This is a genomic window from Streptomyces sp. SD15, assembly GCF_054462255.1.
Genome location: NZ_JBTLMO010000001.1, coordinates 54,442 through 112,112 on the forward strand (window position 1 = coordinate 54,442; position 57,671 = coordinate 112,112).

Here is a 57,671-nt window from a genome sequence, read left to right on the forward strand (position 1 = left end):
CAGCTGCGAAGTAATCCGCAGCTCCGTCCGGTCGAGATCCATGCCACGCACGGCGATCCCGACTCTCCCGTACTGGCCGCGGCCGACACCGCGGCCATGGAGCCGGAGGGCCTCTCCCCCGCCGCGTACGTCGAGTACGCCCTCGACCAGTGCGCCCGCCACTCCATCGACGTGTTCGTGCCGGTCCTGCACCAGTCGGCGATCGTGGCGCATCGCGCCGAGTTCGCCGCGATCGGTACGGCCCTGCTGGCGCCGCCCGCCGAGGCGGTGGCCGTCTTCCAGGACAAGGCCACCGCGTACCAGGCGGTCCAGGCGGTGGGCGTGCCGGTGCCGCCGTGGTGGCGGGTGCGCACCGAGGAGGAGCTCCTCGTGGCGGTCGAGGCGCTGGAGGCCGCGGGTCACAAGGCCTGCTTCAAGCCGGCGGCGGGGGCGGGCGGGGTGGGCTTCCGCGTCATCACGCGCGCCCCCTTCTCACTCGCGCACCTCAACGGATTTCCGAGTCCGTATGTGCCGCTGAGCCTGGTCCAGGACGCGCTGCGGGAGGCGGACGAACCCGTCGACTGGCTGGTCATGCCGCTGCTGGGGCAGCCGGAGGTGTCCGTCGACTGCCTCACCGGGCCGGACGGCCGGGTCCGCATGGCCGTGGGCCGCACCAAGAACGGGCGCCGCCGCGGCTTCACCCTCCACCCCTCGTGGATCGAGCCCGCGCGGCTGCTCGCGGAGGCGTTCGGGCTGCACTATCTGACGAACATCCAGTTCCGGATGTACGGCGACGAGCCGGTCCTCATGGACGTCAACACCCGTCCGGCGGGCGGCCTGCACCAGCTCTCCCAGTGCGGCATCAACGCGCCGTGGGCCGCTGTGCAGTTGGCGCTCGGCGAGGAGCCGGGCGAGGTGGTACCGCCGCTGCTCGGGCAGGACTACACCGTGGTCTCGGGAACCCGTCCCGTGCGTCCGATGTCGGTTCCGCAGCAGCGGACCGACGTGCCCACCCCCACGCCCACCCCCACGCCCGCATCCACGCTGCCGGCCGTGCCCGCCCCCGCCACGGAGCCCGCCCCCACCGGCGCACCCACGGCGGCCATCGCGCCCGCGTAGACACACTCCGCCCACACTCCGCCCACCGGTCTGGACCAATTCCCGCTCAGCACCTTGACAGCGGGATTGGTCCATACCAACTTGGTTGCGCACCCCTCAGCACTCCCGAACACCCCCATTTCTTCAGGGAGATCGTGTGCGCATCACAGACCTCGGACGTTCCAGACGTCGTTTCCTCGCCCTGCTCGGCACCGCCGCCCTGGCCCTGGCCGGCGCGGTCGCCCTCCCCACCACGGCCCAGGCGGCCAACATCCTGCCCAACCCCGGCTTCGAGTCGGGCAGCCTCTCCCCCTGGTCATGCACCGGGAACCTCGGCTCGATCGTCACCAGCCCGGTGCACGGCGGCACCAAAGCCCTTGCGGGAGCCGCGAGTTCGAGCGACAACGCCCAGTGCAGCCAGACCGTCACGGTTCGGCCGAACACGACGTACAGCCTGTCGGGCTGGGTGCGCGGCAACTACGTCTACCTCGGCGTCGACGGCGGCGCCTCGACCTGGACGACCTCCCCATCGGCGTACAGCCAACTCACCCTGTCCTTCACCACTGGTGCCGCGCAGACCAGCGCCCGGATCTACACGCACGGCTGGTACGGGCAAGGCACCTACTACGCGGACGACATCAGCCTGGACGGTCCCGGCGGCGGCTCGGACACGCAGGCGCCGACCACGCCCACGAACCTGACCTCGACCGGCAAGACCTCCTCCAGCGTGTCGCTGTCGTGGGGCGCGTCGAGCGACAACGTCGGCGTGAGCGCCTACGACATCTACAGCGGCTCGAACCAGGTGCTCAGCGTGTCGGGTACGAGTGCCACGGTCAGCGGGCTGTCGGCGAGCACCTCCTACACCTTCACCGTGAAGGCGCGGGACGCGGCCGGGAACGCCTCGGCGGCCTCCAACGCCGTGAGCGTCACGACGAACGCGGGCGGTGGCGGCGACACCGGCTTCAAGCAGGCGGCGCCCTACCTCTACCTCGGCTGGGGCGACCCGCCGAGCGCGACCTCGGTGATGAGCTCCACCGGGATCAAGTGGTTCACGATGGCGTTCATCCTCTCCTCGGGCGGCTGCAACCCCGCCTGGGACGGCTCGCGCGCGCTGACCGGCGGCAATGACCAGACCGTCATCAACTCGATCCGCTCCGCGGGCGGCGACATCGTCCCGTCGATCGGCGGCTGGAGCGGCAACAAGCTCGGGCCGAACTGCGCGACACCGGAGGCGCTGGCGGGCGCCTACCAGAAGGTGATCGACGCGTACGGGCTCAAGGCGATCGACGTCGACATCGAGAACACGGACGAATTCGAGAACGCGACGGTCCAGGACCGGATCCTGAACGCCCTGAAGATCGTCAAGGCGAACAACCCGGGCCTGCGCACGATCATCACCTTCGGCACCTCGACGACCGGCCCGAACTACTGGGGCGGCCGCCTCATCGACCAGGCCAAGGCCCTGAACGCGAACATCGACGTGTTCACGATCATGCCGTTCGACTTCGGCGGCGGTGCCGACATGTACGGCAACACCGTGGGCGCCACCGAGGGGCTGAAGACCAAGCTGAAGTCGGCCTTCGGCTGGGACGACGCCACGGCCTACGCCCACATCGGTATCTCGGGCATGAACGGGCTCAGCGACCAGCAGGAGTTGACGAGTCCGGCGATCTGGACCCAGATCCGTGACTGGGCGAACTCCCACCACATCGCCCGGCTCGCCTACTGGTCGGTCAACCGCGACCGGCCCTGCCCCGGCGGCGGCGTGGTGAGCAACTGCTCCGGCATCAGCCAGAACACCTGGCAGTTCACGTCCATCACAGCCGGGTTCACCGGCTGACGCGCACGGTGCGGGGGTGCCCGGTCCTCAGCCGGCCGGGTATCCCCATGCTCGCGCCAACTCAGCGAGCCTGGGTGGGAGTTCGAGCCCGGGATCGGCGCTGCGGGCGGGCTGGACACGGCCCGACTTGATGGTCTTGCTCCAGTCGCCGAGCTGGGGGCGGAAGGTGCCGTGGTCCTGGGAGCCGTAGTCGAGCATGGTGCTCTCCCAGGGGACGCCGAGGTAGTCGCACAGGCCGCGGGTGATCCGCTCGGGATCGGCGGTGAGCTCTTCGTACGTGATCACATGGGCGTCGTCGAGGCCCTGGCGGGCCTCTTCCAGCTTCTCGCTGTAGTTGAGGACCTCGCGGCGAATACCCTCGTGGTTGGGGTTGGCGCGACGGTTGGTGAGGGAGCTGATCACCGCGGCCGGGTGGCGGAGCAGCACGATGAAGCGGGCGTTCGGCCAACATCGGTGCAGGCGCGGCCAGACGAGTGTGTTCGGCGGGGTCTTGTCCACGATGATCTGCTTGCCGCTGCGGCTGAGTTCGAGGTGCAGCAGCCGGTCCCACAACGTGTGCTCCAGCTCGTCCTTGTCGAGTTCGAGCGCCTGCATGGCGGCCGCGGTGAAGTCGCGGGACATGGTGACGTGGAGAGTGCGCAGATGCATCTCGTGCGGGGCGCGGATCTGGCTGTGGCTGTTGAGCAGCACCCGCAGCAGGGTCGAGCCGGAGCGCACGGAGGAGAGCACGAAGACGGGCGAGTCCACCAGACGCGGGGCGCACGGGGCGACGTACTTCCGCTCCTCAGGGGCCTTGGTAGGGGTCCGGGGTGACGGCACGGTGTCCAGATCCCGCCGCGGCGGGCGCACGGCTTCCGCCACCAGCCTCCCCCGACGCTTCAGGCCCTTGCTGATCGCGGACATACGCGGGTCTCGCACCGTGACACCTCTCTCTCGACTCCCCCGCATCACAGGGGTGACAAGCGAACTTCAGGTGTCGGGTAGGGAACGAGCCGTGGTCACGGCAGGCGCCAAACCTGCCGTGACCAGGCGCTTTACCACTTCCTTAATTCTTCATGGGAAGTGCGGTCGGTCAGTTCTTCCGTACGGCCAGTCGCAGCGTCTGCACCTCGAAGGGGCGCAACTCAACCGGGACCGCGTCCCCGTCCGTGTCCGCCGCCGCCAGCGGACGCTCCAGGAGGTCGGTCACCTGGGCCCCCGCGAGCGGGAAGCCCGTGCGCAGGGTGCCCCGGGCTCGACCGCCGCGGGACTCGTAGAGGCGTACGACGACATCGCCCGAGGCGTCGTCGGCGAGCTTGACCGCCTCGACCGTGACGCCCTCGCCGTCGACCGAGACGACCGGCCGCGCGGGACCCGCGGAATCGGCCACCCGCAGCGGCAGATTGAGCGCGTAGCCCTCCGCGACCGCGTCCTCGATACTCGCTCCGGGCAGCAGCGAGTACGTGAAGCGGTGCTTGCCCTGGTCGGCCTCGGGGTCGGGCACGCGCGGGGCGCGCACCAGGGACAGCCGGACGGTCGTCGTCGTACCGCCGTCCTCGCGGACCGTGCGGGAGACGTCGTGACCGTACGTCGAGTCGTTGATGACCGCGACGCCGTAGCCGGGCTCGGCGATGTGCACCCAGCGGTGGCCGTAGACCTCGAACCGGGCCGACTCCCAGCTGGTGTTGGTGTGCGTGGGGCGCTGGACGTGGCCGAACTGGATCTCCGCGGAGGAGTGCGGGGCCCGGATGTCCACCGGGAAGGCGGCCTTGAGGATCTTCTCCGCCTCGTGCCAGTCGATCTCCGTCTCGACGTCGATCCGGCGGCTGCCCGCCCGGACGGTGATCGTCTGCGTGATCCGCGAGCCCTTGCCGAAGGCACGCTCCACCTTCAGGGCGCCGAGCAGCGGGCCGTCCTCGACGACCGTCACGGACTCGGCGTCGAGCAGGTCCGTGTAGCGGTTCTTGTAGTGCTTGTCGATGTCCCAGGCGTCCCAGTAGTTCGGGAGGTCGCTGTGCAGTCGCAGCAAGTTGCCCTTGTCGGCGAGGACTTCGCGATCGGCCGTCAGGTCCCGTACGGAGGCCAGGGTGCCGTCCTCGGCCAACTCGACACGGACGAGGCCGTTGTCGAGGACGCGGCCGCTGACGGTCACCGGCCGCGCGGGCTCGCCCGTGCCGAGCGGGGCGCTGCCGTTCGCGGGGACCTCGGCGTACATCGGGATGCCGACGGACGTACGGACCACCTCGGCGCGGTCGACCGGGCTGGTGTTGAACACCCGGGTCTCGCCGGTGCCGAGCGCGGCGACGGCCTCCGCCGTGAGCGCCTCGACCTCCGTCGCCACCCGTGCGTACTCCGCCTCCGCCTCACGGTGCACCCAGGCGATGGACGAGCCCGGCAGGATGTCGTGGAACTGGTGCAGCAGCACGGTCTTCCAGAGCCGGTCGAGCTTCTCGTACGGGTAGGAGTAGCCCGGCACGTGCAGCGCGGCGGTCGTCGCCCACAACTCGGCCTCGCGCAGCCGGTGTTCACTGCGCCGGTTGCCCTGTTTGGTGCGGGCCTGTGAGGTGTAGGTGGCGCGGTGCAGCTCCAAGTACAGCTCGCCCGACCAGACCTGGTCCTTGGGGATCTCCTCGCGGGCGGTGGCGAAGAAGGCGTCGGGGTGCTCGACGCGGACCTTCGCCGAGCCCTCCAGGTTCGCCAACCGGCGGGCGCGCTCCATCATTTCGCGGGTGGGGCCGCCGCCTCCGTCGCCGTGCCCGAAGGGGGCCAGTGACGTCGTACCGCGGCCCTTGTCCTGGTAGTTGCGGACGGCGTGCGCCATCTCCTTGCCGGAGAACTCGACGTTGTAGGTGTCGACGGGCGGGAAGTGCGTGAAGATGCGCGTGCCGTCGATGCCCTCCCACCAGAAGCTGTGGTGGGGCAGCTTGTTGGTCTGGTTCCAGGAGAGCTTCTGGGTCAGGAACCACTCGTTGCCGGCGAGCTTGGCAAGCTGCGGGTAAGCCGCGTTGTAGCCGAAGGAGTCCGGCAGCCAGACGCCCTTGGTCTCGATGCCGAAGTGCTCGATGAAGAACCGCTTGCCGTGGATGAGCTGGCGGGCCAGCGCCTCGCCGCCGGGCAGGTTGCCGTCGGCCTCCACCCACATGCCGCCGACCGGCGCCCAACTGCCGTCGGACACGGCCTTCTTGATGCGCTCCCACACCTGCGGATAGTTGTCGCGCACCCACTCGTACTGCTGGGCCTGCGAGCAGGCGAAGACGAACTCTTCGTACTCCTCGGCGAGCGCGGTGACGTTCGAGAAGGTGCGGGAGGTCTTGCGCTTGGTCTCCCGGATCGGCCAGAGCCAGGCGGAGTCGATGTGCGCGTGGCCGACGGCGGACAGGGTGTGGGCGCTGGCGTGCGCGGGCTTGGCGAGGGTCGGCGCGAGTACCGCGCGGGCGGCGGCGGCCGTCCCGGAGATGTCGTCCAGGTCCAGCGCGTCCATCGCCCGGTCCAGCGCGGTCATGATCTCGTGGCGGCGCGGGTCGAGCTCGGCGAGCTCCAGCATCAGCTCGCGCAGCACCTGGATGTCAAGGTCGAGGTGCCAGACGTCCTCGTCGAGGATCGCGATGTCCGCGCGCTTGAAGGTGTAGAGCGGCTTGTCGCCCGCGGTGAGGCGGTCGCCGAGCGGGGTCGGGGCCGCGAAGTCGTTGGCGAGGATGTCGGGATTGGAGGCCGCCTCGACCAGGTAGTGGATCTCCTCGCCGCCCGTCGCGGGGTGGGCGATCGGCACGTACTGGTTCTGTGGGTTGACCGCCTTCAGCGGCACCCCGTCCGGCAGGTGGACGAGCGCCTCGGCCTGGTTGCCGGGCCAGTCCCCGACGAAGCCGAGATCGAAGACGGCCTCGACGCGCTTGCCCGCCCAGTCCTGCGGGACGGACCCGCGCATCCGGAACCAGGTCGTACCCCAGGGCGGCCCCCAGGGGGTGTCCATCGCGAAGGGCTTGTACGGCGCCGCGGCCGCCTCCGCGAAGGGGACCGGCTCGCCGGGCGCCTGCCAGGCCTCGACCTCGAAGGGCACCGAGGTGGCGTGGACGGCGGGCTTGATGCGCTGGTCGTGGACGCGTGCGACGCGCTCCTCGATCCGGCGGCGTTCGTCGTGCATAAGAGTCTCCAGAAAGGTGGAAAGCGCTTACTTAAGGTACGCCAGGCCAGGGTGGACCGAGGTGTATCCGTCGACCAGCCTGCGGGCCACGTTCACGGAGTCCACGAGCGGATGCAGGGCGAAGGCCTTCACGGCGGTCGTGCGCGCGCCGGACTCGGCCGCGGACAGGACCTCGCGCTCCACCGCCTTGACCGAACACACCAGCCCGGTGGCGTGGTCGGGCAGCGGGGCGACGGCGACCGGGTGGGCACCGTTGGCGTCGACGAGGCAGGGCACCTCGATGACGGCGTCCGCGTCGAGCACGCTCAGCGTCCCGCGATTGCGGACGTTGAGGATGAGCGTGGTGCGCTCGTCGCGGGCGATGGCCCGCATCAGGGCCAGCGCCACCTTCTCGTAGCCGCCGGAGAGGTCGTCGGCGTCGCGTTCGCCCGCGCCCGCCGCGTCCCGGTTCTCGGCCATGTAGGTGGCCTCGCGTTCGGCGCGGGTACGGTCCCAGGCGGTCAGCGCGGCGGCCTCCGGGCGCTTCATCTCCTCGTAGAACCGGTCCTGCTGGTCGTGCAGGAACGCGCCGCGCGTCTTCTCCGCCTGCTGGTAGGCGCGGACCGTTTCCCGGTTGAAGTAGTAGTAGTGCAGGTATTCGTTCGGGATGGCGCCCAGGGACTGGAGCCAGTCGACGCCGAAGAGCTTGCCCTCCTCGAAGGAGCCCAGCAGCTCGGGGTCGGCGAGCAGGCGCGGGAGTTCGTCGCGGCCCGCCACGCGCAGCCCGCGTACCCAGCCGAGGTGGTTGAGGCCGACGTAGTCGATCCACGCCTCGCGGGGGTTGGCGCCCAGCACCGTGGCGATCCGGCGGCCGAGGCCGACCGGCGAGTCGCAGATGCCGATCACACGGTCGCCGAGGTGGCGGGACATGGCCTCGGTGACCAGGCCGGCCGGGTTGGTGAAGTTGATGACCCAGGCGTCGGGGGCGAGCCGGGCCACCCGCCGCGCGATGTCGACGGCCACGGGGACCGTGCGCAGGCCGTACGCGATGCCGCCGGCGCCGACCGTCTCCTGGCCGAGGACGCCCTCGGCCAGGGCGACCCGCTCGTCCGCCGCGCGCCCTTCGAGGCCGCCGACGCGGATCGCGGAGAAGATGAAGTCGGCGCCGCGCAGGGCGTCGTCGAGATCGGTGGTGCAGGACACCTCAGGGGCGTCCGGGTCCCCCGCCGCCTGTTCGGCCAGTACGCGGGCCACGGCCGTCAGGCGCGCCGCGTCCACGTCGTGCAGCACCACATGGGTGACGCGGCCCTCGGCGTGGTCCCCGAGGAGCGCCCCGTACACGAGCGGCACGCGGAAACCGCCGCCACCGAGAATCGTCAGCTTCACGCCGTATCCGCCTTTCCTGTCACGACCACTTGCACGCCCGCTTCTTCCAACGAGGACCGCGTCGCCGGGTCCAGCGGGCCGTTCGTCACCACCACGTCGAGTTCCTCCGGCCCGCAGACCCGCGCCATGCCCGTACCCGGGAACTTCGCGCGGTCGGCGAGCAGGACGACCTTGTCGCCGGCCTCGATCATGGCGCGCTTGACCGGCACCTCGACGACGGTGGTGTCCATCACCTGCCCGCCGGGCCGCACCCCGCTTGTACCGAGGAAGAGCCAGTCGGCGTGCAGTTGCCGCAGGTTGTCCTCGGTGAGGAAGCCGACCAGGGAGCGGTACTCGCGGCGGACCATGCCGCCGAGCAGCACCAGCTCTATGTCCTCGTCGTCCACGAGCTCCTCGTAGACCACCAGGTTGCTGGTGATCACGGTGATCCGGCGGCCGTGCAGCTGCCGGGCCAGCCGGTAGGCGGTGGTGCCGATGTCCAGCAGGACGGACTGGCCGTCCTGCACCATCGACGCGGCGTGCGCCGCGATGGCGTCCTTCTCGGGCACGCGGACCTCGGCGACCTCGGCGAAGGGCTGGTCGCCCTCCTCCACGACCGCGCCGCCGTGCACCCGCGTGAGCAGGCCTTCCTCCTCCAGTTTCAGCAGGTCACGGCGGACCGTGGCGGGGCTCACACCCAGCTGTTCGGAGAGATCGGTCACGGCCGCGGGCCCGCCGGAGCGCAGGGCCCGCAGGATGAGTTGATGTCGTCGCTCTGCCAGCACACCGTGAACAGTACTCGTCATTCTCAATCATTTCTATGCTCAGTTCTGCTCGACTCTTGCCAAATTGGCTGGAGGCGCGCACGATCCTGTGCACCGCTTGCAGACTTTTGACGAGAGGGTGTCCAGTGGGTGACGACCGGCCCGACGTGTTGTTGACGGGGCTGCTCTTCTACGACCTCGTCCTGACCGGGCTGGGACGGCCGCCGACCCCCGGCGAGGAGATCTGGACCGAGGGCATGGGCGTGAGCCCCGGCGGCATCGCCAACCTGGCCGTGGCGGCCTCCCGCTTCGGCCTGCGCACCTCCCTCGCCACGGTCTTCGGCGACGACCACTACGGCGCTTATTGCCGCGAGGTCCTCGCCGGCCAGGAGGGCGTCGACCTCTCCCTCTCCCGTACCGCCGACGGCTGGCACACCCCCGTCACCGTCTCCCTCGCCCACGGCGACGACCGAGCCCTGGTCACCCACGGCCAGGAACCGCCGTACTCGCAGGACGAGCTGATGGGCGACCCGCCCGAGGCGCGCACCGCCCTCGTGCACCTCGAGGCCGAGCCGCGCGCCTGGCTCTCCAAGGCCGCCGCGAACGGCACGCAGATCTACGCCGACGTCGGCTGGGACCCCACCCAGGAGTGGTCCCGCGACCTCCTCGACCAGCTCGCCCTGTGCCACGCCTTCCTCCCGAACGAGACCGAGGCGATGGCCTACACGCGCACCGACAGCGCGGTCGCGGCCCTCGGCACGCTGACCGAACTGGTGCCGGTCGCCGTGGTCACCCGCGGCGGCGACGGGGCGGTGGCCGTGGACCAGTTGACGGGCGAGTTCGCGGAGGTTCCCGCGCTCGACATCGATGTCCTGGACGCGACGGGTGCCGGAGACGTCTTCGGTGCGAGTTTCGTCGCGGCCTCGCTCGGCGGCTGGCCGCTGGAGGAGCGGCTGCGCTTCGCGGTGCTCGCCGCGGGCCTGTCCGTACAGAGGCACGGCGGTGCGCTGGCGGCGCCCGGCTGGTACGGCGTCCACCGCTGGTGGCACTCGCTGCGGGATCCCGAACTGCGCAAGGCGTACGGCTTCCTGGCCGACCGCGTTCCGGCGGACCCGGGCCCGCCCGTCCAACACGCTCCCGTCACTCCCCCCGACGCCACGCGTCGACCGAGCACCCCCCGATGACCCCACGTAAGACCCCTTTCATCACCCCACGTATGACCCCTCGTACACGAAGACCGAAAAGATCCGAAAGGCGGTGGGAGCTGTGCGGCTCTCACGAAGGGGCCTGCTGCGCGCGGGCCTGGCCACAACGGCCGCCACGGCGCTCGGCGGCCTGGCGACCGGCTGTGGCGTTCCGACCGGCTCGACCGGGCGGAACATGGTCCTGTGGTACTGGAGCGGCGGGCTGAGCCCGAAGGTCGTCCAGGACGCCAAGGCCCGCTACGACAGCGCGGTGGACCTCCAGGCCATCCAGATCGGCGGCTACTACCGCTCGAAGCTGATGACCACCATGACCGGACGCGCCCACGTCCCGGACATCGCCGGGCTCAAGGGCGAGGACATGGCCTCGTACCTGCCGAACTCCGACCAGTTCGTGGACCTGCGCACGCTCGGTGCCGAGAAGCTCAAGGACCGGTACCTGGACTGGAAGTGGGACCAGGGCATCGCCGAGGACGGCTCGATGGTCGGCTTCCCGATCGACTGCGGGCCGGTTGCGCACTACTACCAGCCGGCCGTCTTCGAGAAGGGCGGCCTGCCGTACGAGCCGGCGGACGTCTCCGAAGAGCTGGACACCTGGGAGAAGTTCTTCGCGGCCGGCGAGCAGCTCAAGAAGCGCATCCCCGGCACGTTCATCCTCACCGACGCCCTCAGCGTCTTCGGCATCTCGGTCAATCAGACGACCAAGCGGTACGTCGACAAGGACCGGCACTTCATCGGTGACCAGGAGCATGTACGCACCGCCTGGGACCGTGCCGTCGAGGCGACCCGCCGCGGCCTGGTCTCGAAGATCATCAACGGCACGCCGGACAACATATCGGCCACCGAGCGGGGCCTGCTGCCGAGCCAGTTGAACGCCTCCTGGGCGGCCGGTGACATCAAGCTCAACACGCCGAAGACCAAGGGCAAGTGGCGGGTGGCGGCCTGTCCGGGCGGACCGTCCAACATCGGTGGCTCGTTCCTGGCGATCACCAAGGCGTGCCGGGAGCCGGAGAAGGCCTTCGAGATGATCACCTGGATGCTCGACGCGGACAACCAGGCCCAGGGCTTCGTCGACTCGGTGCTCTTCCCCTCGACTCCGGCGTCGTACGCCATGAAGAAGCTGCGCGAACCCGACGCGTTCTTCGGCAACCAGATCACCATGGACGTCTTCGGCCCGGCCGCGCAGAAGATCCCGGTCGCCTTCAACAGCCCGTACGACATCGCGCTCAGCACCCCCATCAATGACGAGCTGCGGAACTTCTCCGTCCTCGGCAAGGACGAGAAGCAGGCCTGGGAGGACGCCATGAGCAAGTGCCGGCGCATCGCCGACCACCTGGGGGTGAGTTACTGACATGGCCACCGCACCTGTGCTGGAGACACCCTCACCGTCCCTGGCCAAGGCGCCCGTCGCCCGGCCCAAGAAAGGGATCCTGAGCTACTGGCGGCTGTACGCCGCGATCTCCCCCTTCTATCTGCTGTTTTTGGCCTTCGGTCTGATCCCGGTCGGCTTCTCGCTCTATCTGTCGTTCCACCGCTGGGACGGCCTCGGCTCGATGGAGTACGCGGGACTGTCGCAGTACCGCTATCTGCTGTCGGACAGTCAGTTCTGGACCTCGATCGGGAACACGATCGTCATCTGGGCGCTGGCCACCATCCCGATGATCTTCCTGGCGATGGTCACGGCCGTGATGCTCAACTCCGCGGTCCGCTTCAAGAACGTCTACCGCTTCGCCTTCTTCCTGCCGAACGTCACCTCGATCGTGGCCGTCGCGATCATCTTCGGCTCGGTCTTCTCCACCAACTTCGGTCTGATGAACGCCTTGTTGGAGGCGGTCGGCCTGGACCAGGTGGCCTGGCTGAACACACCGTGGGGCATCAAGGTCGCCATCGCCACGCTGATGACCTGGCAGTGGACCGGCTACAACGCGATCATCTTCCTCGCCGGGCTCCAGACGATCCCGGGCGAGCTGTACGAGGCGGCGCGCATGGACGGCGCCGGGCCCGTGCAGACCTTCTTCCGGATCACGCTGCCGCTGATGCGTCCGGTGCTGCTCTTCGTCCTCGTCATCTCGACGGTCACCGGCCTGCAGACCTTCTCCGAACCGCAGGTGCTGTTGCAGACCACGGACAACAACTCGTCGTTCGCGGGCGGTCCGGGCCACTCGGGCCAGACCATGGTCCTCTATTTCTTCCAGCAGACCTTCGACAACAACGACTTCGGCTACGGCGCCGCGGTGGCCTGGGGCATCTTCCTCGTCGTCATCATCTTCTCGATCATCAACTGGCGCCTGGTGCAGCGCCGGGGCGAAGACTAGGAGGCCCCACCATGGCATCAACCATCAAAGGCTCGGGGCGCACGTCCTCCATCAAGGGTGACCGACGCCGGGGCATCGCCCTCCATCTGGTCCTGATCATCGGTCTGCTGCTCTCGGTCTTCCCGTTCTACTGGGCCGTGATCATGTCGACGCACTCGTCGACCGAGATCTTCTCCTACCCGCCGAAGCTGCTGCCCGGCTCGCACTTCTTCGAGAACGTCCGGCATCTCTTCGACAACATCGACTTCTTCGGGTCGATGTTCAACTCGCTGCTGGTCGCGTGCTCGGTGACCGTCCTGGTCCTGTTCTTCGACTCGCTGGCCGCGTTCGTCTTCGCCAAGTTCCAGTTCCCGGGCCGCCGAGTGCTGTTCGCGCTGATGATGGCGATCTTCATGGTGCCGGCGCAGCTCCAGGCCATCCCGCAGTTCGTGATCATGGCGAAGCTGGGCTGGATCGGCTCGATGACCGCACTGATCGTCCCCGCGGCGGCGAACGCGTTCGGCATCTTCTGGATGCGCCAGTACATGAAGAGCGCCATCCACGACGAGCTGATCGACGCCTCGAAGCTCGACGGGGCCGGCTTCCTGCGCCAGTACTGGCATGTGGCGCTCCCGGTCGTCCGGCCGGGCCTCGCCTTCCTCGGCATCTTCACCTTCATGGGCCAGTGGAACGACTACGCCTGGCCCCTGATCGCCCTCACCAACCCCGACAACGTGACCCTGCAGGTGGCGCTGTCCCAGCTCAACGGTGTCCATGGCACCACCGACTACGGAATGGTCATGACCGGCGCACTTCTCGCCCTCATCCCGCTGCTGATCGTCTTCGCGATCGGCGCCAAGCAGATCATCGCGGACCTCGGCAAGGGGGCCATCCGCTGATGACGGACCCGCTCTTCGCGCTCCGCCCCTGGGAAGCACCTGAGGTGACTTCCTGGGGGCGTTTGCCCATGAACGCCCTGGACCGGCGGGCGGATGCCCTGTCGCTGGACGGGGATTGGCGCTTCCAGCTGCTGTCCTCGCCGGCCGCGCCGCCGTCCGACACCTGGTCCTCCCAGCAGGTCCCGGGCGCCTGGACCATGCAGGGCACCGACGACCTGCCGCAGTACACCAACTTCACGATGCCCTGGGGCGAGTTCCCGCCCGCCTCCCCCGCCGCGAATCCGACGGGCGTCTACGAGCGTGAGGTCGATGTTCCCGCCGAGTGGGCCGGACGCCGGATCGTGCTCCAGGTCGGCGCCGCCGAGAGCGTGCTGCTGGTCCATGTGGACGGGCGGCCGGTCGGCGTCTCCAAGGACTCCCATCTCGCGGCGGAGTTCGACCTCTCCGCCGTCGTACGCCCCGGAGCCCGCGCCCGGCTGCGGCTGACCGTCGTCAAGTGGTCGGACGCCTCGCACATCGAGGACCAGGACCAGTGGTGGCACGCCGGGATCACCCGCTCGGTGCTGCTGTACGCCACCGATCCGCTGTGTCTTGCCGACGTGACCGTGCGGACGCGGTGCGACGGCGGGCTGCGGGTCGACTGCCAGGTGCGGGACGCGGGGGGTGCGCTGCCGGACGGGTGGTACGTCACCGGGGAGCTGGACGGCCACCTCCTCACCCAGGACGCGGAATTCGAGCGGTTCAAGGAGGAGGACGACCGGGTCTCCGCCTTCCTCGGCGAGGCCCGCCTCACCACCGTCGTCGCCGATGTCCGCCCCTGGACCGCCGAGACACCCGAGCTGTACGACCTGACCGTCCGGCTGCACCGCGCCGACGGCTCGGTCGCCGACACCTCGCGACACCGGGTGGGCTTCCGCGAGGTCGAGATCCGCGGCCGGGACCTGCTCCTGAACGGCGAGCGGGTCTACATCCGGGGCGTCAACCGGCACGACTTCCATCCGCTGACGGGCCGCACGGTGTCGTACGACGACATGCGGGCGGATCTGGAGCTGCTGAAGCGCTTCGGGTTCAACGCGATCCGCACCGCCCACTACCCGAACGACCCGACACTGCTCGACCTCGCCGACGAGCTGGGTTTCTACGTCGTCGACGAGGCGAACATCGAGGCGCACGACCACGCCCACGAGATCGCCGACGACCCCCGCTACCTGAACGCCTTCGTGGACCGCGTCTCCCGCATGGTCCTGCGCGACAAGAACCACCCCTCCGTCATCATCTGGTCGCTGGGCAACGAGTCCGACTACGGCGCGAACCACGACGCCGCGGCGGGCTGGGTCCGCCGCCACGACCCGACCCGGCCCCTCCAGTACGAGGGCGCGGCCAAACTCGACTGGAACGATCCGTCGCTCGCGTCCGATATCGCCTGCCCGATGTACGCGGCCCTGGAGGACTGTGTCGCGCACGCCCTCTCCGGCGAGCAGACCAAGCCGCTCATCTGGTGCGAGTACTCCCACGCCATGGGCAACAGCAATGGCACGCTCGCCGAGCACTGGGCCGCCATCGAGTCAACCCCAGGGCTTCAGGGCGGTTTCATCTGGGAGTTCTGGGACCACGGCATTCTGCAACGCGTGAGTGACGGAAGACCGGCCGGGCGCGGTGGCGCCGGGCTGTATGACAACGGTGTCGCGGCACCGGGCCATCGCTGGGCGTACGGCGGCGACTTCGGCGAGTCGATCCACGACGGCGCGTTCATCGCCGACGGGGTGGTCTTTCCCGACCGCACGCCCAAGCCGGTGATGTACGAGCACCGGGAGATCGCGGCGCCGGTGCGGCTCGCCCACGTCGGGGGCGAACTGCGGGTGAGCAATCACCAGCACTTCCGCGGCCTTGCGTGGCTGGCCGCCGAGTGGCAGCTGTCGCTCGCGGACGGCGGCACGCTGACGGCGCCGGCCGAACTGCCCGACGTACGGGCGGGTGAGTCGGTCGTGGTGCCGCTGCCGTTCGCGCTGCCGGAGGACGGTGGCGAGGCCTGGCTGACGCTGCGGGTGACGACGGCGGACGAGGAGGCGTGGGCGCCGCGGGGTACGGAGGTATGTAGGCCGCAGGTGAGGTTGCGGGCGGCGAAACCGGAGACTCCGGTGGCGCTGGACGCCCCGGCCGTGGAGTTCACCGAGGACGGGCTGCTCGTCCATCCGCTGCTGACGTCCGCCCCCGTGCTGTCGCTGTGGCGGACGCCGACCGACAACGACGAGCTGGGTGGCATGGCGGTGCGCTGGCGTGCCTGGGGGCTCGACACGCTCGAACGCAAGGTCGTCGACGTACGCCGTGAGGGCGGGAGCGTCACCGTGGTCGCCGAGTACCCGACCATGGCGGGCGTCGTGCGTCACGAGCAGGTGGTCACGCGCGTCGAGGGCGGGGTGCGGGTCGAGGAGACGGCGGAGCTGCCGGAGGGGCTCGACGATGTGCCCCGGGTGGGCTCGGTGTTCGAGACGGTCGCCGGGCTCGATGTCCTGGAGTGGTACGGGCAGGGCCCCTGGGAGTCCTATCCGGACCGGAGCGCGGGCGCGCCCGTGGGGCACCACTCCGTCGCCGTGGACGAGTTGTTCACTCCGTACCTGCGTCCGCAGGAGAGCGGCGGGCGGCACGGGGTACGCCGGTTCACGCTCTCCGCGCCGGACGCCACAGGGCTCGCGGTCGCGCTGGACCAGCCGCGGCAGGTGACCGTGACCCGGTACCGGGCCGAGGACCTGGCCGCCGCCACCCACCACGACGAACTCGTCCCGCGCTCCGGCTGCGTGGTGCACCTCGACGCGGCCCACCGGGGCCTGGGCACGGCCTCGTGCGGGCCGGACACCTCGCCCGACCATCTGATCGGGACCGGCATCCACCACTGGTCCTGGACGCTGCGCGTGCTCTGACCTCGTACGCACGGCACCCGGCGTCGGCCTGACTCGCACCCTCACTGACCTGACTCGCACCTTCACTGTCCTTTACGCACCTTCATGGAGCAGACGTGTGTACTTCGCATGACCAGGCGGCGGAGGCCGAGCAGGCCGACGCCGGCAGACGCACCTTCCTTCGGGCCACGGCGCTGATAGGCGCGGCGGCCACGGCGGCCACCCTGCCGACGGCCACCGCGCAGGCCGCGCCCGCCTCGGCGGCGGTGACGGGTGCGCGGTGGCGGCCCGACCCCGACAGCCGCCGGTTCACGCTCGCCGTGATGCCCGACACGCAGTACCTCTTCGACGGGCCGAGCATCAACCCCGCGCCGATCGAGGCCTCCCTGCGCTACCTCCTGGAGCACGGGAAGGACGAGAACATCGTCTTCCTCTCGCACCTGGGCGACATCACGGAGAACGGCACGCAGGCCGAATTCGCGGCGGCGGGCGAGGCGTTCGAGCTCCTCGACCGGCGCGGCGTGGGCTACAGCGTGCTGGCGGGCAACCACGACATCAGGTCGTCCACGACCGACCAGCGAGGCTCGACCCCTTACCTGGACGCCTTCGGGCCGCGGCGCTTCCAGGGCAGGCGCACCTTCGGCGGAGCCTCCCCGGACGGCTACAACACCTTCCACGTGTTCACGGCGGCGGGTCGGGAGTGGCTCGTCCTCGCGCTGGACTGGCGGCTGTCGGCAAAGGGGTACGCGTGGGCGAAGGACGTCATCGCCCAGCACCCGAAGACTCCCGTCATCCTCACGACGCACGAGCTGGTCGTCGACGACGACACCCTCTCCTCGTACGGGCAGCAGCTCTGGGACGGTCTGATCCGCGACCACGACCAGATCTTCCTGACCCTGAACGGCCATTACTGGCCCGCCGCCCGCGCCACCCGCGAGAACGCCGCCGGGAACGACGTCCACCTCCACCTGACGAATTATCAGAACCGTTACTACGGCGGCGCGGCGATGATCCGCCTCTACCGCTTCGACCTCGACCGCAACACCATCGACGTCGAGACCGTCTCGCCGTGGATCCTGGGCCGGGCGGCCAAGGGGCTCAACGAGCTGGAGCGGCAGGAGATCGAACTCAGCGGCGACGCCGACCGGTTCTCGGTCGCCGTCGACTTCGAAGAGCGCTTCTCGGGCTTCGCCCCCGTGTCCCCGCGCCCGTCGCGACCCGCGTCGGACATGCTGGTGCGCGGCACGGTCGCCTACTGGCGTTTCGACGGACACGAGGACGGTACGGCGGTCGACGGCACGGTCCGTGACCTGTCCGGGCGTGGCAACGACCTGACCGTGGTCAAGGTCTCCGACGGCGTCCTCACCTGGTCGTCGGCCCACCACCCGGACCAGCCGGGCCACGGCAGCCTCGTCTTCCAGGGCGGCAAGCCTCCGCTGAAGGGCGCGTATCTGCGGACGATCGACGGCGCTCCCCTCAACTCGGCGACATTCAAGAGCGGTTACACCATCGAGGCCTTCTACCAGCTTCCCGCCGACTGGAACCCTTCGCGCAACGCCTGGGCCTCGCTCATCAGCCGCACCGGTACGGGCGGCGGCGCGGGCAAGACCGAAGGCGACCCGGACGAGCCGCTCGCCACGCTCTCCCTCTCCGACGGGCCCGGCCCGCAGTGGGCCGCCCGGCCGCTCGACCAGCAGGTCATCATCACCAACTGGGGCGACGAGACGGCACGGGAGGTGTGGTGGCACATCGCCGTCGTCAACGACGGCTCGCACACCACGATGTACGTCCAAGGCTGCCCGGTCGCCCGCAATCCGCACGCCTCCGCCGTCGGCCTCACCTCACTCGGGCTGCCCTGGCTGCTCGGCGGCTACGAGTACGCGGGGAAGATCGACCAGATTCTGCACGGCCGGCTCGGAGACGTACGGATCGTCGAACGGGCGCTGCCCGTCTCCCGGTTCATGAACCGCTGAGCCGCGGCCCCCTCCCCCACTCCCCCTTCTTGCCTTCTGACTCCCCGAGGGAGAAGTCCCGCATGTCCGAGCAGCAACTGCCCGCCTGGGCCGACCCGTCCGTCTCCCCCGCCCGTCTCGATCCACAGGGCGTCTCCAGACGTCATCTCCTGCGCAACGCCGGCCTGTTCGGCGCCGCCTTCGCGGCCGGTTCGCTGGCCACCCCCGCGGCCGCCAAGGGCCGGGGTCTCGGCGGCAACGACCCGCGTCTCGCCTATCTCGTCGGCGACCACCACATCCACACCGTGTACAGCCACGACGCGAAGTACACGTTCTCCCAACTGGCCGCCGCCGGAGCCGAGTACGGCCTCGACTGGATGGTGTTCACCGAGCACTCCAACTTCGGGCACGCCACGTACGGCGCCCCGCTGGAGCACGCGGAGATACTCAAGGCGCGTGCCGAGAACCCGCGCCAGCTGATCTTCCAGGGCCTGGAGTGGTACATCCCCGCCGCCGAGCACGCCACCGTCTTCGCCGCGCCCGGACCGCACGAGGTGGACCTGCTCACCCGGTTCGAGAGCGCCTACGACGGCAAGCTGCTCGCCTACACCGACGGCGCCGCCGACAACGCCAACACGGCCCGCAACGAGGCACACGCGGTCAAGGCCATCCAGTGGCTGGCCGAACAACGCCGCACCGGCTACGTCGACGACGTGCTGGTCCTCGCCAACCACCCCATGCGCCTGGGCATCGACTCCCCGCACGAGATGCGGGGCTGGCGTGACGCGGCCCCCGAGATCATGATCGGCATGGAGGGCGCACCGGGCGCACAGGGCGCGGCCATCCCCGGTTGGCGTGGCTCGACGTCCATGCGCGGCGAGTACGAGAACAAGCCGTCGGCACAGTCCTGGTCCGGTTACCCGGCGGACGCCTACCTCACGTACGGCGGCTTCGACTGGGCGACCGCGACCGTCGGGGGCCTGTGGGACGCGATGCTCGCCGAGGGCAGGATGTTCTCGGTCACGACCAACTCGGACGCCCACCGGATCGTGTTCGACACGTGGAAGAACGGCGACTGGGCGGCCGGGCAGAACTTCGACAACACCGGCAGGCTGCCGGACCCGGTCGACACCGACACCCCGCAGCCCGGCAGCGACTTCTGGCCCGGCCAGTTCAGCCGCACCCACGTCGGCGTGACCCGCTACGGCTACCGCGCCGTGATGGCCGGCCTGCGTGCGGGGCGCGTCTGGCTGGACCACGGGCATCTGCTCGACGGCCTCGACGTCCGGCTGAAGCGGGATCGCGACCACGGCACGGGCGTCACCCTGGGCGGCCGGCTGCGCGCGCGCAAGGGCGACCGGCTCACCCTGTCGGTCACCGTGACGACCGCCTCGCGCCCCAACCCCCAGGGGATCCTGCCCGAGTTGGCCCACGTCGACGTGATCCGCGGCGCGGTGCGCGGCCCGGCGGCCGACCGCGACGACTGGCGGGCGCCCGACACCAAGGTCGTCCGCGCGCTGGACGTGACCGGCCGGAAGGGCACGTACACCCTGCGCATCCCGCTGATCGCCGGCGACGAGTCCTTCTACGTCCGGCTGCGCGGCAGTGACGGCAACCGCCATGGCGCGGGCTACCTCGGCGCCTCGATCGACCCCCACGGCCCGATCCCGCACGTCCCGGGAGACGGTGACCCGTGGGTCGACACATGGTTCTATGCCAACCCGGTATTCGTGGATGTGGAAGGCGCTTGATGAAACGTCAGTTTCCCGCGCCGACCGCCCCGTTAGACGCGTTCGCCGCCCTGCCGCAGCGCAGCATCTACTCGTACCCTCAGGCGTAGAAGCGGGACAGGCTCTGGAGGACGGCGGCGGGCTTGCCGCCGCCGTCGATCTCTATCGTCCCGTCGACGGCGATCTGCACCCCGCCCGGCACGTCCTCGACCGAGGCGAGCTTCGCGACCAGCCGGATGCGCGAGCCGACCTTCACCGGGGAGGGGAAACGCACCTTGTTCAGACCGTAGTTGACCTTCGTGGACACGCCCTCGACCTCCAGCAGCTCGGTGAAGAGCGGGATGAAGAGGGAGAGGGTGAGATAGCCGTGCGCGATGGGCGCGCCGAAGGGGCCCGCCGCGGCCTTCTCCGGGTCGACGTGGATCCACTGGTGGTCACCGGTCGCGTCGGCGAAGGTGTCGATCCGCTCCTGGGTGACCTCGATCCACTCGCTGCTGCCGAGGTCGCCGCCGGCGAGCTTCTTCAGCTCGTCGAGACCGTTCACGGTGATGCTCATATGGTGTTCCCTGTCTGAGAGTTGGTGCCGAAGCGCGTGCGGACACGGGCCTTGAGGAGCTTCCCGGAGGCGGTGCGCGGGAGTTCGTCCGCGACGACCACCGACTTCGGGATCTTGTACTTGGCGAGGCGTCCGGCCAGGGACGCCAGGACCTCTTCGGGATCGAGGTCGACGCCCTCGCGGGCGACCACGACCGCGCGCGGCACCTCGCCCCACTTGTCGTCGGCGACACCGATGACCGCGCACTCGACGATGTCGGGGTGGGCGAGGAGCAGGTCCTCGATCTCGGCGGGATAGATGTTCTCGCCGCCCGAGATGATCATGTCCTTGATGCGGTCGACGATGAAGACATAGCCGTCCTCGTCGACCTTGGCCGCGTCCCCGCTGCGGAACCAGCCGTCGGCGAACACGGCGGCCGTCTCCTCGGGCAGCCCCCAGTACCCGGGCATGACGTGCGGCCCGCGCACGACCACCTCGCCCGTCTCCCCGACCTCGGCCGGCGTGAAGTCGGGCCGCACGACCCGTACATCGCTGAAGAAGTGCGGCACGCCCGCCGAACCCGCCTTGGCCACCGCGTGTTCCGCGTCCAGGAAGAGGGTGCCGGGCGCGGCCTCGGTCATACCGTAGCCCTGGAGAAAGGTGAGGCCGCGCTCCTGGTAGGCGGCTATCAGCGGGGACGGCACGGGGGAACCACCGCAGGTGAGGATGCGCAGCGAGGAGAGGTCGGCGTCGGCCCAGCGAGGATGGCGGGCCACCTGGTCGAACATGGTCGGCACGCCGAACATGAAGGTGATCCGGTGCCGTTCGATCAGGTCGAGGGTGGCCTCCGGGTCGAAGGACTCGACCAGGACGCAGGTGCCGCCCTTGAGCAGGACCGGCAGGGTGAGCATGTTCAGCCCGGCCGTGTGGAACAACGGGGCGGAGACCAGAGCGCGTTCGTCGGCGATCAGGTCGGTGTCGACGAGGACGTTGATCGCGTTCCAGGTCAGATTGCCGTGCGTGAGCATCGCGCCCTTGGGGCGGCCCGTCGTGCCCGAGGTGTACATGATGATGCAGGTGTCGTCGGCGGTGACGGGCTGGTCGATCGGTTCGTCGACGGCTTGGTCGATCAACTCCTCGTACTGGGCACCGACTTCGACGTACGTCCGGACGTCGACGTTGCCCGGCAGCCCCGCGACGAGCCCGGCCAGCGGCGGGGCGTACACGAGGGCCTTGGCGCCGGAGTCGCTGAGCTGGTGGGCGATCTCCGGTCCGGCGAGACGGGGGTTGAGCGGCACGAACACCGCGCCCAGCGTGCCCGCCGCGAAGAGGGTTTCGAGGTACGAGGGGTGGTTGGGGCCGAGATAGGCGATGCGGTCGCCGCGGCGCAGCCCCAGAGCGCGCAGGGCCTGTGCGAGGCGGGTGGTGCGCAGATACAGCTCGGCGTAGGTGACGCCGGTGCCGCCATGGATCAGGGCGGTGCGGTGCGGGGTCTTGCGGGCCCGGCGTGCGGGCCATGACCCCAGTCCCTCATTGCGCATGTCCGGCCCCTTACGGTGTCAGCCCTAGCAGACGGGCGGCGTTCTCCTTGAGGATCTTCGGCTTGACCTCGTCCTTGATGGACAGCTTCTCGAAGTCGGCGAGCCAGCGGTCCGGAGTGAGGACGGGATAGTCGGAGCCGAACAGCACCTTGTCCTTGAGCAGCGTGTTGGCGTACTGCACGAGCTGCGGCGGGAAGTACTTGGGCGACCAGCCGGACAGATCGATGTGCACGCCCGGCTTGTGCGTGGCGACGGCGAGTGCCTCGTCCTGCCAGGGGAAGGACGGATGCGCCAGGATGATCTTCAGATGCGGGAAGTCGGCGGCGACGTCGTCGACGTGCAGGGGGTTCGAGTACTTCAGGCGGATGCCCCCGCCGCCCGGAACCCCGGCCCCGATGCCGGTCTGGCCGGTGTGGAACAGCGCGATCGTGCCGGTCTCCTCGATCACCTCGTACAGGTCGTACGCCACCGACCTGTCGTTGGGGAAGAAGCCCTGGATACTGGGGTGGAACTTGAATCCCTTCACCCCGTACTCCTCGACGAGCCGGCGGGCCTGCCTGACGCCCGCCTTGCCGCGGAAGGGGTCGATGGAGGCGAAGGGGATCAGCACGTCCGGGTTGGCCGCGGCGGCCTCGGCGACCTCCTCGTTCGGGACGGGCTCGGTGCCGGTGGCGGACTCGGCGTCCACCGTGAAGATCACCGCGGCCATCTTCCGCTCGCGGTAGTAGCCGGCCGTCTCCTCCAGGGTGGGCTTGCGCTTGCCCTCCACCTTGAAGTAGGCACTGGAGGCGTCGTGCAGGTCCTCGCCGAGCGAGGAGTGGCCCTTCGACGACACCTCCGCGTGGGTGTGGACGTCGATCGCGACGAGTTCGTTCACGTCCATGACGAGTTCGTTCGGGTCCATCACGCCTCCGGAAGCTTCGGCGCGGGGATGCCGACGGTCTGCGGTTCGGCGCCGACCGAGGTGGCCCAGACGTCGGCGAGGGTGTCGGGGGTCCAGCCGCCGTCCGCGTACGCCGCCCTGATCTCCTGCGGATGGGACCAGAGTGCCACCTTGTCGCCGCCGATGCCGATGGCCTGGCCGGTGATCCCGCGGGCGGCGTCGGAGGCGAGGAAGGGGACGAGGGCGGCGCAGTCCTCGGGGGTGCCGAAGCCCTCGCCCTTGCGGAGGAAGTCGGGCAGCGGCTCCCCCCGCTTCATGGCCTCGACGTACGGCGCAAAGGCGGGGATGGTCTCCGTCATCGCGGTGGCCGCGACCGGAACGATCGCGTTGACGGTGATGCCCGCGCGGCCCAGTTCCATCGACCAGGTACGGGCCATGGCGGCGATGCCCGCCTTCGCGGCGGAGTAGTTCGTCTGGCCGAAGTTTCCGCGCTGTCCGGCCGGCGAGCCGACCAGGATCAGGCTGCCGCCCTCGCCCTGCTCGCGCATACGGACGGCGGCGGCGCGGGCGCAGGTGAAGGTTCCCTTGAGGTGGGTGGTGATCACCGCGTCGAAGTCGTCGTCGGTCATCTTCCACAGGACCTTGTCGCGCAGGATGCCCGCGTTGGTGACCAGGATGTCGAGCCGTCCGAACTCCTCGACCGCGCGGGCGACCAAGCGCTGGGCCGCCTCGGACGTACCGACCGCGACCACCTCGGCCACGGCCTTGCCACCCGCCTCGGTGATGGACTTCACGGCCTGCTCGGCCACGGCCTCGTCGACGTCGTTGACGACCACGGAGGCGCCGACGGCCGCGAGGGCGTGTGCGTAGGCCAGGCCGAGGCCACGGCCACTGCCGGTGACGACGGCAACCTTGCCGGTGAGATCGATGCTGGGCACGAGGGGTCCCTTCACATGGGGGTGCGGCTGCTGAAGGTGCGATGGCTGGAGGTGCGGCCACGAGATCGAAGCTAAGAGCAATAATTGTTGACGTCAATAGTTGTTGCCGTCCGATCCGTGCGTCATGCTGTGCTGAGTACGGCGTCATGCTGTGCTGAGTACGGACGAACCGCCCCGCCCGGGGCCCGGCCCAGGGAGCCCGTCATCGCAGGCCAGCAGCACGCCACCAGTCCGGCCACCACGCCCGCCCCCATCGACGCCGAGGAGCCGTGGATGCGCGGACTGCACGCGGACAGCGGCTATCTGCTGTACCGACTGGGGCTGCGTTCGGGGCAGTTGTTCAACACGTTCCTGCAGGAGTCGGGGCTCCGGCTGCGCCACTACGCGGTGCTGCGCTTCCTGGCCACCTCCGAGGGCGTACTCCAGCGGGAGCTGAGCGCGCGGCTCGGCTACGACCCGAGTGCGATCGTCGGGCTCGTCGACGACCTGGAGAAGCTCCGTTTCGCCGAGCGCCGCCCCTCCCCCGACGACCGCCGCAGCCGGATCGTCGTGCTCACCGAGCCCGGCCGGGCCTTCCTGCGGGACACCGACGAGGCGGGCCTGCGCGTCACGAACGACCTGCTCCAGCCCCTCGACCCCGCCGAGCGGGCCACCCTGCACGCCCTGCTGAAACGGGTCGCGGAAACCGAACTCGAGGCATGACCGCGGTGTCCGCGCCCGGCCGTCTCCTCGCCGTGCTCGCCGCCTTCGACCACCAGCACCCGGCGCTGTGCCTGACGGACATCAGCCGCCGCGCCGGACTCACCCTCACCACCGCGCACCGGCTCGTCGGCGCCCTCACCGAGTGGGGCGCGCTGGAGCGGGACGGGGACGGCGTCTACCACGTGGGCCTGCGCCTCTGGGAGGTCGCCGCGCTCGCGCCCCGCGGACTGGCCCTGCGACAGATCGCGCTGCCGTACCTGGAGGACCTGTACGAAGCCACGCACGAGAACGTGCAGTTGGCGGTCCGCGACGGCTCCGAGGTCGTCTACATCGAGTGGATCTCCGGGCGTTCGGCGGTCGGCGTGCACATCCGCATCGGCGCGCGCTGGCCGCTGCACGCCACCGGGGTCGGCCTCGCGCTGCTGGCGCACGGGGACCTCGAGTCCCAGGAGGATTACTGCAAGGGCCCGTTGACATCCTTCACTCCGTACACGATCACCGATCCCGCACGGTTGCGCCGGGCACTGGCCGAAGTACGTCACACCGGCGTGGCGGTGAGCAGCCGTCAGGTCACGGACGACGCCCTGTCGGTGGCCGCTCCGGTGCGCGGGGCGGGCGGGTCGGTGGCCGCCGCCGTGTCGGTCGTCGTGCCGCAGGCCGACGCTCGAGTACCAGCGTTGATACCAGCGGTGCGGCTCGCGGCGCGCGGCATCTCGCGAGCCCTGGGGTGGCAGCCGGAGCCGCGTTGACCGCGGTGGGGCGTCAGCGCAGCGTCGTCCGGGCCGTGTACGTCACGGTGTCGTCGGCGTGGCGTGCGGTGCCCTGGCAGACGAGCGTGGCGGCGTCCATGTCCTGTCCTCGGGTGACCGTCCAGCGGGCCGTGTGGCCCTCGCCCGCGCCGAGGCGGTCGGCGGTGAGCGCGTTCAGCGCGCGGATGCGCCAGCCGTTCGGCGCGTAGAGGGCGAGCCGGGGCCGGGTCCAGGGTCTGCCGGAGCCGTTGGCGAAGGTGGCGGTGACCGTGAACTCGGGTCCCTGGCCGGTCACTTCGAGCGTCACACCGAAGGGCTTGCGTACGTAGGTCTTCGCCCACGAGCCGCGCATCAGCTTCACGAGCGCGTCGGCCTGGGCGGGCCGGGCGGCGGCGAGGTCGTGCTGTTCGCCGGGGTCCTTGGCAAGGTCGTACAGCTCGACCTCCCACCGTTCGTCGGGGGCGCGGCGGTTCTGCCCCGGCGCGAAGCGCACCGCCTTCAGGTCGCCGCGGCGCAGCGCTTCCGCGAGGCGTCGACCCCGGCCGTGGTCGACGGCGTCGGCACCCGGGGTGACCCCGCTGTGGTTGCGGTAGAAGTACAGGTGGTCGTGGCGGGCGGCGTCCGCCGAGCCGCGCAGCAGCGGGGCGAGCGAGAGACCGTCGATGTCCGTCGGGGCGGGCGCGCCCGCGAGCTCGGCGAGGGTCGGCAGCAGGTCGATGAGCGGGGTGGGCCGGTCCGTGGTGCCGGACGGCACGCTCTGCGGGGACCAGGCGATGAGCGGGACCCGGATGCCGCCCTCGTACAGGTTCCGCTTGAGGCCGCGCAACGGACCGTTGCCGTCGAAGAGTTCGGGGTCGGTGTCGCCCTCCTCGTGCGGCCCGTTGTCGCTGGTGACCAGGACGACGGTGCGCTGGGCGAGGCCGCGTTCGGTGAGCCGGTCGACGACGTTGCCGACGAGGGTGTCGAAGGAGGTGACCTGGGCGGCATGCCGCTTGTTGGGGCCGGTCCATGGCCGGTCGGCGTAGTCGCCGGCGTCCGGGTCCTGGCTGGGAGCGTGCGGCACGGTCGGGGCGAGGTAGAGCAGGAACGGCTCGCCCTGGTGCGCGTCGATGAAGCCGAGCGCGCGCTCCTCGATGAGGTCGGGCGCATAGACCTCGCGTGCTTCGCCCCGGTTGGCGGGGATCTCCTGCCGGGTTGCGTTGTGCCACAGGTAGTCGGGGAAGTAGTCGTGGGCGTGGCGGTGGCTGAGGTAACCGTAGAACTCCTCGAAACCACGGGAGTTGGGGTGGCTCGGCTGATCCGGCTCCTCCGGTCCGAAACCCCACTTGCCGATGATCCCGGTGCGGTAGCCGAGCGCCCGCAACGCCTCGGCGAAGGTGAAGTCCCGCTCGGTGAGGGCGCCCTGGCCGCCGGGTCCCCACGGGTTCTCACGGACGGCCGCGTGTCCGCTGTGCAGGCCGGTGAGCAGCGAGCAGCGGGAGGGCGCGCAGACCGGGGCGGCCGCGTAGGCGTCGGTGAAGCGCAGCCCCTCGGCGGCCATCGCGTCGAGGCGCGGCGTTTTGATCAACTTCTGGCCGTACGAGCCGAGTTCGCCGTAGCCGAGGTCGTCGGCGAGGATCACGACGAAGTTGAGCCGGTCGGACGGGGCCTGGACGGCGGGCACGGCGGCGGCCCGCTGCGGCTCCGGCGTCCGTCCCGGCCCCTGCGTCCGCTCCGTGCCGTGCGCGGGATCCGCCTCGTCGACGCTCTCGCACGCCGTGGCCGCCCCGGTCGCGCCCAGCACGGCGGCGGACCCGGCGATAAAACGGCGGCGGCTCGGCATGCTCTCTCTCCTGGCTCCTGTACGGCGGTGGTGCGGGGCCGTGGACCGATGGTGAACGGGACACTCGGCGCAAGACCATGCACAGGGCATGAACGCTCCGTTTCGCCCCTCGATTCGACCCTAGAGAGGGAAAGTCCCGGGACTTGGTTCCCGCTCCGCGACATCGGAATGATCACGAACGGGGTCGCGATATCCCTCTCACCGGTGAGGCTCGGGCCGTACGCCGTCGCGATACTGGAACGGCCCTTGCCCCGAGGAGCCGCCCATGCCGCCCGTACCGCCCACGCCGCCGCCCCTGTCCGTCCAGTCCCGGATCGCGTCCGCCCTCGCACGGCTGCGCACGACGAATCCGTACGTCGTCGACACGGCGCTCGCCGCACTGGTGCTGTTCGCCACCTCGCTGCAGTGGATCTTCCCCGACGAGGGCGACGACCCGCTGACCTGGCAGGGTTTCCTGCTGGGGGCCGGCACGGCGGTCCCGCTGGTGTGGCGGCGCCGGGCGCCGTTCCTGACCGCGTGCCTCGTGTCGATGGCCACGCCCGCGATGGCCGTCCACCACGCGCCGCCGCCGGAGGTGATGTACGGCGGTCTGGTCGTCCTCTACACCGTGGCCGCCGCGTCTCCGCCCTGGCAGCGGCGCTTCATGCTGGTCGGCTGGCTGATCGGTGTCTCCTTCACCATGCAGCACAAGGACGAACCGCTGCCCTTCGAGTACGCCTTCCAGCTGCTGAGCGTCGTCTGTGCGTACGGGTTCGGGATGCTCGCCCGCGTCCAGCGCGCCTACACCGCGGAGCTGGAGGACCGGGCCAGGCGACTGGAGCGGGAGCGTGCCGCGGAGACCGCGCGGGCGACGGACCGGGAACGGGCCCGGATCGCCCGGGACATGCACGACATCCTTGGTCACGCGGTGAGCTTGATGGTGGTGCAGGCCGAGGCCGGGCCGGTGGTGGTGCGCAGCGACCCGGCGCGCGCGGAGGCCGCGTTCGACGCCATCGCGGGGGCCGGGCGGGATGCGATGACGCAGCTGCGGCGGCTCCTCGGAGTGCTCAAGGAGGAGCAGGGGAACGGCAGTTCGGGGCGGCTGCCGCAGCCGGGCGTCGCCGCACTGCCCGCGCTGGTCCGACAGGTCCATGAATCCACCGGACTGCGCGTCGAGTTGGCGACGGCGGGAGAGCCGCGCCCACTGCAACCGGACACCGAGGTCGCCGTCTACCGCGTGGTCCAGGAGGCCCTCACCAACACGGTCAAGCACGCGTACGCTACCTCCGCAACCGTCGAACTCGACTGGACAGAGGCCGAATTGACGCTCACGGTGACGGACGACGGCAGCGGCCCGGCGGGCACGCGCGACGGGCACGGACTCATCGGCATCCGGGAGCGGGCCACCGCCTGCGGAGGCAGCGCGCGGACCGGGACCAGTCCCGGGGGTGGCTTCCGAGTCGTCGTACGCCTGCCCGTCGCCGCCGACCGGCAGGCGGCCCTGGGGTGAGCATCCGTGTGGTCGTCGCCGACGACCAGGAACTGGTCCGCAGCGGCTTCAGCATGATCCTGGAGGCGCAGCAGGACATCGCGGTCGTCGCCGAGGCCGGGGACGGCGCCGAGGCGGTGGCCGCGGTGCACCGGCACGCGCCCGACGTACTGCTGCTCGACATCCGCATGCCGGTCATGGACGGTCTGGAGGCGGCCCGGCAGGTGTGCGCGCAGTCCAGCTGCAAGGTCGTCATGCTGACCACGTTCGACCTCGACGAGTACGTGTACGACGCGCTGTACGCGGGCGCCAGCGGCTTCCTCCTCAAGGACGTACGCCGCGACGACCTCGTGCACGCCGTGCGGGTGGTCGCGGCCGGCGACTCGCTGCTCGCACCGACGGTGACACGGCGGCTGGTCGCCGACATCGTGCGGCGCCGCCGCGAGGAGGCGGTGACCCAGGTGACGCCCCGACGGCTGGAGGTGCTCACCGCGCGCGAGGAGGAGACCCTCGGACTGCTCGCCCGCGGGCTGTCCAACGCCGAGATCGCCACGACCCTCTTCGTGAGCGAACACACCGTCAAGACCCATGTCAGCAACGTGCTCAGCAAGCTGGGCCTCAGGGACCGGGTGCAGGCGGTGATCTGCGCGTACGAGACGGGGCTGGTGACGCCCGGCTCCCTCTGACGATGGAGACGCGGCCACGTCTCCCCCGTACGACGGAGGCCCGGAAACCGCTCCTCCCGGCGATCCGGTGGCACCCCCGGCGGTACGAGCCTGAGTGGCGATGTCAACCGACGACTCGCCAGGAGTGACCGTGCTGTCCACACTCGCCCGGGCGTCCACCCGCCGCCCGCTGACCGTCATCCTCTTGTGGGTGCTCTTCCTGCTGCTCGGCTTCGGGCTCGGGACGGGCGTCTTCGCGCGGCTCTCCGACAACGTGCCCGAAGTCCCGGGCACCGAGTCCGAACGGGCCGCGCAGTACCTCGCCGACGTCGACCCGACCGGCGACTCCATCACCGCCGTCGTCGAGGGCGTCACCGTCTCCGACCCCGCACTGCGCACCCAGGTCGAGCGGGCCGTGGCGGACGTGCGGAACATCGCCGGTGTCGCGGCGGTCCCGGACCCGTACGCGACCCGCGGCCTCACGGGCGGTGGACGACGCGGCCGCCCGCATCAAACAGATCGACGCACCCGAAGTCCACGTCAGCGGCGGCCCGTTGCTCGGCACGCAGCTGGGTGAGCGGGCTCAGGAGGACGTCAAGAACGCCGAGTTGATCTCACTGCCGGTCGTGCTGGCGCTGCTGCTCGTCATCTTCGGCGGACTGCGCGCGGCGGCGCTGCCCCTGCTGGTCGCCGTCAGCGGGATCGCCGGCGCGTTCCTGGCGCTGTTCGTCTTCAGCTCGGTCACCGACATCTCCGTGTACGCGATCCAGGTCACCACGATGCTGGGGCTCGGACTCGCCGTGGACTACGCCCTGTTGCTGCTGGTCCGCTTCCGTGAGGAGCGGCGGCACACCGAGGACGTCGTGGAGGCCGTGCAGCGCACGGTCGCGCAGGCAGGCCGGACCGTGCTGTTCTCCGGGCTCACCGTGGCCGTCAGCCTGACCGGGCTGCTGGTCTTCCCGAGCGTCTTCCTGCGCAGCATGGGCCTGGCCGTGGCCGCCGTCGTGGTCATCGACATGCTCGCCGCGCTCACTCTGCTGCCCGCGCTGCTGACCCGCTTCGGCGGGAAGATCGCCCCGTCGAAGACCAGGCCGGAGGGCGAGGAGGGCCGCCTCTTCGCCCGCCTGGCCCGCTTCGCGGCGCGCCGACGCATCGCGGTCGTGGCCGTGGTCGTCCCCGTGCTCCTCGTGCTGGCTCTGCCCATCACCGGCATGAAGATCAACATAGGGGGCGCCGAACAGCTGCCGTCGAGCACCGAGGCACGGCAGTTGTACGACAGTGTCGACGCGCACTTCCCGCCGGGCACCGGCGTTTCGCCGGTGACCGTGGTCCTGAAGCCGGGCACCGACGCCGCGACCGCCGACCGCATCCGCGCCCTCTCCCCGACCGCCGGGTCCCGCGACCTGCCGGGCGGCACCACGGTGGTCGAGATCCAGCCGTCCGGCAGCGTCGACGGCAAGGCGGCCACCGACCTGGTCAAGCAGGTGCGGGACCTGCGCGGCGACGAGCCGGTCGAGGTCACCGGCGGCGCGGCCCGGCTGGTCGACTTCCGGGACATGCTCTCCGACCGGGCGCCCTGGGCGGCCGTCACCGTCCTGGCCGGCATCTTCGCCCTGCTGTTCGCCTTCACCGGCTCGGTGCTGATCCCGCTGCGCACCATCGCGACCACCCTGCTCAGCCTGGGCGCCGCCCTCGGTGTGGTGGTGTGGGTCTTCCAGGACGGCCATCTGGCCGGACTCCTGGGCTCCCAGGAACTGGGCGCGCTGAGCCTGACCGCGCCGCCGCTGATCATCGCGATCGCGTTCGGACTGGCCATGGACTACGAGCTGTTCATCCTGGCCCGGATGCGCGAGGCCCGACACCGGTCCGGTGACGACCGGGAGGCCGTGGTGACCGGTCTGCGCCGCTCCGGCCGCGTGGTCACCTGCGCCGCCCTGCTCCTCGCCGTCGTCTTCGGCGCCTTCATGACGGGCGGCTTCTCACCGATCCTGCAGATCGGCCTCGGACTGACCCTGGCCGTCCTGATCGACGCGACCGTCGTCCGGATGCTGCTCGTACCGGCGACGATGGCGCTGCTCGGGCGGCGGGCGTGGTGGGCACCGGGGCCGCTGCGGCGGGCCCACGACCGGTTCGGGCTGCACGAGGAGATGCCGCCGCAGCCGCAGCTGACCAGTACCGGTACCAGTCACTGAGTCCGCTGGAGAAGGCAGTCCGTCCCCGCCGCACGGCGGGTGACGGACTGGGTCGTGAGGTGGGCGCGGAACTGGTAGCAGCCCAGGGCCGACGACGTGTCCGACAGGGCATTGACCTTGGCGACGATGATCACCTCGGAGGGTGACCGCTCCGTGCTGACGGCCACGGCGACCGGTCGGCCTGGTGCGGGCTGTCCCATCGCGTCCGTTTTCGGCAGCGCGAACGCCCGTCGCCTCTCGCCGTCCGTGAGCGTGCCGTCGGTGAGAGCGCCCGCCAGCCGGTGCTCGATCTTCAAGGCACTCGCTTCGAGTTCGGTGCGTTCGGCCGCTGTCACCGCCGCCTCCCGGGCGCGCTGGAGGCCGTAACAGCCCTCCGGCTTCAGTTCCCTGGCGGTGAGGGTGCGGGACTTCTCCGTCGCGTGGAACTCGTAGCAGGTGCTGGTCGCCATGGCGCCGCGTATCCAGACGAGGTAGGTCAGTTGACTGTGCGTCACTTCCGAGTCCTCGACCTTGAGTTCGGTGGTCTGCCAGACCTCGGCTCCCGGGACGGCCGCCAGCCCGCCCTGGGCCAGCACCGGTCGCAGTTCGGCGACCACGTCCGCGGCGACCACCGACGGCTTCCGGTACCGGTACCGGGGCAGATCGAAGCACCTCTTCCCGGGGATCTGCTCGACGGAGACCGATCGCGCGACGAGCTCGAAGCGGTAGCAGCCCGTGACCGAAGTGGCGCCGAACAGACCGGGCCCGAGCCCCATGAACTCCGTGGTGACCGTGATGTGCCGCCCGTTTCTGCGGACGTCGGGCGGCATCGCCTTGCCCGTGCTCCGGACGGACCGGGCGATCTCGGTACCGAGCAGCGTGCCGTCCGCCGCCGCCAGGGACAGCCGCTGCTTCGACTCGTCCACGGAGTCCTTCATACGGTCGCGCGCCTGGTCCTCGTAGCGGCCGGGTGCCGTCATGACCCACACCACCGCACCGCAGACGAGGACCAGAATCCCCACCAGTACGGTCAGACAGCCGTTCAGTACGCATCCCCCGTGTCTCCCCATGTCCGCAGGTTGCCCGACCGGCTCCGCTCGCGACGGTCCCCGTGTCCGACATGTGATCGAACGGGGGCCCGTACGAGACAGGCTGCTCAGCCGGGCAGCGTGGTCATGCTCCGGTCACCCTCCCGGGCATTCGGGACAACCACGCATTCGACCCTTCACTCAGGGTGTCCTCACAGGAATCTCAGAAAAGGCTCTCAAATTCAAAGATCCAACCCAGGAAGGCGACGCAAGATGCACCACCAGTGGTGGTCATCCAAGAAAGGCGTGCCGTGAGCGTCCCGATAAGTTCGAACCGGTCCGAGCAGCAGACAGCAAACCGGTCCGAGCGCCCGACGTGGTCACGTCGAGGGGTGCTCGCCGCGCTCAGTGCCGTGCCGGCCGTCGGCATCCTGACGGGCTGCAGCGGAACGGCGGACGCCTCGGAGGGGACGAGCGCGCAGGCGACGACGGCAGCCGCGGCCACAAAAGCCAAGGTCAAGAAGCCGACCGTCAGCGTCACCCCCGCCGACGGCACGAAGAAGGCCGCCTTCACGAGCCCGGTCGAGGTCACCGTGAGCGATGGCACGTTCTCGACCGTCGAGGTCACCGGCAACGACGGCTCCACCCTGGCCGGGTCCTTCAATGACGCCCGTACGAAATGGACCTCCACCGAGAATCCGTACTCGGGCACCAAATACACGGTCACGGCGAAACCACAGGGCGCAACCGCGCAGACCGCGAGCTTCACCACGAAGCTTCCCGGGGAAACTTTCGTGGGCTATTTCACACCCGAGGCGAATTCGACCTCCGGCGTCGGAATGCCCGTGTCGATCAACTTCACCGAGGCCGTCACGGACCGCGCCGCCGTCGAGAAGGCGATCACGGTGACCGCCGTGCCCGCGGTCGAGGTGGTCGGCCACTGGTTCAGCGACACCCGCCTCGACTTCCGGCCCGAGGAGTACTGGGCCGCGGGTACGAAGATCACGTTGAGCCTGCGACTGAAGGACGTCGAGGGCGCGGACGGCGTCTACGGGACGCAGTCCAAGGACGTCACCTTCACCATCGGCCGCCGCCAAATCAGCACGGTCGACCTGGCGAAGGAGACCATGACGATCGAGCGGGACGGCTCGACCCTCGCCACCTACCCGGTGACCGGCGGCGACTCCGACCACACCACCTGGTCCGGGATCATGGTGATCAGCGAGCGGTTGAAGGAGACCCGGATGGAGTCCTCGACCGTCGGGCTCGGCGACGAGTACGACATCGAGGACGTCCCGCACGCCCAGCGCCTGACCACTTCCGGCACCTTCATCCACGGCAACTACTGGGCCTCGACCTCGATCTTCGGCGGCAGCAACACCAGTCACGGCTGCATCGGCCTGCACGACACCAAGGGCGCGAACGACAGCTCCGTGGCGGGCTACAAGTTCTACAACAGTTCCATGCTCGGCGACGTGGTGATCGTGAAGAACTCGGGCGAGAAGTCCGTCGAGGCGTCCAACGGCCTCAACGGGTGGAACCTGTCGTGGGCGAACTGGAAGGCGGGGAGCGCGCTCTAGCCCCCCACCTCCTCAGCCCCTCCTCTCCATGGCCTGAACACCCGTACAGGGAACGGAGTTTCTCGGCTTTATCTCTTGACGGTCGGAGTGACAGAGAGCACATTGGCCGCGCAGCTGCGGTGAGAGCGCTCTCACACACTCGCGCACCCCCACTCCATACCCGAAGAGGCACTCATGAGTGACACTTCCGGCATATCGGTGAGATCCGGCACACCCGCCAGACGCGGCCCCCTGCGCCGCGCGCTCGTCGCCCTGCTCGGCACGCTGAGCCTGGCGGCCGTCACGGCCACGGCTGCCACCCTTCCCGCGAACGCGTCCGCACCCACACCCCCGGCCGGCTGGTCCCAGGTCTTCGTCGACGACTTCAACGGGGCCGCCGGATCCGGCGTTTCCACCGCCAACTGGCAGTACGCCACCGGCACCAGCTACCCGGGCGGCCCCGCCAACTGGGGCACGGGCGAGGTCGAGACGATGACCTCCAGCACCAACAACGTCGCGCTGGACGGCAACGGCAACCTGCTGATCACCCCGCGGCGCGACGCCGCCGGCAACTGGACCTCCGGCCGCATCGAGACCAACCGCACCGACTTCCAGCCGCCCGCGGGCGGCAAGCTGCGCGTCGAGTCGCGGATCCAGATGCCGAACGTGACCGGCGCCGCCGCGAAGGGCTACTGGCCCGCCTTCTGGATGCTGGGCGCGCCCTACCGCGGCAACTACCAGAACTGGCCGAGCGTCGGCGAGCTGGACATCCTGGAGAACGTCCAGGGCCTCAACACCGAGTGGGCCACGATGCACTGCGGCACCAGCCCGGGCGGCCCCTGCAACGAGACGACCGGCATCGGCGGTTCGACGTCCTGCACCGGCACGACATGTCAGGCCGGCTTCCACACGTACGCGATGGAATGGGACAAGTCGACCAGCCCCGAGGAGATCCGCTTCTACCTCGACGGCGTCAACTTCCACACGGTGAGGGCGAATCAGGTCGACGCGACGACCTGGGCCAACGCCACCAACCACGGCTTCTTCATCATCCTGAACGTCGCGATGGGCGGCGGGTTCCCGGCCGCGTACGGCGGTGGCCCGGACAGCGGCACGGTTCCCGGCCACCCGCTGGTGGTCGACTACGTCCAGGTGCTGCAGGCCGGTGGGAGCGGTACCACGCCACCTCCGACCGGCAACCGTGACGCCTACAGCGCCATCCAGGCCGAGTCGCACGACAGCCAGTCGGGCACCATCACGGAGACCACCACGGACACCGGCGGCGGCCAGAACATCGGTTCGCTCGCAGGCGGCGACTGGGCGCTGTACAGGGGGGTCAACTTCGGCTCCTCGGCGGCCACGCAGTTCGTCGGCCGGGTCGCGAGCGGCGCCGCGAGCGGGGTCAGCGGACTCGTCGAGGTGCGCCTGGACAGCCGTACGAGCACGCCCGTCGGCAGCTTCTCGCTCGCCAACACCGGTGGCTGGCAGAGCTGGCGGACGATCCCGGCGAACATCTCCGGCGTCACCGGCCCCCACGATGTCTATCTGACCTTCACCAGCGGCCAGTCGGCCGACTTCGTGAACGTCAACTGGTTCAACTTCGGCCACTGACCAGACGGCTTGTCTACAAGAAGTGAAGGGGCGGGCCCGTGGGCCCGCCCCTTGCCGTCAGCGCAGTTCCGCCCGGAACGCCACCGGAGTCGTCCCGGTGTGCTGATGGAAGAACTTGGAGAAGTTGGCGGAATCCGGGAAACCCACGGCCGCGCCGATGCGGCCTATGGGCATCTCCGTGTGGGCCAGCAGCCGCTTGGCCTCCAGGGTCACCCGTTTGTCGATGAAGCCCTTCGGGGTCTCGCCGGTGGCGGCGCGCACGGCGCGCACCAGGGTGCGGCGCGAGTAACCGAGGGCGTCGGCGTACGCGCTGACGCTGTGGTTGGTGGAGAAGCTCTTCTCGACCGCGTCCCGGAAGCGGGTGAAAGTGGTGTCGGTCTGCTCACGGGCCGCCTCGGCGGAGCTCACCGCGAGGTGGGCCAGGCGCAGCAGGAACGCCGTCAGGGAGTGCCGCAGCACCGAGGTGTGAAGGCTCAGCGGCAGCGTGGTGGTGTCGACGTACTCGCGGTTCAGCTGAGCGAGCGAGTGCTCCAGGGCGGCCAGCTGGGCGGCGTCGGGGTGCAGCAGGGGCGGCAGGTCGTAACGGTAGAGGCCGGTGGCCTCGACGGTGGCGCGGGGCAGGAATCCGGGCTGCATGGCCAGGACGGTTCCGCGGTACTCGCTCGCCCGGGAGAAGCGGTGCACCTGCCCCGGGCGGATCCACAGCAGGTCCCCGGCCGTCGCCTCGTACTCGGCGAAGTCCACCATGTGCGTCACGGAACCGCCGCTGAAGAGCATCACGACGTGGAAGTCGATGCGGTGCACCCGGTCGAGCTGCACCTCCTCCGGCGAGTAGCGACCGGCGTCCAGCGCACTGACCTGCATACCGACACCGCCGACACTCAGGTCGACCGGGAAGGGAAAAGTCCTGATCCCGTCGCCGTCTTGGGTGGCTCTGTCCGCCATGTCTGTCTCGTGCCGCCTCGGTCCGTCTGCGCTGTCCCACTTTCACCGAAGCCTGACACAGCCGCACCTTCCCCTCCAAAAGTCTGACTTTTAAGTTTGAACGCGTTCCATCAGCGATTCCCCATCTCGTGAGGACTTCTTGAAGATGAGTACGCAGAGCTCCGACGGCTTCGAATGGACCGATCTCGACCGGCGAGCCGTCGACACGGCCCGTATCCTGGCCGCCGACGCCGTACAGAAGGTCGGAAACGGCCACCCGGGCACTGCTATGAGCCTGGCCCCGGCCGCGTACACGATCTTTCAGAAGGTGATGCGACATGACCCCGCCGACCCGGAGTGGACCGGCCGTGACCGCTTCGTCCTCTCTCCCGGCCACACCTCGCTGACCCTTTACACCCAGCTCTTCCTCTCCGGCTACGAGCTCGAGCTGGACGACCTGAAGGCCTTCCGCACCCACGGCTCGAAGACGCCGGGTCACCCCGAGTACGGGCACACCGCGGGTGTCGAGACCACCACCGGTCCGCTCGGCCAGGGTGTCGCCAACGCCGTCGGCATGGCGATGGCCGCCCGCTACGAGCGCGGCCTCTTCGACCCCGAGGCCCCCGAGGGCGAGTCCCCCTTCGACCACACCATCTGGGCGATCGTCTCGGACGGCGACCTGGAGGAGGGCATCTCCGCCGAGGCCTCGTCCCTCGCCGGCCACCAGAAGCTCGGCAACCTCGTCTTCGTCTACGACGACAACCACATCTCCATCGAGGGCGACACCGCGACGGCCTTCTCCGAGGACGTGCTGAAGCGCTACGAGGCGTACGGCTGGCACGTCCAGCGGATCGAGCCCTCCTCCAACGGCGACATCGACGTCCACGCGCTGCACACGGCGCTCAAGGCGGCGCAGGCCGAGACCGAGCGCCCCTCCATCATCGCGATGCGCACGATCATCGCCTGGCCCGCGCCGAACGCGCAGAACACCGAGGCCTCGCACGGCTCGGCGCTCGGCGCCGAGGAGATCGCGGCCACCAAGCGGCTCCTGGGCTTCGACCCGGAGCAGACCTTCGAGGTCGCGGAGGAGGTCCTCGCACACGCCCGCCAGGCGCTGGACCGGGGCGCCGAGGCGCACGCCGCCTGGGACAAGAAGATCGCCGAGTGGCGGACCGCCGCCCCCGAGCGCGCCAAGCTCTTCGACCGGATCGTGGCCGGTCAGCTCCCCGAGGGCTGGGAGGACCAGCTCCCCGTCTTCGAGGCGGGCACCTCCGTCGCGACCCGCGCCGCGTCCGGCAAGGTCCTCCAGGCGCTCGGCGGTGTGATCCCCGAGTTGTGGGGCGGCTCCGCCGACCTCGCCGGCTCCAACAACACCACCATCGACAAGACCTCCTCCTTCCTCCCGAAGGGCAACCCGCTGCCGGAGGCCGACCCGTACGGCCGTACCGTCCACTTCGGTATCCGTGAGCACTCGATGGCCGCCGAGATGAACGGCATCGCGCTGCACGGCAACACCCGCATCTATGGCGGCACGTTCCTGGTCTTCTCCGACTACATGCGCAACGCGGTCCGACTGTCCGCGCTGATGCAGCTCCCGGTGACGTACGTCTGGACCCACGACTCCATCGGTCTCGGCGAGGACGGCCCCACCCACCAGCCGGTCGAGCACCTCGCCTCGCTGCGCGCCATCCCCGGACTGAACATCGTCCGTCCGGCCGACGCCAACGAGACCTCCATCGCCTGGGCCGAGATCCTCAAGCGGCACGCCACGAACCCGGCCCCGCACGGCCTGGCGCTGACTCGTCAGGGTGTACCGACGTACGAGGCCAACTCCGAGGCGGCCAAGGGTGGTTACGTCCTGCGCGACGCGTCCACCGCCACGCCCGACGTCGTCCTCATCGCCACCGGCTCCGAGGTGCACCTCGCCGTCGAGGCGCGCGAGCTGCTGGAGGCCGAGGGGGTGGGCACCCGGGTGGTGTCGATGCCGTCCGTCGAGTGGTTCGAGGAGCAGTCACCGGAGTACCGGGCGAGCGTGCTTCCGCCGTCCGTGAAGGCCCGCGTGGCGGTCGAGGCGGGCATCGGCCTGACCTGGTACCGCTACGTCGGTGACCACGGACGCATTGTCTCGCTGGAGCACTTCGGTGCTTCCGCCGACGCCAAGACCCTGTTCGCCGAGTTCGGCTTCACCGCCGAGAACGTCGCCGCCACCGCGCGGGCTGCATTTAATTCAACCACTGGCCTGGCCGCCACCCGCGGTTGATCCGATCGCACAAAGGAAGATGATCACTGTGACCGAAGCAACCGCGACCGCGGGAAACCTCAAGCGCCTCTCCGACGAAGGCGTCTCCATCTGGCTGGACGACCTGTCGCGCAAGCGCATCGCTTCCGGCAACCTGGCCGAACTCATCGAGACCAAGCACGTGGTGGGCGTCACCACCAACCCCTCCATCTTCCAGGCCGCCATCGGCTCCGGTGAGGGGTACGAGGAGCAGCTGGCCGACCTCGCCGTGCGCGGCGTGACGGTCGACGAGGCCGTCCGCATGATGACCACGGCCGACGTCCGCGCCGCCGCCGACATCCTGCGCCCGGTGTACGACGCGACCGGCGGCCGTGACGGCCGGGTCTCCATCGAGGTCGACCCCCGGCTGGCCCACGAGACCGCGGCGACCATCGCCGAGGCCAAGCAGCTCGCCTGGCTGGTCGACCGCCCGAACGTGATGATCAAGATCCCGGCGACGAAGGCCGGTCTCCCGGCCATCACCGAGGTCATCGGCCTCGGCATCAGCGTCAACGTCACGCTGATCTTCTCGCTGGAGCGCTACCGCGAGGTCATGGACGCCTACCTGGCGGGCCTGGAGAAGGCGCAGGCCGCGGGCATCGACCTGGCCGGCATCCACTCCGTCGCCTCCTTCTTCGTCTCCCGCGTCGACAGCGAGATCGACAAGCGGCTGACGAAGGTCGGCACCGACGAGGCGCTCGCCCTCAAGGGCAAGGCCGCGCTCGCCAACGCGCGGCTCGCGTACGAGGCGTACGAAGAGGTGTTCGCCTCCGCCCGCTGGACCGCGCTCACCCCGGCCGGCGCCCACAAGCAGCGCCCCCTGTGGGCCTCAACCGGCGTCAAGGACCCCGCGTACAAGGACACCCTGTACGTCGACGAGCTGGTCGCGCCGGGCACGGTCAACACCATGCCGGAGGCGACCCTCAACGCCACCGCCGACCACGGTGACATCCACGGCGACGCGGTGACCGGCGGCTACGCCCAGGCCCGCGCCGACCTGGCGGCCGTCGAGGGGCTCGGGATCTCGTACGACGAGGTCGTCAAGCAGCTGGAGGACGAGGGCGTCTCGAAGTTCGAGGCGGCCTGGGGAGACCTGCTCGACGCGGTGGCGACCTCACTGAGCGGCAAGGGAGTCAAGGGAGCTGAGGGGGAATGAGCAAGCGTGAGGCACTTTCCGACAGCGCCCCGCAGGATGCGGCCGCCGCGTCGGCGGGATCCGGTGACACGGCCGTGGAACCGACTGAGGTGAAGGCCCAGGCGAAGGGCAAGGCGCAGGCCGACGCGGACGCCGCCGCTGCGGCCCTCGACTGGTCCAACCCGCTGCGCGACCCCCGCGACCGCCGCCTCCCCCTGATCGCGGGCCCCTCCGGTCTCGTCATCTTCGGCGTCACCGGCGACCTGTCCCGCAAGAAGCTGATGCCGGCCGTCTACGACCTCGCCAACCGGGGCCTGCTGCCGCCGGGCTTCTCCCTCCTCGGCTTCGCCCGCCGCGAGTGGGCGGACCAGGACTTCGCACAGGTCGTCCACGACTCGGTGCGCGAGCACGCCCGTACGGAATTCCGCGAGGAGGTCTGGCAGCAGCTCGCCGAGGGCATGCGGTTCATCCCGGGCGACTTCGACGACGACACGGCGTTCAAGCAACTGCGCGCGGCCGTCGACGAGCTGGACTCCTCGCGGGGCACCAGCGGCAACTACGCCTTCTATCTCTCCGTACCGCCGAAGTTCTTCCCGAAGGTCGTCCAGCAGCTCAAGAAGCACGGGCTGGCGGACGCTCCGGAGGGTTCCTGGCGGCGCGCGGTGATCGAGAAGCCGTTCGGCCACGACCTGGCCAGCGCCCGCGAGCTCAACAAGATCGTGCACGAGGTGTTCGACCCGGACCAGGTGTTCCGCATCGACCACTACCTCGGCAAGGAGACCGTCCAGAACATCCTGGCGCTGCGCTTCGCCAACCAGATGTACGAGCCCATCTGGAACCGGTCGTATGTCGACCACGTCCAGATCACGATGGCCGAGGACATCGGCATCGGCGGCCGGGCGGGCTACTACGACGGCATCGGCTCCGCACGGGATGTGATCCAGAATCACCTCCTGCAGCTCATGGCACTCACCGCCATGGAGGAGCCCATCGCCTTCGACGCCGACTCGCTGCTCACCGAGAAGCTCAAGGTCCTCAAGTCCGTCAAGTTGCCGGAGAAGCTGGGCGAGCACACCGTGCGCGGCCAGTACGCGGCGAGCTGGCAGGGCGGCGAGCAGGTGCGCGGCTACCTCCAGGAGGACGGCATCGACCCCAAGTCGACGACCGACACCTACGCGGCCGTCAAGCTGGAGGTCGACAACCGCCGCTGGGCGGGCGTGCCCTTCTATCTCCGGACCGGAAAGCGGCTCGGCCGGCGGGTGACGGAGATCGCGGTGGTCTTCCAGCGCGCCCCGCACTCCCCGTTCGACTCGACCGCCACGGAGGAGCTCGGCCAGAACGCGATCGTCATCCGCGTCCAGCCCGACGAGGGCATGACGGTGCGCTTCGGATCGAAGGTGCCGGGTACGTCGATGGAGATCCGGGACGTCACGATGGACTTCGCCTACGGCGAGTCGTTCACCGAGTCCAGCCCTGAGGCATACGAACGGCTGATCCTGGATGTCCTGCTCGGCGACGCCAATCTCTTCCCCCGTCACCAAGAGGTGGAAGAGTCCTGGAAGATCCTCGACCCGATCGAGGGCTACTGGGAGACCCACGGCAAGCCCGCGCAGTATTCCTCGGGCAGCTGGGGTCCGAAGGAAGCCGACGAGATGCTCGCACGAGACGGACGGAGCTGGCGCAGGCCATGAAGATCGACCTGACCGACACCACGGCAAGCAAGATCAACAAGGCGCTCGTGCAGGGGCGCCGTGCCATCGGCACTCCCGCCGTGGGCATGGTCCTGACGATGGTCATCGTCACCGACGAGGAGAACGCCTACGACTCGATCAGGGCGGCAGAGGAGGCCTCGCGCGAGCACCCCTCGCGCACCCTGGTCGTGATCAAGCGGCACGCCCGCACGCCGCGCGACCGCACGAGCTCGCGTCTCGACGCCGACGTCCGGGTGGGCGCCGACGCCGGCACCGGTGAGACGGTCGTGCTGCGGACGTACGGCGAGGTCTCCGAGCACGCCGACTCCGTGGTCCTGCCGCTGCTGCTGCCCGACGCGCCCGTCGTCGTGTGGTGGCCGGTGAACGCGCCGGACGTGCCTGCCAAGGACCCGCTGGGCGCCCTCGCTCAGCGCCGGATCACCGACATGTACGCCGTCGAGGCCCCGCTCGTCGCGCTGGAGGCCCGTGCCGCCTCGTATGCGCCGGGCGACACCGACCTGGCGTGGACCCGGCTGACGCCGTGGCGCTCGATGCTGGCCGCCGCGCTCGACCAGGCCCGTACGAAGGTGATCTCGGCCGCCGTCGAGAGCGAGGCCGACAACCCGAGCGCCGAACTGCTGGCCCGCTGGCTCGGCACCCGGCTCGAGGTGCCGGTCGAGCGCGTCGTCACCGCCGGTCCGGTCGTCACCGCCGTACGGCTCGGCACGGAGAACGGCGAGATCGTGATCGACCGCCCCGAGGGCCCGCTGGCCACGCTGTCCCTGCCCGGACAGCCCTCGCGCACCCTCGCGCTGAAGGTGCGCACCACCTCCGAGCTGATCTCCGAGGAACTGCGCCGCCTCGACGCGGACGACATGTACGCCATCGCCCTGCGAGGCGACGGCACCAAGGAGACCCCCCGTCATGTCTGACACCCCCAAGCTCACGCGGCGCCCGGAGTGGGTGGCCCTGGAGGACCATCGCGCCGACGGGCTGCTCCACCCGCAGCTGCGTGAGCTGTTCGCCACCGACCCCGCACGCGCGGAGCGTTACGTCGTGCGGGTCGGTGACCTGCGCATCGACTACTCCAAGCACCTGATCGCGGACGAGACCCTCGCCCTGCTCCAGGAACTGGCCACCGCCACCGACGTGTTCGGCCTGCGGGACGCCATGTTCCGCGGCGAGAGGATCAACGTCACCGAGGACCGCGCGGTGCTGCACACCGCGCTGCGCGCCCGCCGTGACGCGGTGATCGAGGTCGACGGCGAGGACGTCGTCCCCGGTGTGCACGCCGTGCTCGACAAGATGGCCGACTTCGCCGAGCGGGTCCGCTCGGGCGAGTGGACCGGCCACACGGGTCGGCGGATCCGCAATGTCGTCAACATCGGCATCGGCGGCTCCGACCTCGGTCCGGCCATGGCCTACGAGGCGCTGCGCGCCTTCACCGACCGCTCGCTGACCGTGCGGTTCGTGTCGAACGTGGACGGCGCCGACCTGCACGAGGCCGTGCGGGACCTGGACCCGGCGGAGACGCTGTTCATCATCGCCTCCAAGACGTTCACCACCATCGAGACGATCACCAACGCCACCTCGGCGCGCACCTGGCTGCTGGCCGGGCTCGACGATGGGGGCACCTCCCGCTCGAGCGAAGTCGAGAGTGGGGGAGAGAAGGCTGTGGCCAAGCACTTCGTGGCGCTGTCGACCAACGCCGGGAAGGTGTCCGACTTCGGCATCGACACGGCCAACATGTTCGGGTTCTGGGACTGGGTCGGCGGACGCTACTCCTTCGACTCGGCGATCGGGCTGTCCCTGATGATCGCCATCGGCCCGGACCGGTTCCGGGAGCTGCTCGACGGGTTCAGGACCGTCGACGAGCACTTCCGCACCGCCCCCGCCGAGGCCAACGCACCCTTGCTGCTGGGCCTGTTGGGTGTCTGGTACGGCAATTTCTTCGACGCCCAGTCGCACGCGGTGCTGCCGTACTCGCACTACCTGTCCAAGTTCACCGCGTACTTGCAGCAGCTGGACATGGAGTCCAACGGCAAGTCCGTGGACCGCGAAGGCCATCCGGTGGAGTGGCAGACCGGCCCGGTGGTGTGGGGCACCCCCGGCACCAACGGGCAGCACGCCTACTACCAACTCATCCACCAGGGAACGAAGTTGATCCCGGCGGACTTCATCGGCTTCGCCAACCCGGTCGACGAGCTGGAGCCCGAACTCGCCGCCCAGCACGACCTGCTGATGGCGAACTTCTTCGCGCAGACGCAGGCGCTGGCCTTCGGCAAGACGCCGGACGAGGTACGGGCCGAGGGGGTGCCCGAGGAGCTGGTGCCGCACAAGACGTTCAAGGGCAACCACCCGACGACCACGATCCTCGCGCGCGAACTGACCCCCTCGGTCCTCGGCCAGCTCATCGCCCTCTACGAGCACAAGGTGTTCGTCCAGGGCGCGATCTGGAACATCGACTCCTTCGACCAGTGGGGCGTCGAGCTGGGCAAGGTCCTCGCCAAGCGCGTGGAGCCCGCGCTCACCGAAGGCACTGACGTCCCCGGCCTCGACCCCTCCACCGCCGCCCTCGTGGCCGCCTACCGCACGCTCAAGAACGCACCGGAAGAAGTTAACTGACATGACTGCGATGCAACTTGGCCTCATCGGCCTCGGCAAGATGGGCGGCAACATGCGCGAGCGGATCCGCCGCGCAGGCCACACCGTCATCGGCTACGACCGCAACCCGGACCTCGCCGACGTATCGAGCCTCACCGAACTCGTAGGCAGCCTCGAAGGCCCCCGCGTGGTCTGGGTGATGGTCCCGGCCGGCGCCCCCACCCAGTCCGTCATCGACGAACTCGGCGGCCTCCTCTCCCCCGGCGACACCGTCGTCGACGGCGGCAACTCCCGCTGGACCGACGACGAGAAGCACGCGGAGGAGCTCGCCGCCAAGGGCATCGGCTTCGTCGACGCGGGCGTCTCCGGCGGTGTCTGGGGCCTGCAGAACGGCTACGCGCTGATGGTCGGCGGCGACGCCGAGCACGTCGCGAAGGTCCAGCCGATCTTCGACGCGCTCAAGCCCGAGGGTGACTCCGGCTTCGTGCACGCCGGCAAGGTCGGCGCCGGCCACTTCTCCAAGATGGTCCACAACGGCATCGAGTACGCCATGATGCAGGCCTACGCCGAGGGCTGGGAGCTCCTGGAGAAGGTCGACTCCGTCACGGACGTGCGCGAGGTCTTCCGCTCCTGGCAGGAGGGCACGGTCATCCGCTCCTGGCTGCTCGACCTCGCCGTCAACGCCCTGGACGACGACGAGCACCTCAACAAGCTGCGCGGCTACGCGGACGACTCGGGCGAGGGCCGCTGGACCGTCGAGGCGGCCATCGACAACTCCGTCCCGCTGCCCGCCATCACGGCCTCCCTCTTCGCCCGGTTCGCCTCCCGCCAGGACGACTCGCCGCAGATGAAGATGATCGCCGCGCTGCGCAACCAGTTCGGCGGCCACGCCGTCGAGTCCGCGGAGTAACGACCATGGGCGACCTCCTGCTGGTCCGCCACGGCGAGACCGAGTGGAGTGTGTCGGGCCGGCACACCGGCTGGACCGACCTGCCGCTCACCCAGCACGGCGAGGAACAGGCGAAGTCCCTCGCTCCGCTGCTCGCCGGCCGGACCTTCGCCCTGGCGCTCACCAGCCCGCTGGGCCGCGCGGTGCGGACGGCGGAACTCGCCGGTCTGTACGGGGCCGTACCCGATCCCGATCTGCACGAGTGGGACTACGGCGCGTACGAAGGCGTCACGACCGTCGAGATACATCGCACCCGGCCCGACTGGTACCTGTGGAACGACGGGGTGGCGCCCGGTCCGGCGGACCACCCCGGCGAGTCGCCGACCGAGGTGGGACGGCGCGCCGACCGCGTGCTGTCCCGCGTGGCGGAGGCGCTCGAGGGCGGTGATGTGATCCTCGTGGCGCACGCCCACTTCCTGCGGGTGCTCACGGCCCGCCGGCTGGGGCTGCCCGCCGCGGACGGGCGGCTGTTCCAGCTCGCCACGGGGACGGTCAGCCGGCTCTCCACGGAGCACGGCCGTCCTGTGATCGCCGAGTGGAACGCCGCCGGAACTTCCGCGGCCGCCCACTAGTTTCCGCGGTGCTGTAGAAGGTGCTGTAGAAACCGAAGAGATTCCGGCCCGCCCTCCGGGGCGGGCCGGGCCTTCCCCAACGTATGGAGTTCTCATGGCCCTGTGGGACCGCATCAAAGAGTCCGCGTCGACGATGCAGACCCAGCTCGAGGCGAAGAAGAACGACCTCAAGAGCGGTGCCTTCCGCGACGCCAGCATGGCGATGTGCGCCCTCGTCGCGGCGGCGGACGGCACCGTCGACCCGTCCGAGCGGCAGCGTGTGGCCCAACTCATCGCCACGAACGAGGTGTTGCAGAACTTCAACGCCGACGACCTGCGTCGCCGTTTCGACGACAACCTGAACAAGCTGACCGCCGACTTCGCCTTTGGCAAGGTCACGGTGCTCCAGGAGATCGCCAAGGCGAAGAAGAAGCCCGCCGAGGCACGTGCCGTCATCCAGATCGGCATCGTCATCGGCGGCGCCGACGGCGACTTCGACAAGACCGAGCAGGCGATCGTGCGTGAGGCCTGCTTCGCGCTCGACCTGCCGCCGCACGAGTTCGACCTGTAGGACGGAAGCCGGGGCCGGCCTTCTCGGTCGGCCCCGGTTCACCCGCCGCACGACACCTCGTGGATCCGGGACCGCCCCGACGACGATCGTGTCAGCGCCCCGGGCGGCGGCGACCCGCGTGCTGCGCGGCGAGGCGCACCGGGGCGTTCTGCGCACCGTAGCCGCGATAGCCGCCGTCGCGCTGGACGAGTTCGAAGAAGACGCGGCCGACAGTCTCCGTGTAGCAGTGGCGGAACTCGCCGTCCGCGTCACGGTCGTAGAGGATGCCGAGCTCGCGGTAGGTCTCCAGCTCGCCGTCGGCGAACTCATACCGTGCGGCCAGGTCGTCGTAGTAGTTCGCGGGCATCGACAGCAGACGGCCGCCGGCGTCGCGGAAGTGGCGGGCGGCTGTGACCACGTCGTCCGTGGCGAGGGCGATGTGCTGGGCGCGGGCGTCCTCGTCGGTGGGGGCGGGTCCGACGCCGAGGGCGATGCGGACGCTGCCGTCGGCGTTGGTGACCGCGCGGCTGCGGTGCAGGCCGTACGGGTCGGCGACATCGACGCTGTCCTGCCCGCTCAGCCCGAGCACACTGCGGTGGAAGAGGGCCGCCTCGTCGAACTGGTGCCAGGGCTGGGTGAGGGCCAGGTGGTCGACGCGGTGCACGCGCGGTACGCCGCCGCGGTGCTCGACGGGCTCGAAGTCGCCCGTCCAGCTGGGCAGTTCGGGGTGTTCCGTGGCGCAGAAGAAGAGTTCGACGCCGTCGGGGGCGGCCACCGCGTCCAGCAACGCGTCCTCGGGGGCGCGGCGGCGCGGCAGGACCGGCGCGAGCAGTGATTCGGCGCGCCGGGCCGCGGCGGCCGGATCCGGGGACTCCAGGCCGACGGCCGCGAGTGAGGTGCCGTCGCGCCGGGCGGCCGGTCCCGTGTTGACCAGGACGCGGGCCTCGCCCTGCTGCCAGAGGTCCACCGGTTTGCTGCGGTGCTTGGCCCTGCGGGTGAAGCCGAGGGCGCCGAGGAGCGCGGCGACGGGTTCGACGTCGGGGGTGACGAGTTCGGCGAAGGCGACGCCGGTGGGCACCACGGGCGCGGGCAGTGCGGCGATTCCGGTTGCTTCTTGCAGTACGAGCAGGGAGCGCCGCGCGTCCACGGCGGTCGGGCCCGCTTCGGCCTGCCGGAAGACGTCGTTGAATACCTCCAGGGAGAGCGGTCCCCGGTATCCGGCGCGCAGGACGTGTCCGAGCAGCCCGGCGATGTCGAAGCCGCCCTGGCCGGGGAAGCAGCGGTAGTGGCGGCTCCACTGCAGGACGTCCATCGCCATCAGCGGGGCGTCGGCCAGTTGCAGGAAGAAGATCTTCTCGCCGGGGATGTCCTCGATGCCCTTGGGATCACTGCCGCGGGCGAGGATGTGGAAGCTGTCCAGGCAGGTGCCGAGGGAGGGATGGTCCGCGGCCTCGACGATGCTCCAGGCGTGGTCGTACGTACTCACATGGCGTCCCCACGCGAGCGCCTCGTAGGCGACACGGATGCCGAAGTCCTGTGCCACGTCGGCCAGTTGACGCAGTTGTCCGGCGGCGAGCGCGTCATCGTCCACGGCGAGCGGCGAGACGCTGGAGCACACCAGGACGGTGTCGGCGCCCAACCGTCGCATGAGGTCGAACTTGTGCCGCGCCCGGCGCAGATTGCGGGCGAACTCGTCCTCGGGCACGGCCTCGATGTCGCGCATCGGCTGGTACAGGTCGATGCTCAGACCGAGGTCGGCGGTGCGGGCCCGGATCTCCTCGGGCGTGAGGGGGCACGCGAGCAGGTCGTTCTCGAAGATCTCGACGCCGTCGAAGCCCGCCCGGGCCGCGGCCGTCAGCTTCTCGGTCAGTGATCCACTGAGCGAGACGGTGGCGATGGACGTACGCATGTTGATGCTCCTTCGGTGTCGCTTTTCCATGCCCTGGTCGGTACGGGCCCCGTAAGGGGCGCGGGAACTGCGCGATCAGCCCCCACGCACCCGCACCCGCCGCACCACCCCGCTCACCCCACCCATCAGGCGCCCTCAGCTCCGGGCCCCCGCCACACCCGCCAACTCGGCGATGTCCGCAAGCATCCGCGCACTGTCGGGTTCCCGCCCGGTGAACAGCCGGAACGCGTCCACGGCCTGGAAGACCGCCATGCCTCCACCGTCGAGAGTGGCGCAGCCGATCGCACGGGCGGTGCGCAGCAGCTCGGTCTCCAGCGGACGGTAGACGACCTCGGCGACCCACAGCCCGGGGTGCAGCAGCTCGGCCGGGAACGGCAGGCCGGGGTGGGCGGCCATGCCGGTCGGCGTGGCGTGCACGACGCCGTCGGCGTGCGCGAGGAGCGCCCCGAGCGTGTCCGGCGTCGCGGCGGTCGCGCGATCCGCGCCGAAGTGGCGGTTCAGCGCGGCGGCGAGATCCGCGGCCCGGTCGGCCATCGCGTCGACGACAGTGACATGGCCGGCGCCCAGCGTCAGCACCGCGTGCGCGACGGCCGCGCCCGCGCCGCCCGCGCCCAGCTGCACGACCCGCTCCAGGGGGACGTCGGGCAGACCGCGCGCGAAGGACGCCGCGAACCCGGTGACGTCCGTGTTGTGTCCGACCGCGCGACCGCCCTCGAAGACGACGGTGTTGACCGCGCCGAGCGCCTCGGCCTGCGGGGCGAGCTCATCGAGGTGGCCGATGACCAGCTGCTTGCAGGGATGCGTGATGTTCAGCCCGTCGAAGCCGAGGTCGCGTGCGGCGCGTACGAGATCGCCCACCGCCTCCGGTCCGACGCCGAGGGTGTCGAGGTCGAGCAGCCGGTACAGATAGCGCAAACCCTGTCGGTCCGCCTCCCGCTCGTGCAGCGCGGGGGTGAGCGAGGGGCCGATACCGGAACCGATGAGGCCGACGAGATAAGAGTTCTGGGGCACGGCGGGACTCCTCGGCTCACTAATGTACGAACTAGTACGTTAGCTATATCAGCATCGTGGACCCACGGGAAGAGCCGTCCTGGAACTCGTGACCCGGCCCCCGGAGCCTGCTTCTACAATCACCGGCACTGTCCCCTCGCCCGAAGGAACCCGATGACCAGCGTCGAAGAACCCGCACGGCCGGGCGGACGCGTCCGTGACGCCGCGCGCACCAAAGCCGAGATTCTCGACGTGGCCACCCAGGAGTTCGCGCGCGCCGGTTACACGGGCGCCCGGGTCGACGAGATCGCCGCCCGCACCCGCACCACGAAGCGGATGCTCTATTACTACTTCGGCGGCAAGGAACAGCTGTTCACGGCCGTTCTGGAGCGCGCGTACTCCGCGATCCGGCAGGCCGAACAGGAGCTGGACGTCGAACATCTCGACCCGGTCGCGGCCATCCGCCGGCTCGCCGAGCTGACCTTCGACCACCACGAGGCGCACCCCGACTTCATCCGGCTGGTCAGCATCGAGAACATCCACGAGGCCGAGCACATCGCCGGGTCCGAGGAGCTGGGCAGGATCGGCTCACCCGCACTGGACGTGATCCGCCGCATCCTGGAGACCGGCCGGAAATCGGGCCTGTTCACGGCCGACGTCGACGCCGTGGACCTGCACGCGATGATCAGCTCGTTCTGTTTCTTCCGGGTCTCCAACCGGCACACCTTCGGCGCCCTCTTCGGCCGCGACCTGGTCGACCCCGCCCGACGGGAACACTACCGAACCATGCTCGGCGACATGGTCATCGCCTATCTCACGGCCGACCGCGCGACGGACTGAGACCCGCGGGCCGCACCGGGAAACCGCGGGCCGGACGGGAAGGGGAGCCGGGCCTGCCTCCGGCCCGCGTACCCGACCCAGGGAAGATCCTTTGGCACGACCTCTTGACACTCGGGAAACGTGAGCGCAACATCCGTAGCCATCCGCTACTAACTACCTAGTGGGTTAATTAGCCGGACGACGCTCAGCTGCCGAGGCGGACGCGTCACCCGGCACGGCCGACCCGCCACCCCAGGGCCCCGGCACCTCTCCCCCTCCGCCACTCCCGTCCCCGGAGTTCCCCAGAAGGAGCACGCCGTGTCTGTCCCCGCCGCCCCCCTCGACGCGCCACCCGGCCAGCCCAGGAAAGCCGCCATGGCCGCCTGGATCGGCAGCGCCCTGGAGTACTACGACTTCTTCATCTACGGCAGCGCGGCCGCCCTGATCTTCCCGAAGGTCTTCTTCGACGAGTCGGACCCGGCCACCGCGACCCTCCTCTCACTGGCCACGTTCGGTGTCGCGTACGCGGCCCGCCCGGTCGGCGCGCTGTTCCTCGGTCACTTCGGCGACCGGCTCGGCCGCAAGAAGATCATGGTCTTCACGCTGATGCTGATGGGTATCTCGACGTTCCTCATCGGCTGTCTGCCCACCCGGGACCAGGTCGGCGGCCTCGCCCCCGTCCTGCTGGTCCTGTGCCGCGTCCTGCAGGGCATCTCCGCGGCCGGCGAGCAGGCCAGCGCCAACTCCATGACGCTGGAACACGCGCCACCCAACCGGCGCGGCTTCTTCACCAGCTTCACCCTCAGCGGCACCCAGGGGGGCCAGCTCCTCGCGACCCTGGTCTTCCTCCCGATCGCCGCGCTGCCGGAGGACCAGCTGCTCTCCTGGGGCTGGCGCGTGCCGTTCTGGCTGAGCCTCGCGGTCGCCGTCGCCGGCTATGTCATCCGCCGTACGCTCCAGGAGACCCCTGCCTTCACCGCGCAGGCAGCGAGCGAGGGCGTCCCCGCGCTGCCGCTCGCCGTGCTGATGCGCCATCACTGGGCGGACGTCCTGCGGGTCATCGCGGGCGCCCTGATCGCCTCGGTCAGCACGATCTTCACGGTTTGGGCGCTGGCGTACGGCACCAGTGACTCGGTAGGCCTGTCCCGTACCCAGATGCTGTGGGTGGGCGCGCTCGCCAACATCGTCGCCCTCGGCGCGATCCCGGCCTGGGCCACGCTCTCCGACCGCATCGGCCGCCGCCCGGTCTATCTGATCGGCGCCGCGGGCAGCGCCGTCCTGATGTTCGCCTACCTGTGGGCCATCTCCACGGGCTCGTACCCTCTCGTCCTCCTCTTCGGCATCCTCGCCTTCGGTGTGGTCTACAGCGCCGCGAACGGCGTCTGGCCGTCCTTCTACGGCGAGATGTTCTCCACCCGCGTCCGGCTCTCCGGCATGGCGATCGGCACGCAGATCGGCTTCGCCGTCGCCGGGTTCGCGGTCACCTTCGCGGCACAGATCGCGGGCCCGGACGGCGACAACTGGTCGATGGTGGCACTGTTCACCGCGGCGCTGTGCGTCCCGCCGGTGCTGGCCGTGCTCACCGCCCGCGAGACGCACAAGGTGCCGACCGAGCAGCTGGGCGAGCGGGGCGCACAGAACGCCGCACAGCGTGAGGCCGTCACCGCCTGACCCTCCCGCTCCCCCCGGGAAACCCAGGTCCCCGACAGCACAGGGCTGTCGGGGACCTGGCTGTTCTCAGGGGGCGTACCGAGGCACGGTTGACAGCTGACGTTTCCAGCAAGAACATCGGCCGGAACAAGCAGAAAAGAACAGCGCGGCTACACAGAGCCACTCCGCGCACCCCGGCCGGGTTCAGGGGCGGCCGGTGTGCGCGGAGCCCCCGTTGACTATCGTTGCCCGATCACAGCAGTGGATCCCGGCCGTGAGCTGGGCCGACGGGCGCGAGGGCGGGGTACGGGCGTGGCGCGGGACGAGTGGATACGGGTGCCGGTCGGGGACGACGCGGCCCGCTGGGCCACCCGGGGACACTGCCGTCGCGTTCTGCTGGTCGTGCACAACGTCACCGCCGCGACGCGACTCCTCGACGTGCTCCCGCTGTTCGACGACGACTTCCGGGTACAAGTGCTGGTGACGTGCACCGGATCGTCGGCGTTCCGATCGGGTGTCGCCGAGCTGCTCGCCGCCGTCGAAGTGCCTGTGCTGCCTTGGGAGCAGGCGGTCGCGACGCCGGTGTCCCTGGTGATCTCGGCGAGTTTTGGCGGCCAACTCCGCGAATTCTCCGGCAAGTTGACCGTATTGTCCCATGGTGTTGGCTACACTAAGACGCTGGCGATACCGGATACCGGATACCGGATACCGGATACCGGATACCGGACGCCGGGGGCCGGTGCCTGTGTTCGGGATGTCTCCCGAGTGGCTCCTGGACGAGGACGGGGAGCCCATCGCCGACGCGCTGGTGCTGTCGCATCCGGAGCAGTACGAGCGTCTGCGCATCGCCTGTCCCGAGGCGGCGCAGACGGCCGTACTCGCCGGAGACCCGTGCTTCGACCGCATCCTTGCGGCCCGCCCGTACCGCGACCGCTACCGCCGTGCCCTCGGCGTACGGACCGGACAACGGCTGATCCTCCTCAACTCCACCTGGAACCCGGAGTCGCTCTTCGGCGACGGCAGCGGCGATGACGTACTCCCGTCCCTGCTCCCGCGACTGACCGCGGAGTTCCCGGCGGACGAGTACCGGCTCGCGGCCGTGCTGCACCCCAACATCTGGCACGGCCACGGCCCGGGCCAGATCCGCGCCTGGCTGGACCGGGCGCGCCGGGCGGGGCTGACGCTGATCGACCCGCTGGAGGGCTGGCGCCAGGCCGTGATCGCGGCGGACGCGGTGATCGGCGACCACGGCTCGGTCACTTACTACGCCGCCGCGCTCGGCACCCCCGTACTCCTCGGAGCGGCACCACTGTCGGGTCTCGACCCCGCCGCACCCGTCTCCGAGTTCATGCGGGAAGCGCCACGGCTCGCCCCCGGAGCCCCTCTGCTCCCCCAGGTGGAGTCACTGCTCGCCACCCACCGGCCGCTGCCGGGACCCGCCGGGTTCACCAGCTCCGTTCCCGGCGAGTCGGCGGCCCGGCTGCGCCGTCTCTTCTACGACATCATCGGCATCCCCGAGCCGGATGTGCCCGCACTTCTCGAACCGCTCCCGCTGCCGCCCTACGAACCCCCGTCCCGCACCGCACCGTTGCGTGTCCTGACGCGACTTCTCGGCTCGGGCGAGGTCTCGGTCGTGCGGCACGCCGACCCGTGCCCCGAGCCGGAGGGCCCGGGCGAGGCGCACACGGCGGTACACGAGGACACCCGCGATCCGTCCCGACTCGCCCTGGCGGACGTCGTGTTCAGGTACGCCGAGTCCACCGACCCGCGCTTCGGCTCACCGGCACTGTGGACGTCGGAGGTGCTGACCCGTTTCCCGGGGTGCGCGCTCGCCGCCTATGTCACCGGTCCCGGCAGCTGCACCGTCCGCACCCGCGCCGAAGGCCTTCTCCACCTCACCGCCGAGTCGACCGCGGACGCCGATCCGGCCGCGTACGCCTCCGCCCTGCACGCCTGGCTCGCTGCGGGCAAGTCTCTCGATGAACTGGTCGGGCCCGGCCTGGCGATGCGCACCGGCCCGACGCTCCACCGCGTCCGGATCACCCCTGGGGGCCACCGGAGTTGAGGCAGCGCTCGCGCAACGTCCGCAGAGCCGCGAGCTGATACGCGGCCTGTTCCGGTGCGAGGGCCGCGATCGCCTCGTCGACGAGCGACAGCGCGGCCGTGAACTCGCCGCCGGACAGGTGGGTTTCGGCAAGGTCGGTGAGGGTGCGTGCCGTGTTGTACGCCTCTCCGCTCTCCCGGAAGAACCTCAGCGCGCGCTCCAGTCGTTCCAGCGCCTCGTCCCTGCGGTCGAGATTGCGCAGGGCGCGACCGCGGTGGCGCTCCAACAGGGCGCGGGCACGCGGCAGATCGCGGGCGCCCTCGCCGTCGGGGCCGATGCCGTCGAGGATGCCGGACGCCTCCTCGAAGCAGTCGTACGCCTCCTGCCAGCGCCACTGCCTGAGGCGCAGCAGGCCGAGGAACTCGACGGCGGAGGCGTGTCCGCGTACATGTCCGGCCGCACGCTCGTCCGCTGCGGCCGCGAGCGCTTCCGGTTCGGCCTCCTCCCAGCGCCGCAACTCGGTCAGCGTGTGGGCCATTTGGGCGTGCAGCGCGCCGGCCGCGCGGGTTCCCGGGACGTGGGCGTCGGCGGTGCGCGCACCGGTCCGGAGAGCGGGCAGGAGGATGTCGTGGTGGCCCGCTTTGAGCTGGAGCGGCCACAGCGCCTGACAGAGCCGCAGGACGGTGTCCCGGTCGCCGAACTCCTCGGCGGCGTGGACGGCCTGGACGAGGTTGCGTGCTTCGGTGGCGAGCGCGGACACCGCCTCACCCCGGTCCGTGAAGGAGACCGGTGAGGCGCCGGAGGGGACTCGCCAGCTCTCCGGGAGGGCCGCCTGCGCGGCGCCGACAGCCAGGTGCAGATAGCCCTCGACGGTCCGGGACACCGCGGCCGAGCAGCCGGCGATGCCGTCGGTGGCGGCCGCGGCGGCTTCGGCGTGCGCGCGGACGACGGGCCGGTAGTGGTAGCGCCCCGCGCCCGTGCGTTCCAGCAGGAGCGCGTCGGCGAGCTCCTCCAGGATCCGATCCGCCTCGCCCGGCTCGATGTCCGCCGCGCGTGCGGCGGTCGCGGCGTCGAAGGCGGGCCAGTCGTAGAGGCCGGTCAACCGGTAGACGCGGGCCGCGTCGGGGGCCAGCAGCCGGTAGGAGTCCTCGGCCGCCGCGCGCACCGGATCGCTGTCGGGCACGGGTGACCTCTCCGCGGAGGGTGCGGCGAGACGGGGCGCGGCGGCCCGCAGGGCGTACGGCGAGCCGCCGCAACGGTCCAGTACGGCGGGCAGCGTGGCCTTGGCCGCGGTGATCGCGGGCTTGCCGACGAGGTGGGTGAGCAGGTGGACCGCGTCCCGCTTGGCCAGCGGGCCGACCTGGACCGGCAGGGCGTCCACGCCGGTGAGCGGGCGCCGGGTGACGACGACCGTGAAAACCCCGGGTGCGGAGGTCAGCAGGGGCAGGATCTGCGCGGCGGACTGGGCGTGGTCGAGGACGAGCAGCAGGCGCCGGTCGGCCACGTGCCGCCGGAAGCGGTCGGCGCGGTCCGAGGTGGCGGGCGGTATCTCCTCGTCGGGGAGGCCGAGTTGGCGCAGCAGCGAGCTGAGGACAGCTCCGGCGTCACGCGCGCCGGGGCCACGCAGGTCGGCGTAGAGCTGCCCGTCCGGGAAGCGGTCCGCCTGGCGCCAGCCCCAGTGCACGGCCAGTGTGCTGGTGCCCATTCCTTCCCGCCCGTGCAGGAGGGCCACCCGGGGGCTGCCGTCGAAGGTGCGCGAGACCTCCTTGTCGAGGCTCTTCAACGCGTCCTGACGGTCCGTGAAAAAGCGTACGGACGCAGGAAGACGGGGCCGCTCCGGCCGTGAACCGGCTCCGTGAAACGACACCCCTCGGGCGAACAGGGACCAGGTGTGGGCGAGTTGCGGATCGTCGTGCAGTCGCTCGTGCACCAGTTGCGCCACGGAAGTCATCTGCTCCGCGGTCGTCGGCGCGGCGACCTCCCGCCCCGCGATCCGGCGCACCAGTCCTCCGGTGGACTCCCAGGCCCACTTGCCCGCTTCGTTGGCCATTCCCGATCCGACGGCGCCGAGTACCGCCGTGATGGCCCCCAACGAGATGGGATCCAGCATGCCCCCGCACTCCCCGCTTCCGACGCCGCGGCGGTGCCTCCGGATGACACCGTCCGAGATCAACAGTAGTTGCGACACCGCGAGGTGAGGGCCCGTCCTCGACTTTCGGGCGCCGGATCAGCGTTCGCGCGCAATGCCGTACGCGCGCTCCACATGAAGCCGTAGCACCAGACGGCGGTCGCGGACCATCGCCGCCCGGTAGTCGTCCCAGTCGGGATGCTCCCCCAGGACGTCCCGGTAGACGCGGATGAGCTCCTCGACGGTCTCGTCCTGGGGGTCCGCGGCGACGGGCGTGAGGTCGGCCGTGCCCTCGGCGACCGTGTACGCCCACCGGTCCTCGCTGGTCACGTGGTAGGAGGCGCGTAGGTCCCGGCGCAGATTGCGGGTCTTGGCCCGGTCGTCGGTGAGCGAGACCCGGATGATCCGCTCGTCGGGGTAGTAGGCGTGGCTGACGTTCGACAGCTGGGGCCGTCCGTCCTTCTTGAGGGTGACGAGCACCCCGCCCTTGTACTCGGAGAGCAGCGTGAGCAGTGCGTCCTGCGTCGCGTCCTGAGTCATGTGTTCGTCAACCGTCGGGGGGAGACGGACATTCCGAGTAGACACTGTCTACTCGCGGCTGGTAGACAGTGTCTATGAGCGAGCAGGAGGCAGGCTTGAAGGCCCGCCTGATCGAGGTCGGGGTCGATCTGGTGACCGCGGAGGGCGCACAGGCGCTGACCCTGCGGGAGATCGCCCGCCGCGCCGGCGTCTCCCACGGGGCGCCGCGCCGCTACTTCCCGACCCACCTGGAACTGCTGTCGGCCATCGCCCGCCGGGGCTTCACCGACCTCGGGGCCCGGGCGACGGAGGCGGTCGGCCACGGCAGGGAGGCCGGCCCCCGTGCCCAGCTCGCCACGCTCGCGAAGGTCTACCTCGACTTCGCGCTGGCCCACCGCGGAATGTACGAGCTGATGTTCCGTCACGACCTGCTGGAGAGCAACCGGTTGGGCCTGCGGGAGACGAGCCTGCCGATGTTCGGCGCGCTGGTGGACCTGGTCGGCCAGGTGCGCCCCGAGGCCGACGCCCCGGTCGTCGCGGGCGCCCTGTGGGCGAACCTGCACGGGATCGCCCAGCTGTGGGGCTGGGACAGCCTCCAAGTCACCACCGACGCCGATGACTTCGTACCCCTGTTGAATGCCGCGCTGGACGCGCACCTCGGGCCGGAGGAGCGGTGAGGTCACCGGCCCGGCGTCGGCTCACGCTCACGAGCAGTGTCGTCGGGGCCGTGATCGTCGCCCTGGACGGCACCGTACTCACGGTCGCCCAGCCCACGCTGCAACGCGAGCTGAACGCGTCGTTCTCACAGGTCCAGTGGACCAGCACCGGCTATCTCATCGCGGTGGCGAGCCTGTTGGTGTTCGCGGGGCGCCTCGGGGACCGGTACGGCCACCAGCGGCTCTTCGCCATGGGCATCCTGGGCTTCGGCGCAACGTCGGCAGGGATCGGCCTGGCGCCCGGCATCGGCTGGGTGATCGGGCTGCGGGTCGCCCAGGGGATCTTCGGCGCGCTGCTCCAGCCGACCACGCTCGGAATGCTGCGCGCCGCGTATCCGCCGGACCGGCTCGGTATGCCCATCGCGCTGCGCACCAGCGCCATCGGTCTCGCGGCCGCCGCCGGCCCGGTCGTCGGCGGGGCGC

General features: G+C 70.2%; 42 protein-coding genes and 2 pseudogenes (2 of these 44 only partly in view). 29 read left to right on the forward strand and 15 right to left on the reverse strand.

The features are described 5' to 3' along the window. A protein-coding gene (locus tag ACX28W_RS00310) for an ATP-grasp domain-containing protein (protein ID WP_458996704.1) crosses the window boundary here: on the forward strand, nt 1-1,098 show its 3' portion. 63 nt of this gene lie to the left of the window's left edge; the window shows 1,098 of its 1,161 coding nt (coding positions 64-1,161); the start codon falls outside the window, past its left edge; the stop codon is at nt 1,096-1,098. 136 nt (nt 1,099-1,234) lie between these two features. After that, entirely contained in the window at nt 1,235-2,917 is a 1,683-nt protein-coding gene (locus tag ACX28W_RS00315) for a carbohydrate binding domain-containing protein (RefSeq protein ID WP_458996705.1), read from the forward strand. A gap of 27 nt (nt 2,918-2,944) precedes the next feature. Here the strand turns inward: ACX28W_RS00315 and ACX28W_RS00320 are convergent, their stop codons facing one another. The 4 genes from ACX28W_RS00320 to ACX28W_RS00335 form a co-directional block, all read right to left on the reverse strand. Next, entirely contained in the window at nt 2,945-3,835 is an 891-nt protein-coding gene (locus tag ACX28W_RS00320; RefSeq protein WP_458996706.1) for a sulfotransferase family protein, read from the reverse strand. Nucleotides 3,836-3,989: 154 nt separating this feature from the next. Beyond that, nucleotides 3,990-7,037, reverse strand: a complete 3,048-nt coding sequence (locus ACX28W_RS00325) for an alpha-mannosidase (RefSeq protein ID WP_458996707.1) — start codon at nt 7,035-7,037, stop codon at nt 3,990-3,992. A 27-nt stretch (nt 7,038-7,064) separates the two neighbouring features. After that, complete coding sequence (locus ACX28W_RS00330; protein ID WP_458996708.1) at nt 7,065-8,402, reverse strand: 6-phospho-beta-glucosidase; 1,338 nt, start codon at nt 8,400-8,402, stop codon at nt 7,065-7,067. Beyond that, a complete protein-coding gene (locus ACX28W_RS00335) occupies nt 8,399-9,166 on the reverse strand; it encodes a DeoR/GlpR family DNA-binding transcription regulator (protein WP_458996980.1) in 768 nt (255 codons plus the stop codon). Before ACX28W_RS00335 ends, ACX28W_RS00330 begins: the two co-directional genes overlap by 4 nt. A 125-nt stretch (nt 9,167-9,291) precedes the next feature. Here ACX28W_RS00335 and ACX28W_RS00340 point away from each other — a divergent pair, with 125 nt between their 5' ends. From ACX28W_RS00340 to ACX28W_RS00370, 7 genes are all read left to right on the forward strand, one after another. Beyond that, complete coding sequence (locus ACX28W_RS00340; protein WP_458996709.1) at nt 9,292-10,329, forward strand: carbohydrate kinase family protein; 1,038 nt, start codon at nt 9,292-9,294, stop codon at nt 10,327-10,329. A gap of 82 nt (nt 10,330-10,411) precedes the next feature. Continuing rightward, the gene (locus ACX28W_RS00345) at nt 10,412-11,698 is read left to right on the forward strand and encodes an ABC transporter substrate-binding protein (protein ID WP_458996710.1); all 1,287 of its coding nucleotides are present in this window, start codon (nt 10,412-10,414) and stop codon (nt 11,696-11,698) included. Between the two features lies 1 nt (nt 11,699). Next, nucleotides 11,700-12,662 carry a carbohydrate ABC transporter permease gene (locus ACX28W_RS00350; protein ID WP_458996711.1) on the forward strand — a complete coding sequence of 321 codons (963 nt, stop codon included), beginning with the start codon at nt 11,700-11,702 and terminating at the stop codon, nt 12,660-12,662. 11 nt (nt 12,663-12,673) lie between these two features. Then, on the forward strand, nt 12,674-13,540 hold the full coding sequence (locus ACX28W_RS00355) for a carbohydrate ABC transporter permease (protein WP_458996712.1): 867 nt from the start codon (nt 12,674-12,676) through the stop codon (nt 13,538-13,540). Continuing rightward, complete coding sequence (locus ACX28W_RS00360) at nt 13,540-16,458, forward strand: glycoside hydrolase family 2 TIM barrel-domain containing protein (RefSeq protein ID WP_458996713.1); 2,919 nt, start codon at nt 13,540-13,542, stop codon at nt 16,456-16,458. Before ACX28W_RS00355 ends, ACX28W_RS00360 begins: the two co-directional genes overlap by 1 nt. A gap of 95 nt (nt 16,459-16,553) precedes the next feature. Then, complete coding sequence (locus tag ACX28W_RS00365) at nt 16,554-18,410, forward strand: LamG-like jellyroll fold domain-containing protein (RefSeq protein WP_458996714.1); 1,857 nt, start codon at nt 16,554-16,556, stop codon at nt 18,408-18,410. A 62-nt stretch (nt 18,411-18,472) separates the two neighbouring features. Beyond that, nucleotides 18,473-20,140, forward strand: coding sequence for a PHP domain-containing protein (locus ACX28W_RS00370; RefSeq protein ID WP_458996715.1), 1,668 nt, complete (start codon nt 18,473-18,475; stop codon nt 20,138-20,140). 79 nt (nt 20,141-20,219) lie between these two features. Here ACX28W_RS00370 and ACX28W_RS00375 read toward each other — a convergent pair whose 3' ends face one another. The 4 genes from ACX28W_RS00375 to ACX28W_RS00390 are packed head-to-tail and all read right to left on the reverse strand — an operon-like array spanning nt 20,220 to nt 24,016. After that, nucleotides 20,220-20,675: a MaoC family dehydratase gene (locus ACX28W_RS00375; protein ID WP_458996716.1), complete on the reverse strand. Its 456-nt coding sequence runs from the start codon at nt 20,673-20,675 to the stop codon at nt 20,220-20,222. Beyond that, nucleotides 20,672-22,195: an o-succinylbenzoate--CoA ligase gene (gene menE / locus ACX28W_RS00380; protein WP_458996717.1), complete on the reverse strand. Its 1,524-nt coding sequence runs from the start codon at nt 22,193-22,195 to the stop codon at nt 20,672-20,674. The genes ACX28W_RS00375 and menE overlap by 4 nt, the downstream gene beginning before the upstream one ends. Before the next feature lie 10 nt (nt 22,196-22,205). Then, nucleotides 22,206-23,078, reverse strand: a complete 873-nt coding sequence (locus ACX28W_RS00385) for an amidohydrolase family protein (protein WP_458996981.1) — start codon at nt 23,076-23,078, stop codon at nt 22,206-22,208. Between the two features lie 20 nt (nt 23,079-23,098). After that, nucleotides 23,099-24,016: an SDR family NAD(P)-dependent oxidoreductase gene (locus ACX28W_RS00390; RefSeq protein ID WP_458996718.1), complete on the reverse strand. Its 918-nt coding sequence runs from the start codon at nt 24,014-24,016 to the stop codon at nt 23,099-23,101. Between the two features lie 273 nt (nt 24,017-24,289). On the opposite strand from ACX28W_RS00390, the gene ACX28W_RS00395 reads away from it, so the two are divergent. Together ACX28W_RS00395 and ACX28W_RS00400 are read left to right on the forward strand one after the other, a co-directional pair. Continuing rightward, nucleotides 24,290-24,718 carry a MarR family winged helix-turn-helix transcriptional regulator gene (locus tag ACX28W_RS00395; RefSeq protein WP_458996719.1) on the forward strand — a complete coding sequence of 143 codons (429 nt, stop codon included), beginning with the start codon at nt 24,290-24,292 and terminating at the stop codon, nt 24,716-24,718. Further along, nucleotides 24,715-25,467: an IclR family transcriptional regulator gene (locus ACX28W_RS00400; RefSeq protein WP_458996720.1), complete on the forward strand. Its 753-nt coding sequence runs from the start codon at nt 24,715-24,717 to the stop codon at nt 25,465-25,467. The genes ACX28W_RS00395 and ACX28W_RS00400 overlap by 4 nt, the downstream gene beginning before the upstream one ends. Nucleotides 25,468-25,480: 13 nt before the next feature. Here ACX28W_RS00400 and ACX28W_RS00405 read toward each other — a convergent pair whose 3' ends face one another. Continuing rightward, entirely contained in the window at nt 25,481-27,289 is a 1,809-nt protein-coding gene (locus ACX28W_RS00405) for a sulfatase-like hydrolase/transferase (RefSeq protein ID WP_458996721.1), read from the reverse strand. Between the two features lie 265 nt (nt 27,290-27,554). Between ACX28W_RS00405 and ACX28W_RS00410 the strand changes: the two genes are divergently transcribed. The 3 genes and pseudogenes from ACX28W_RS00410 (at nt 27,555) to ACX28W_RS00420 (ending at nt 31,614) form a co-directional block, all read left to right on the forward strand. Beyond that, a complete protein-coding gene (locus tag ACX28W_RS00410; protein ID WP_458996722.1) occupies nt 27,555-28,778 on the forward strand; it encodes a sensor histidine kinase in 1,224 nt (407 codons plus the stop codon). After that, nucleotides 28,775-29,443: a response regulator gene (locus tag ACX28W_RS00415; protein ID WP_458996723.1), complete on the forward strand. Its 669-nt coding sequence runs from the start codon at nt 28,775-28,777 to the stop codon at nt 29,441-29,443. The genes ACX28W_RS00410 and ACX28W_RS00415 overlap by 4 nt, the downstream gene beginning before the upstream one ends. A gap of 130 nt (nt 29,444-29,573) precedes the next feature. Continuing rightward, nucleotides 29,574-31,614: pseudogene (locus ACX28W_RS00420) on the forward strand (MMPL family transporter). Here the strand turns inward: ACX28W_RS00420 and ACX28W_RS00425 are convergent. Next, nucleotides 31,608-32,663 (reverse strand): hypothetical protein, encoded by a 1,056-nt coding sequence (locus tag ACX28W_RS00425; RefSeq protein ID WP_458996724.1) that lies wholly within the window; start codon nt 32,661-32,663, stop codon nt 31,608-31,610. The pseudogene ACX28W_RS00420 and the gene ACX28W_RS00425 sit on opposite strands and share 7 nt — an antisense overlap. Before the next feature lie 269 nt (nt 32,664-32,932). Here ACX28W_RS00425 and ACX28W_RS00430 point away from each other — a divergent pair, with 269 nt between their 5' ends. Continuing rightward, entirely contained in the window at nt 32,933-34,201 is a 1,269-nt protein-coding gene (locus tag ACX28W_RS00430; protein WP_458996725.1) for a L,D-transpeptidase, read from the forward strand. Between the two features lie 174 nt (nt 34,202-34,375). Next, on the forward strand, nt 34,376-35,791 hold the full coding sequence (locus tag ACX28W_RS00435; RefSeq protein ID WP_458996726.1) for a glycoside hydrolase family 16 protein: 1,416 nt from the start codon (nt 34,376-34,378) through the stop codon (nt 35,789-35,791). Nucleotides 35,792-35,848: 57 nt separating this feature from the next. Here ACX28W_RS00435 and ACX28W_RS00440 read toward each other — a convergent pair whose 3' ends face one another. After that, a complete protein-coding gene (locus ACX28W_RS00440; protein WP_458996727.1) occupies nt 35,849-36,736 on the reverse strand; it encodes a helix-turn-helix domain-containing protein in 888 nt (295 codons plus the stop codon). A 145-nt stretch (nt 36,737-36,881) separates the two neighbouring features. Between ACX28W_RS00440 and tkt the strand changes: the two genes are divergently transcribed. From tkt to ACX28W_RS00480, 8 genes are all read left to right on the forward strand, one after another. Next, on the forward strand, nt 36,882-38,975 hold the full coding sequence (tkt, locus tag ACX28W_RS00445; protein ID WP_458996728.1) for a transketolase: 2,094 nt from the start codon (nt 36,882-36,884) through the stop codon (nt 38,973-38,975). 19 nt (nt 38,976-38,994) lie between these two features. Further along, nucleotides 38,995-40,149: a transaldolase gene (tal, locus tag ACX28W_RS00450; protein WP_458996729.1), complete on the forward strand. Its 1,155-nt coding sequence runs from the start codon at nt 38,995-38,997 to the stop codon at nt 40,147-40,149. After that, nucleotides 40,146-41,819: a glucose-6-phosphate dehydrogenase gene (gene zwf / locus ACX28W_RS00455; RefSeq protein ID WP_458996730.1), complete on the forward strand. Its 1,674-nt coding sequence runs from the start codon at nt 40,146-40,148 to the stop codon at nt 41,817-41,819. The genes tal and zwf overlap by 4 nt, the downstream gene beginning before the upstream one ends. Beyond that, nucleotides 41,816-42,751, forward strand: a complete 936-nt coding sequence (opcA, locus tag ACX28W_RS00460) for a glucose-6-phosphate dehydrogenase assembly protein OpcA (RefSeq protein WP_458996731.1) — start codon at nt 41,816-41,818, stop codon at nt 42,749-42,751. Before zwf ends, opcA begins: the two co-directional genes overlap by 4 nt. Further along, complete coding sequence (gene pgi, locus ACX28W_RS00465) at nt 42,744-44,444, forward strand: glucose-6-phosphate isomerase (protein ID WP_458996732.1); 1,701 nt, start codon at nt 42,744-42,746, stop codon at nt 44,442-44,444. Before opcA ends, pgi begins: the two co-directional genes overlap by 8 nt. A gap of 10 nt (nt 44,445-44,454) precedes the next feature. After that, entirely contained in the window at nt 44,455-45,333 is an 879-nt protein-coding gene (gnd, locus tag ACX28W_RS00470) for a phosphogluconate dehydrogenase (NAD(+)-dependent, decarboxylating) (RefSeq protein WP_458996982.1), read from the forward strand. A gap of 5 nt (nt 45,334-45,338) precedes the next feature. Beyond that, nucleotides 45,339-45,944: a histidine phosphatase family protein gene (locus tag ACX28W_RS00475; protein WP_458996733.1), complete on the forward strand. Its 606-nt coding sequence runs from the start codon at nt 45,339-45,341 to the stop codon at nt 45,942-45,944. Nucleotides 45,945-46,038: 94 nt separating this feature from the next. Then, nucleotides 46,039-46,494, forward strand: coding sequence for a tellurite resistance TerB family protein (locus ACX28W_RS00480; protein WP_458996734.1), 456 nt, complete (start codon nt 46,039-46,041; stop codon nt 46,492-46,494). Between the two features lie 91 nt (nt 46,495-46,585). Here ACX28W_RS00480 and ACX28W_RS00485 read toward each other — a convergent pair whose 3' ends face one another. Both ACX28W_RS00485 and ACX28W_RS00490 read right to left on the reverse strand, forming a co-directional pair. Then, entirely contained in the window at nt 46,586-48,382 is a 1,797-nt protein-coding gene (locus ACX28W_RS00485) for a bifunctional sugar phosphate isomerase/epimerase/4-hydroxyphenylpyruvate dioxygenase family protein (protein ID WP_458996735.1), read from the reverse strand. Between the two features lie 135 nt (nt 48,383-48,517). Further along, the gene (locus ACX28W_RS00490; protein ID WP_458996736.1) at nt 48,518-49,393 is read right to left on the reverse strand and encodes a shikimate dehydrogenase; all 876 of its coding nucleotides are present in this window, start codon (nt 49,391-49,393) and stop codon (nt 48,518-48,520) included. 153 nt (nt 49,394-49,546) lie between these two features. On the opposite strand from ACX28W_RS00490, the gene ACX28W_RS00495 reads away from it, so the two are divergent. The 3 genes from ACX28W_RS00495 to ACX28W_RS00505 all read left to right on the forward strand — a co-directional run bounded on the left by ACX28W_RS00495 (nt 49,547) and on the right by ACX28W_RS00505 (nt 53,906). Next, the gene (locus ACX28W_RS00495) at nt 49,547-50,212 is read left to right on the forward strand and encodes a TetR family transcriptional regulator (RefSeq protein ID WP_458996737.1); all 666 of its coding nucleotides are present in this window, start codon (nt 49,547-49,549) and stop codon (nt 50,210-50,212) included. A 297-nt stretch (nt 50,213-50,509) separates the two neighbouring features. Next, on the forward strand, nt 50,510-51,862 hold the full coding sequence (locus tag ACX28W_RS00500; RefSeq protein WP_458996738.1) for an MFS transporter: 1,353 nt from the start codon (nt 50,510-50,512) through the stop codon (nt 51,860-51,862). 733 nt (nt 51,863-52,595) lie between these two features. Then, a complete protein-coding gene (locus ACX28W_RS00505) occupies nt 52,596-53,906 on the forward strand; it encodes a hypothetical protein (protein ID WP_458996739.1) in 1,311 nt (436 codons plus the stop codon). Here the strand turns inward: ACX28W_RS00505 and ACX28W_RS00510 are convergent. Both ACX28W_RS00510 and ACX28W_RS00515 read right to left on the reverse strand, forming a co-directional pair. Beyond that, nucleotides 53,881-55,995, reverse strand: coding sequence for a tetratricopeptide repeat protein (locus ACX28W_RS00510; protein WP_458996740.1), 2,115 nt, complete (start codon nt 55,993-55,995; stop codon nt 53,881-53,883). The two genes, ACX28W_RS00505 and ACX28W_RS00510, sit on opposite strands and share 26 nt — an antisense overlap. Before the next feature lie 117 nt (nt 55,996-56,112). Continuing rightward, nucleotides 56,113-56,553, reverse strand: coding sequence for a PPOX class F420-dependent oxidoreductase (locus ACX28W_RS00515; protein ID WP_458996741.1), 441 nt, complete (start codon nt 56,551-56,553; stop codon nt 56,113-56,115). Nucleotides 56,554-56,627: 74 nt separating this feature from the next. Between ACX28W_RS00515 and ACX28W_RS00520 the strand changes: the two genes are divergently transcribed. Both ACX28W_RS00520 and ACX28W_RS00525 read left to right on the forward strand, forming a co-directional pair. Continuing rightward, entirely contained in the window at nt 56,628-57,209 is a 582-nt protein-coding gene (locus tag ACX28W_RS00520) for a TetR/AcrR family transcriptional regulator (RefSeq protein WP_458996742.1), read from the forward strand. After that, nucleotides 57,206-57,671 (forward strand): annotated as a pseudogene (locus ACX28W_RS00525) (MFS transporter) (its annotated part continues 864 nt past the right edge of the window); the annotation flags it as partial. The gene ACX28W_RS00520 and the pseudogene ACX28W_RS00525, both read left to right, overlap by 4 nt.

Excerpts from the sequence above, each read along its gene's own strand:
- ACX28W_RS00325 (WP_458996707.1), bottom strand. The coding sequence starts at position 7,037 with ATGCACGACGAACGCCGCCGGATCGAGGAGCGCGTCGCACGCGTCCAC.
- ACX28W_RS00350 (WP_458996711.1), top strand. The coding sequence starts at position 11,700 with ATGGCCACCGCACCTGTGCTGGAGACACCCTCACCGTCCCTGGCCAAG.
- ACX28W_RS00355 (WP_458996712.1), top strand. The coding sequence starts at position 12,674 with ATGGCATCAACCATCAAAGGCTCGGGGCGCACGTCCTCCATCAAGGGT.
- ACX28W_RS00360 (WP_458996713.1), top strand. The coding sequence starts at position 13,540 with ATGACGGACCCGCTCTTCGCGCTCCGCCCCTGGGAAGCACCTGAGGTG.
- ACX28W_RS00370 (WP_458996715.1), top strand. The coding sequence starts at position 18,473 with ATGTCCGAGCAGCAACTGCCCGCCTGGGCCGACCCGTCCGTCTCCCCC.
- ACX28W_RS00375 (WP_458996716.1), bottom strand. The coding sequence starts at position 20,675 with ATGAGCATCACCGTGAACGGTCTCGACGAGCTGAAGAAGCTCGCCGGC.
- menE (WP_458996717.1), bottom strand. The coding sequence starts at position 22,195 with ATGCGCAATGAGGGACTGGGGTCATGGCCCGCACGCCGGGCCCGCAAG.
- ACX28W_RS00385 (WP_458996981.1), bottom strand. The coding sequence starts at position 23,078 with ATGGACGTGAACGAACTCGTCGCGATCGACGTCCACACCCACGCGGAG.
- ACX28W_RS00395 (WP_458996719.1), top strand. The coding sequence starts at position 24,290 with ATGCGCGGACTGCACGCGGACAGCGGCTATCTGCTGTACCGACTGGGG.
- ACX28W_RS00400 (WP_458996720.1), top strand. The coding sequence starts at position 24,715 with ATGACCGCGGTGTCCGCGCCCGGCCGTCTCCTCGCCGTGCTCGCCGCC.
- ACX28W_RS00405 (WP_458996721.1), bottom strand. The coding sequence starts at position 27,289 with ATGCCGAGCCGCCGCCGTTTTATCGCCGGGTCCGCCGCCGTGCTGGGC.
- ACX28W_RS00410 (WP_458996722.1), top strand. The coding sequence starts at position 27,555 with ATGCCGCCCGTACCGCCCACGCCGCCGCCCCTGTCCGTCCAGTCCCGG.
- ACX28W_RS00425 (WP_458996724.1), bottom strand. The coding sequence starts at position 32,663 with ATGGGGAGACACGGGGGATGCGTACTGAACGGCTGTCTGACCGTACTG.
- ACX28W_RS00435 (WP_458996726.1), top strand. The coding sequence starts at position 34,376 with ATGAGTGACACTTCCGGCATATCGGTGAGATCCGGCACACCCGCCAGA.
- ACX28W_RS00440 (WP_458996727.1), bottom strand. The coding sequence starts at position 36,736 with ATGGCGGACAGAGCCACCCAAGACGGCGACGGGATCAGGACTTTTCCC.
- tkt (WP_458996728.1), top strand. The coding sequence starts at position 36,882 with ATGAGTACGCAGAGCTCCGACGGCTTCGAATGGACCGATCTCGACCGG.
- tal (WP_458996729.1), top strand. The coding sequence starts at position 38,995 with ATGATCACTGTGACCGAAGCAACCGCGACCGCGGGAAACCTCAAGCGC.
- zwf (WP_458996730.1), top strand. The coding sequence starts at position 40,146 with ATGAGCAAGCGTGAGGCACTTTCCGACAGCGCCCCGCAGGATGCGGCC.
- opcA (WP_458996731.1), top strand. The coding sequence starts at position 41,816 with ATGAAGATCGACCTGACCGACACCACGGCAAGCAAGATCAACAAGGCG.
- pgi (WP_458996732.1), top strand. The coding sequence starts at position 42,744 with ATGTCTGACACCCCCAAGCTCACGCGGCGCCCGGAGTGGGTGGCCCTG.
- gnd (WP_458996982.1), top strand. The coding sequence starts at position 44,455 with ATGCAACTTGGCCTCATCGGCCTCGGCAAGATGGGCGGCAACATGCGC.
- ACX28W_RS00475 (WP_458996733.1), top strand. The coding sequence starts at position 45,339 with ATGGGCGACCTCCTGCTGGTCCGCCACGGCGAGACCGAGTGGAGTGTG.
- ACX28W_RS00480 (WP_458996734.1), top strand. The coding sequence starts at position 46,039 with ATGGCCCTGTGGGACCGCATCAAAGAGTCCGCGTCGACGATGCAGACC.
- ACX28W_RS00485 (WP_458996735.1), bottom strand. The coding sequence starts at position 48,382 with ATGCGTACGTCCATCGCCACCGTCTCGCTCAGTGGATCACTGACCGAG.
- ACX28W_RS00495 (WP_458996737.1), top strand. The coding sequence starts at position 49,547 with ATGACCAGCGTCGAAGAACCCGCACGGCCGGGCGGACGCGTCCGTGAC.
- ACX28W_RS00505 (WP_458996739.1), top strand. The coding sequence starts at position 52,596 with ATGTCTCCCGAGTGGCTCCTGGACGAGGACGGGGAGCCCATCGCCGAC.
- ACX28W_RS00510 (WP_458996740.1), bottom strand. The coding sequence starts at position 55,995 with ATGCTGGATCCCATCTCGTTGGGGGCCATCACGGCGGTACTCGGCGCC.
- ACX28W_RS00515 (WP_458996741.1), bottom strand. The coding sequence starts at position 56,553 with ATGACTCAGGACGCGACGCAGGACGCACTGCTCACGCTGCTCTCCGAG.
- ACX28W_RS00520 (WP_458996742.1), top strand. The coding sequence starts at position 56,628 with ATGAGCGAGCAGGAGGCAGGCTTGAAGGCCCGCCTGATCGAGGTCGGG.